Here is a 52904-nt window from a genome sequence, read left to right as displayed (position 1 = left end):
CTGGCAGGAACTACTGGGAGTGGAACAGGTCGGCGCCGACGACAACTTCTTCACCCTCGGCGGCAACTCCCTGCACGGCATTCAGCTCGCCGCCCGCATCCGCGAACACCTGAACATCAACCTCGACCTACGCCATCTGTTCACCAGCCCCGTCCTGGAACAGTTCGCCACCCGGCTCGACGGAAGCGACGCCGACCATGCGGCCGTCGCCGACGACGTCACCGTGCTGCAGCCCGGAGGTAGTCGGCCACCGTTGTTCTTCGTGCACCCGGTCGGCGGGTCGGTGGCCCAGTACGTGCGGCTGGCACCGTTGCTCGGTGACGACCAGCCCTTTTACGCGATCGAGGATCCCGGACTACGCGGTGCTCCGAGCTCCGACGACCTGGCCGGGCGCGCCTCCGAATATATCGAGATCATTCGCCGGGTACGGCCGAGCGGGCCGTACCACCTCGGCGGCTGGTCGCTCGGCGGTGTTGTCGCCCTGGAGATGGCCGGGCAACTGGTCGACGCCGGTGAGGATGTCGCGATCGTCGTCGCGCTGGACAGCGGCCTACCCGGTGATCCGTACGTTCCCGACGATCTGGAGGTGCTCTCCGGCTTCGTAGGCGACCTCGCCGGCATCGCCGGGGTACGACCGCCGGACGTCGATCCCGAGCCGTTCCGGCACCTGGCCTGGGACGCGCTGGAGGAGCGAGCGCTGGCGGTGCTCGACGATGCGGGCCTGCTCCTCTCGGGCACGCGTGACGAGCTCCGGACGCGCATGCGGGTGTTCGGCACCAACACGAGGGCGGCGCTCTCGTACCGGCAGCGGGAGTACCCCGGACGGCTGGTGCTGATCAGCGCGGCCGGTCACGCCGCTGCGGACCTCGCCAGGTGGAGAGCGCTTTCGCCGGCCTTCGAGCATCGAACCGTATCGGGCGACCACTACAGCATGTTGCAACCGCCTCATCTGAACGAACTCGCCGGCGTGCTGCGCGACTGTCTCGAGGCGGTACGGGAGCGGCGCTGACAAAGCCCTTTCGCCGATGCGCCGATTGACCGGTGTCGTGTCAGGGCCGCGGTCGATCACCAAGCGGGTTCACCTCGGCCTGCCCGCAGTGGCAGTGCGCGTTTTCCGCACGACGATCGACCGGTGGCGGGGCCGGCGTTCGTCGGCGGGCTCGACGCGCCAGGTGCGGATCGATTCGGACGTCCCTATGGGCATAGGGACCGAGGTATTCACCTCGGTCCCTATTAGAGGGGACAGGTACACAGTGACACCAGCAACTTAGTGTCCTGGATAGGCAAATTACTTACTGTTTGCCGGTCCACGCCCGCCGTGGCACACGCATGCGGCAACGTACGGGCGCGACGTCCGAAGGACTAAGAGATGAGCGAGCTTGCCAACCTGACCATCATGGAGGTTGAGGCGCTGACCGATCTGGGCGGCGGCCTCAACCTCACCGACGGACACGCCCGGCTCGTCCTGTCTGCACAGCAGGCGGCCATCGTCGAGCGTATCCCCGACATGTTCACCGAGGCGTCCAACCGCCCCTTCCCGGACATCGAACGGGAGGCGCACGCCGCGTTCCTCGGCGCGATCGGACAGCACAGCGCGCCGATCGGCACCGGCCGGATCCTGAGCTGTTACTCCTCCACGCTGGCCACCGACATCGTGGCTCGCGCGCTGCCCGCCGGCGCGGTCATCGCGGTGCTGCACCCCACCTTCGACAACATCGCCGACCTTTTCATCACCAGGGGCCTGTCACTCGTTCCCCTGTTCGAGTCGGCCCTGCTCGCACAGGAGTGGCCCGAGCCTCCGGTGCGCGCGATCGTGGTGACCCACCCGAACAACCCGACCGGCCTCATCGTGCCCGAGGATCATCTGCGCTCGCTCGCGGAGCACGCCGTCCGCCACGGGCAGACGGTCATCATCGACGCCAGCTTCCGCGGCCAGGTACGTGAGGCCCAGTACGACACGTACGCGATTCTGGAGGCGGCAGGCGCGAGCTGGATCGTCATCGAGGACACCGGCAAGCTCTGGCCCGTGCACGAGCTCAAGATCGGACTGCTGGCGTACAGCGAGCGGACCAGGCTTCCCATCGAGCGCGCGTTCTCGGAGTCGTTGCTGGCCGCCTCACCGGTCGTCCTGAAGTTCGTCACGGCCCTGGCCGGCGACTGGGTGAACGGCGGCTACGAGCGAGCCCGGGCGCTGGTGGAGCGGAACCGTGCGGTGGTCCAGGAGACGATCAGGTCGGCCGGGCTGCGGCTGGCCGATCCCGATTCCCAGATCAGTGTCGCCCGGATCGGGCTTCCCGCGGGTGGCCCCGACTCTTCGGTGCTGTACAAGGAAATGGTCACCCGCGGCGTCCACGTGCTGCCGTGCACGCCGTTCCACTGGGCCGACCCGGAGGGCGGTCTGCGTTTCATCCGCATCTCGCTGGCGCGGCCGTTCGAGGTCGTCGAGCGCGGGGCGCGGACGCTGGCCCAGGCGTATCGCGACCTGTCCGTGGACGCCACCTGACATCGCGATCACTGGACGGGAGTTGTGGATCGATGAGTACAGATGCTCTGGCGCTGCACGAGGATGATCAGGCGGCCCTCGGCTACGACCCGTTCGACTACCGGATTCACGAGGATCCCTACCCCGTCTACGCCTGGATGCGAGAGCACGCGCCGCTGTACCGCAATGAGCAACGCGACTTCTGGGCCTTGTCCCGGCATGCCGACGTGGTGGCGGCGTTGCGCAATCCCAAGCTGTTCTCCAACCGTAACGGCATCTCCCTGGAGTCGGAGCTGTGGGGCCCGCACGCGGTGCAGACCAGCTTCTTCCTCGCCATGGATCCGCCCGAGCACGGTGCGTACCGTAGCCTCGTGGGGGCCGCGTTCGCACCGCGCAAGGTGGCGGCCCTGGAGTCGCGGATCCGCCAGCTCGCCCGGGAACGGCTGGAGCTGCTGCGTGACCAGGCGAGATTCGACTTCGCCGCCGACTACGCCGCCGCGCTGCCCAACGACGTGGTCTGCGAGATGCTCGGGGTTCCGGAAGCTGACTGGGACCAGATCCGCGCCGACACGGACCAGCTCAACCAGCGCGAGGACGGGTCGGAGGACCGGGGCCCGGGTTCCGTGGCCGCGGCCCTGCGGCTGGCCAACTACTTCGTCGAGCTGGTCGCCGACCTGCGCCGCCGCCCCGGGGCCGACCTGACGTCGGCCATGATCCAAGCCGAGGTCAACGGCGTCAGGCACACCGACACGCAGATCGTCGCGTTCCTGTTCCTGGTGATCAGCGCCGGCAACGAGTCCACCGGTAAGACCATCGGCAATGCCTGGTACCACGGCTGGGTGCACCCGGAGGTCCAGCGGGCGGGGCTGAACGGACGCGCCGACGACTGGGCCACCGAGACGCTACGTTACGACTCGGCGAGCCAGATGACCGCCCGTACCCTCACCAAGGACACGGTCATCCATGACGTCGAGCTGACGGAGGGCGCACGCATCGCGATCCTGCCCGCCGCCGGCAACCGCGACAGGCGGGTGTTCGCGGACCCGGAGCGATACGACCTGGACCGCGACACCAGCAAGCTGATCAGCTTCGGCCATGGCCCGCACCACTGCCTCGGCGCCGCGCTCGCCCGGCTCGAGATGCGGATCGCCCTTGAGGAGATCGGCGCGCTGGTGTCGGAGTACGAGATCGACATGACCAACACCCGGCGTGTGCACTCCCCGCACCAGCGCGGGTTCGCCTCCCTGCCGTGCGCGGTGACCCACCGGCCGAAGACGCGCCGGTGAAAGCGAACACGTCCAGTCATCGGGACAACTGATCTTTGGGGTCGACAATGAGCACTTCCCACGCTGATACCCGCAACAATCCCGACGACGGCGGAGCAGAGGTGGCGGTGCCCGCCAACGGGGTCCGCACGTTCACGATCGTCTGGTGCGGCCAGTTCGTCGCGGTGACGAGTCTGACGGTGCTCAACTTCGCGGCGGCCTTCTACTTCTACGAGCAGTACGCGTTGCCGTTCCTCGGCATCATGTTCGCCCTTCCCTTCGTTCCCTTTCTGGTGGCCTCTCCCTTCGCCGGCTCGCTGATCGACCGTTGGGGGCCGAGGCGCGCACTCCTGGTGAGCAACATCGGCGGCATCCTGCTCGCGGCCACCTTGGCCGTGCCGCTGTTCACGCACACCTTCTCGACGTGGCACGCGTTCGCCATCATCATGATCGTTCCCATTCTGAAGGCGCTGCTGCTGCCCGCTTTCGAGACGTCGGTGTCGCTGCTGGTGCCGAAGCGGCACATCGGCCGTGCGAACGGGACGCGGATGCTCGTGAACGGGATCGGCGCGGTGCTGGGGCCGATCGCCGCCGGACTCCTGCTCGATGCCATCGCCATCGAAGGAGTCGGGCTGCTGGTGGCCGTGTGCCTGGCCCTGGCCGTGCTGACCCTGGTGGCGGTACGGATCCCGCGAGCCCGGCAGGAGCATACGGCGGCCACCGGCGCGCTGATGTTGCTGGCCGAGTTCAGGGAGGCCTGGCACCATGTCCGGACCCGGCACGGACTGGTGGCGCTGCTGGTGTTCTTCGGTGTCATCAGCTTCGGTATCGGCTTCGTCGAGGTGCTGCTTCCCGACCTCGTCCTCGCCTTCGCCTCGGAGGGCGCGCTCGGCGTCGTTTTCGGGATCGGAACACTCGGCATGGTCGCCACCGGCGTGGCGATGACGGTGTGGGGCGGGCCTCGCCGCCGGGTCAACGGCATGCTCGGATACTCGCTGCTGTTCGCGGTGGCGATCGTCCTGGGTTCGCTGCGGCCGAACGTCACGTTGATCGCCGTCGCCGCCTTCCTCTTCCTGGGCACCACGTCGATCATCGTCGGCAACATCCATACCGTCTTGAACATCAAGGTGGAACCCCAGCGGCTGGGCCGGGTGATGGCCCTGAAGAACGTCATCTACGCCGGCCTGCTCATGCTCGGCAACGTCATGGCGGGAGTCCTCAGCGGTGTTTTCCAGCCACTGATCGGCGAGGACCAGGTCAAGTCGCGCTTCGTGGCGGTCCTGGTCGGCGACGGACCGAACCGAGGGTTGGCCCTGCTCATGATGGTGATCGGCGTGCTGCTCGCGCTCTGCACGGTGTACGCGTACCGGCACCGGCGGCTGAGCCGGCTGGAGGAGACCCTGCCTGACGTGACACCCGAGGATCTGGCGGCCGAGTCGGCGCGGCGGTGAAGGAGAAGACATGGCACCGCCCGCCTCCGGGTTCCGCACGTTCACCGTCCTGTGGTGCGGACAGTTCGTCTCGCTGACCGGATCGGCGCTTTCGGGTTTCGCCCTGGGCGTCTACGTCTACCAGATGACCGGTTCGGCCACGACGCTCGGCTTCATCTACGCGCTCTCCTCCCTGCCGTTCGTCCTCGCTTCCCCCTTCACAGGCTCGTTCGCGGACCGCTTCGGCGCCAGACGCGCACTACTGGTGGCCAACATCGGCTCCTTGCTCGTCATGCTGGTCCTGACAGCCGTGCTGTCCGCCGACGCCACCGCCGTGTGGCCGGTGTGCCTGGTCGTCGCCGCCCTCTCGGTGCTCGCCGCGCTGCAGGTGCCCGCGTTCGAGGCCTCGGTGCCGCTCCTCGTACCGAAACGGCACATCGGCCGGGCGAACGGGATGAGATTGATCGCGTTGGCGTCGAGCCAGGTCCTGGCGCCGGCGGCCGGTGGGTTCCTGCTCCTGGCCATCGGCATCGACGGGATCATCTTGATGGACTGCGTCTCGTTCGGCGCGGCGATTCTCACCCTGCTCTACGTCCGGATCCCAATGGCCCGTCAAGCCGCTGAGGCGACGCGCGCCGGGATGGCGACGCTGCTGAGGGACTTCTCGGTGGCGTGGCGGTATGTCGCGGTCCGGCGCGGGTTGCTGGCCCTGCTGGCCTTCATCGCGGCGCTGGAGTTCTGCGCCGGTTTCGTCGATGTGCTGATCGCCCCTCTCGTCCTCGCGTTCGCATCGTCAGGCGCCCTCGGCACCGTCTTGACGATCGGCGGCATCGGCATGGTCGCTGCCAGCCTGGCGATGACCGCATGGGGCGGCCCCCGGCGACGCGTACGAGGCATACTCGGGTGTTCGCTGGTGCTCGCGGTGGCCATCATCGCCGGCTCCCTGCGACCGAGCGTCGCGCTGATAGCCGTCGCCGCCTTCGTCTTCTTCGCCGACCTGGCGATCGTCATCGGCAGCAACCAGAGTCTGTGGCAGTCCAAGGTGGAACCCCATCTGCTCGGCCGGGTCATCGCACTACGGAACATGATCGCATCGGTTCCGCGATTGCTCGCGTTCGCCTTGGCGGGCCTGGCCGCCGATCACGTGTTCCTGCCTCTGGTCGGCCGGGACCAGGTCCGCTCGCCGCTCCTGGCAGCGGTGATCGGCGACGGCCCAGGCCGCGGGTTCGCCCTGTTGATGATGGTGATGGGTCTCCTGCTCGCCTTGTGCGTCGTAGTGGCCTACCTGTATCCCCGGCTGCGACATCTGGAGGACGAACTCCCCGACGTCACACCTGAGGATGTGACGTCCGAAGGGGGCACCGACCCGGTCGAGACCACAGAGCCAGGCTCCTCCGCCGGCGTGGAAGCCGTCGGGAAAGGGCCCTGAGCCCGGCAGACCGAGTCGCCCCCGCCATCCGTCCCCAAAAGCGGGGAGGCGCGACCTGCGCGCGCACGAGCCACCATGGCAAAGCGACACCATCTTGTGAGGAGGGCACGCCGTGCTCGAGGACGCCCAGCTCCGCGAATACCACGAAGACGGCTTCGTTGTCGTACCGGACGTGCTGACGCCGCGCGACGTGGCCCGGATCCGGAACGAGGTCGAGCGGCTCTACGGGGAGGATCATCCGGGCCGGGTCCTGGAGAAGGACGGCCGGACCATCCGCGGCGTCCACGGCTGCCACCAGTCGAGCGAGCTCTTCTCCCGCCTGGTCCGGTTGCCCGACCTGCTGGGACCCGCCGAACAACTGCTGAACGGCAAGGTGTACGTCTACCAGAGCAAGGTCAACGCCAAGCGGGCGTTGCACGGCGACGTGTGGCCATGGCACCAGGACTACATCTTCTGGGAACGCGAGGACGGCATGCCCGCGCCGTCGGTCACGAACGTCGCGCTCTTCCTTGATGACGCGACGCCCTACAACGGGCCGTTGCTGTTCGTGCCCGGCTCCCACCGGATGGGCACCGTACCCACCGAGCGGCGGCGGGACGGCGGCCAGAAGAGCTGGAAGTCGAACCTCGCGGCCGACCTGGACTACGCATTGACCGCCGAGCAACTGGCCTCACTGATCGCCCGGCTCGGGATACGGGCCGCGACGGGTGCCGCGGGAAGCCTGCTGCTGTTCGATCCCCGGCTGGTCCACGGCTCGGGCACCAACATGTCCCCCCACGACCGGCAGCTCGTCATCATCACCTACAACAGTGTCGACAACGTTCCGCGGGAGATGCCGAACCGCCGGCCGGAATTCCTGTCCGCGTCGGACACCACGCCGCTGGCCCCGCTGACCGGAGGGCTACGGCTGTGACACACCCGGCGTGCCCGCTCGCGTAGTTCTCACCCGGGCGGGCCGCACGCTGAGCGAGCGGGGCCTCGCCACGGCCTCTGATGCGGTCACTCGGCGGACGTGGCGTGCCCGGAATCGGTCGTGTCAGGCGCCTGTCGCGCCGCCCGGACCGACGCCGCCACATCGCGGACGGTACCACCGAGCAGATCGGTCACGGCGGGCCGTACGCGCAGCTTCTCCAGGCACTCGTCGAGCAGCTGGAAAGCGAGCAGGGAGTGGCCGCCGAGCTCGGCGAAGGTGTCCAGTACGCTGACGGGCCCGGTCTCCAGGACCCGGCGGTAGATGTCGACCAGGGCCGCCTCCACCTCGTCTGCGGGCGGCACAATCTTCCGTTCGCTGTCGACCAGCGTCTGCCAGACAGCGACCAGCGCTTCCTTGTCGATCTTTCCGTTCACGGTCGCCGGGATGCGCAGTACCGGCACGATCCGCTCGGGTCTCATGTGGTCGGCCACGACGGTGGCCACGTAATCGCTGAGCGCCACGACGTCCAGGTCGTCGACGCCGACCCGGCCGGCGGGTACCACGAAGGCGAGGAGACGGATCGGGGTGCCGTGCGCGATGACCGCGCAGTCGGCGACGGCCGGGTGCGCGGCGAGCACCGACTCGATCTCCCCGGGTTCGATGCGCAGCCCTCGGATCTTGATCTGCCTGTCGATACGGCCGAGGTGCTCCAGCACGCCGTCGTCCCGATACCGGCACAGGTCGCCGGTGCGGTACGTGCGCGACCCCGGCGCCCCGTAGGGGTCGGCGACGAACCGTTCGGCGGTGCGGCCCGGTGCGCGCCAGTACGCCTGTGCGAGGCCGACGTCACCACCGATGTACGCCTCACCCGGCATGCCGACGGGCACCAGGTCGAGGTTCTCATCCAGCAGGGTGATCCGGAAGTTGGCCGCGGGCCGTCCCAGCGGCACCGGGACGCCCTGTTCGACTGGAAGGATCATGTCGGTGACATTGCCCGCCTCGGTCGGGCCGTAGCAGTTCACCAGTTTCGCCGCAGGCAGTGTGGTGTAGAACGTGTCGCGGACGCGAGGGGTGACCGGCTCACCGCCGCACATCGCCCAGCGCAACGCGCCGGCCCGATCGGCCGTCACCTTCTCCAGGAACGGGGCCATCACGGTCGGCGGCAAGAAGATCATCGATACGTTGTGCTCCTCGACCAGCCGCGCGAGGCGCTGCGGGTCGCGGTGCCCGCCCGGCTCGCAGATCACGAGACGTGCGCCGTGATAGAGGGGCCAGAAGAGCTCCCAGATGGAGACGTCGAAGCCGGGGGAGGTCTTGAACACCGCGCAGTCATCAGGGCCGAACGGGTACCGGCTCTGCATCCAGGCCAGGTGCGCCAGCGCGCCGGAGGTCGGGTAGGCGACCCCTTTGGGACGGCCCGTGGTACCGGAGGTATAGAGAATGTTGAGCAGCCCGTCAGGCTCCCCGTCCACCGCCGGATCGTTCGCCGGACAGACCTCCCAGGAATCCCGCTCGGACTCGACGTCCACCGTGCGCCAGCCACCGTCCGGAACACGGCCGCGACAGACCGGGTCGGTGAGCACCTGTCCCGGTGCGACGTCTTCCAGCATGTACGCGAGCCGGGAGTCGGGCAGCTCGGCCTCGAGGGGAACATACACGGCACCGGTCTTGACGACGGCGTAGATGGCGACGACCTGGTGGACGCCGCGCTGCATGCAGATCCCGACGCGGCTGCCGGGACCGGCGCCCTGGCCGATGAGGAAGTGCGCCAGCCGGTTCGCCCGCTCGTTCAGCTCACGGTAGGTGAGCGTGGTGCCCTGCTCGTCGACCAGGGCGACGGCGTCGGGGGTGAGGCCCACCTGTGCCTCGAACGGCGCGGTCATCGTGGCGTGCCCTACCTCGGGTACGCCGTATGCGTTGAGCCCGCGCAGGATGCGGTCGCGCTCGGCGTCATCGATGAGGGGATGTGCCGTCATGGGCGTGTCGGGGTCGTTCACCAGGCAGGTGAGGAGCTGCACGAACGACCGGGCCCAGCACTGGGCGGTCGGCGCGTCGGCCGCGCTCGTCATGCTCTCGGCGTACAGGCGCCGGCTGTCCTGCGAGACCACGATCGTGACATCGGTCCCTTGGCCGGTGGCCGCGTCCGGTACCGCGGCGACCCATCGCTCCGAGGCCCGCCGCAGCGCGGTGCGGAAGGTGTCGGCCGGATCGACCGGCGCGGCCGAGGCCGGCGTGATGATCTCCCGCGCTCCCTGGAACACCTGAGCCCGGCGCGACCCACCGGGCCGCGACAGCCGCCGCGCCAGCACCGCGGCGCAGATCGACAGCGGTACGAGGTCGTCGACCTCGACGGCCGACGCCAGGGCGTGCAGCGCCCGTGCGAAGGCGGGCGGGATCATCACGGGGCCGACACATTCCGGCGGCATCGATGTCTTCCTCTCGCCGTCCGTCTCCGGGAGGCCTCGGACGGCCGGCTCGTTCGTCGCCAAGGGAATGGGTACCGGCGCAGCGACTGCGCGTTCGGCTGAGTGGCGGCTGCTGGTCACGGATGCTCCAATGGTCTGGATCTATCCTGCTCCTCAGTTAATCGAGCGGTTCTCGAGCCGGTCAACCCGAGGGTCCGTCCCAAGTTCGCAGGACAGCGGAGCCGCCCAGTCGCCCGTTCATGGGACTCCACCCGCCGCGCCACCCGCGCCTAGCGTCGGGATACGAGCCGCGGCCGCCACCCCGGCGACTCGCGACCGGAAAGGCGGGGCGGGAATCGTGCTTCGGACTGATGGACGCCTGCCGTGAGCGACATCGAGACCATGATGCGGCCACCGGCCGCCGGGCCGGGAGCCTGCGTCCTGGACCTGATTCGCGCGCGGGCGCGCGTGGACGGCGATCACGACGCGCTGGTCGACCTCGCCGGCACGGTGCCGCTGAGCTACGCGGGGCTGGTCGGCCGGGTGGACGCGCTGGCCCACCGGCTGCGTGCCTGCGGTGCCGGTCCGGAGCAACCGGTGGCCGTTCTGCTCGACCGCTCCGTCGACACGATCGTCGCGATGCTGGCGGTGCTCGCGGCCGGCGGCGCGTACAGCCCGCTGGACGTGACCGCGCCCGATGCGCGCGTCGCGGCGACCGTGCGGCATCTCGGTGCCCGGATGGTGATCGCCGACCACGCGAACGCCGACCGGCTGGGAGCCGGAGTCGTCGTGGTGCCTCCGGACGCGGAGGCCCCGCAGGAGCCCTTCGCGGCCGCCCCTCCCACCCCGGACACGCTTGCGTACGTCCTGCACACCTCCGGCTCGACCGGCGTGCCCAAGGGGGTCGCGATGACCCATCGCGGGCTCTCCCGGCTGATCCACTGGCAGCTCGCCAGCGGGACGCCCGGGCTGCGCACGCTGCAGTTCACCGCGACCTCCTTCGACGTGACGTTCCAGGAGGTGCTCTCGACGCTGGCGACCGGCGGATGCCTGGTCGTGGCCTCCGAGGAGGTGCGCCGCGACCCCGCCGCGCTGCTCGACACGATCACGGGTCAGCGGATCCAGCGGTTGTTCCTGCCATACGTGGCACTGCAGTTGATGGCCGTCACGGCCGGACGGCTTTCGGTGACCCCCCACTCCCTCCAGCACGTGATCACCGCCGGTGAGCGCCTGATCATCACCCCGGCGATCCGCGACCTCTTCGCCACGATCCCGGACTGCCGGTTGGACAACCACTACGGGCCCACCGAGGCGCATCTCGTCACCAGCCTCACCCTCCCCGAGGACCCGGCCTCCTGGCCGGCGATACCGTCCATCGGCGCTCCGGTGGAGGAGGTCTCCTGCCGGGTGCTCGACGATCGACTCCACGCCGTCCCGGACGGGGACGTCGGCGAGCTCTACGTCGGCGGGACCGGCCTGGCCCGGGGGTACCAGCACGATGCGGCCCGCACCGCGGAACGATTCGTGGCCAGCCCGTTCGCGCCGGGCGAGCGCCTGTACCGCACCGGCGACCTGGCCCGTGTTCGCGACGACGGGAACTACGAGTTCATCGGCCGTGCCGACAGGCAGCTCAAGGTGCGCGGCTTCCGGGTGGAGCCGGCCGAGGTGGAGGACGCGTTGCTGCGCCACCCCCGGGTCGAGGCGGCCGCGGTCGGGTTGCGCGAGGTCGCGGACGGCGTGTCCGTGCTCGTCGGGTACCTCCAGACCGACGGCCCGGTCTCCCACCGGGAGCTCACGGACCACGTGCGCGGCATACTGCCCGCCTACATGCTGCCATCGCGGTACGTCGACGTCGCCACGATGCCGCGGACGACCACAGGGAAGATCGACGCGAGGGCGCTGGCCGAGCTCGAGCTGCCGGCCGCGCCGGGCCTTGCGCCGGACGAGCCCGCCCCGGCCGCGCCGTCGCTCACCGACGTCGTCACCGCCATCTGGACCCGGGTGCTCGGCCACGACGAATTCGCGGGAGACGACGACTTCTTCGAAGTCGGCGGAGACTCGCTGCTCGCCACCTGGGTGGTCGCCGAGCTCGGCCAAGCCCTGAACCGGCCGGTCGAGCTGTCGCTGTTCCTGGAACACGGCACGGTCGACGACCTGGCGGGCGCACTGGGTTCGGTCGCATCGGCGCCCCGGCCACAGCACGGCTCATCACAGATCGTCACGCTTCGCCCCGGTCCCTCCAACCGCAGCCTGTACCTGGTGCACCCGCTCGGCGGCGAGCTTCTCGGCTACCGGGAACTGGCCCAGGCCTCGAACGCGCCGCTGCGGTTACTCGGCATCGGCTGGACGGGGGAGCCGCCCCCGTTCGGCAGCACGCTCGAAAAGATCGCCCGCCGGCACGTTGAGCAGTTGCGCACGATCGAGCCGGACGGCCCCTACCGGCTGGGCGGCTGGTCGTTCGGCGGCGTGCTGGCCTACGAGATGGCACAGCAGCTCGTCGCCGATGGAGCCACCGTGGACTTCCTGGGATTGTTCGACGCGAACCCGGTCATCGATCCCCTCACCGGCCTGCCGATGGCGCAGACACCGTTCCTGGGCCTGCTCGACACCGTGGTGGCGCGACTCGACGACCGGGCCACGACCGACGCGGACCTCGTCGAGCTGACGTCGACCGAGACCTGGGTCCAGCTCATGGGGGCGCCGATCGCGGCCGGCGCGTCCAGCGCCTACCTGCGGGCCGTACTGGAGACCGCCCGGACCTGTATGAACGCGGCGATGCGCTATCGGCCTCGGCCGTACCCCGGGCCGGTCCACCTCTTCCAGGCCGCCGCCACCGGCCCGGCACGCCGGGCCGAACTGGCCGCGGCCCTTCGGGAACTCTGCACGGGGCCCCTGACCGTCATCCCGATCGACGGCGACCACTGGACCTTCATCAGAGGAGAACACGTCATCGAGACGGCAGCGGAACTGGATGGCGCGCTGGAGCGTGTCGGTGGAGCAGGGAGTGCATAACGTGGATCTTGAAACCGATGCGAAGACCTTCGCCGAGCAGGGATACATCGGACCGTTCACCCTCTGGGAGCCGGAGGAGATGAAGGCCTGGTGGAAGGAGCAGCGAAGAGCACTGCTCGACCCGGCCAACGACGCGCGCAAGGTGTTCGACAATCCGGTGAACTACGACCGGCACCTGGACGTGTCCGGGCTCGGCAAACTCATCAGCGAACCGGAGATCGTCCGGCGGATGCAGGCCCTCATCGGCCCGGACGTCCTGTGCTGGCGCACCGAGTTCTTCCCCAAGAACCCCGGTGACTCCGGCACCGGATGGCACCAGGTGGAAACGTATGCGATCGGCGAGACGAGCCAGGGGATGCTGGAGGCCACGGAGCACTCGCCGACCAACCCGATGGAGCTGACCTGCTGGGTGGCGTTCACCGAGGCGGCCAAGGAGAACGCCTGCATGAAGGTCATCCCGGGCAGCCATCGCCAGTGGCGCTATGACGAGCGCGCGCCGATGAAGTGGAACGGCACGGCGCGTGACAACTCCTTCTTCGGCTACAACTACGACGACATCAAGATCGACAAAGACTGGAGCCCGGACCAGGAGAACGTCCGCCACCTGGAGATGCGCGCCGGCCAGTTCTTCATCTTCACCGCCCGCTGCATCCACGGCTCGAACCCCAACACCAGCCGGCGCCAGCGCATGGGCTTCGCGATCCGGGTGGTACCCACCCACGTGCGGGTCTACGGCGGGATGACCGAGTTCGACGAGTTCGGCCACCACTTCGATCTCGACCGGCACGGCTGCGTGCTCGTCGCCGGTAAGGACGACTACCGGCTCAACCGGGTGGCGGGTGAGAACGCGTGGGGCGAGCGGTTCACCACTCTCGAAAGGGCGTGACCAGATGCGAACCCGATACGTGACCACCACCGCGCTCGACGAGGACCGGCTCGCGAAGGACCTCGAACAGAGCGCGTCGTTCCACTACTCCGAGGCATACAGCAACTACCTCATCGGCGGCCCATGGAAGAGTGCCATGTTGTGGGCCACCGGCGGGGACAGCGGTACCGGGGTGCTCACCAACTACGCCTACGAACAGCACTCCACCTTCACCGAGTACGGCGGCCAGCTCCCGTACATCCAAGAGCTCATCACGAACGTGGCCGATCTGAGCCGGCTGCAGTTCGTCCGGTTGGCCGTGTTCTCCGACAGTGTGATCGTCCCGCACCGCGACTTCCTCGAGCTGTCCGACGTGCCCGAGGACGCGCGGTCGGCCCACCGTCTGCACATCCCGCTCATCACGCACGAGAACTGCTTCTTCAGCGAGGACAACATCGTCTACCGGATGCGCGCGGGTGAGATCTGGTACTTCGACGCGGCCCGGATCCACTCGGTGGCGTCGCTTTCCAGCGCGCCACGGATCCACCTCATCTTCGACTTCGCCGACCGGCCCGGCGCCGGGCCCCTGGTCATGGGGGAACCGGAGGGGGAAGGCGACGGTATTCCGGCTGACCGCCGGGTGGAGCGGCCACCGCTGCCCGACGCCGAGCGCGCCAACCTGCTGCGCCTGGCGGACGTGCTCACCATGGACAACTTCCGCGAGATCTTCAGCATCGTCATCAAGACGCACTTCCGGTGGGACGGCGGCGAGAACTTCGCCTGGGACACGATGCTCGAGCTCGCCCGCGCCTGCAAGCACCCGGCCGTCCTGCCGCACACCAGCGAGCTGTTGCGCTACTACACCCTGGATCGATCCGGTAGTAAGGAGTGACGAGCATGACCACAACGCTGTCGTTCGGCGACCGTCTGGCCGGGAGCCCGGTGCACCGGAAGTTCCAGGACCACCCGTTCTTCGCGGCCGTCGACACCGCCGACCTGACCAAGGAGCAGGTCGCCATCCTCATCGAGCAGTGGTGGCACCCGCTGCACTACTTCCCGACCTTTCTCGCCCGCTGCGTGGCGGTCCTGCCCGACATCGCCTCGAAGAGCGCGATCACCCGCATCCTCAACCAGGAGGCCGGGGGCGGCGTGGTCTCCCAGGCACACGAGGTCATCTACGGCGACTCGATGGAGAAATGCGGATTCGACCGGGAACGGGTCACCGGGACCGAGCCGTACGCGGAGACCGCGGCCCTCGTCGAGGGGTACCGGAACGCGTCGGACGGCCGGGAGAGCGCACTCGGGTTCATCTTCGCCACCGAGACCACCGACCTGCTCATGGTGTCCAGCATCGGTAAGGCGATCGAGCGGACCACCGGCATCACCGACAACGAGTGGGTCACCATCCACATCGAGCAGGAACCGGACCACGTCGAGGAGGCCAACCACGCGCTGCTCTCGAACTTCAGCGCCGAGCAGGAGGACGCCGTCCTGCGGGCGGCCAACGAGATGTGGAAGCTGTGGACGGCGTTCTTCGACCGACTCGTCGTGGAGACCGGCATCACACTGCCCGCACCGGCGAGGTGAGCCGTGGAAGACGTACGGAGCACCTATCTGCGCTTCCCCTCCTGGACGCAACACTTCTGGACCTGGCAGACCGGGAAGGCCCTGCCCGGGCAGAAGCCGATGATCCGGCACACCTGGGCGTCCTACCTGGCCGTGACGCTCGCCGTGTTCTTCGCGGGCCTGACCGTCTCGACGCTCGCCGTGGCGCTCATGTTCCCGCTGTGGTACCTGGCGCTGCCGGTGGGGTGGCTGCTCACGGTCAACGGAGAGCGGTTGATGGTCCTGGTCATCGCGCACCAGGCGCTGCATCGGCGCTTTTCGGGCAGCTCACGCGGGGACGCGTTCTGGGGTGAGGTCGTGACGGTGCTCTCCGTCTTCCACACCTTCCGCGATTTCAAAGAGGAGCACTTCGACAACCACCACAGGCGGGAGGTCTTCGCGACGGAGGCCGACCCGCCGGTGCAGTTCCTGATCGATCTCGGGTTCCGGCCCGGGCTCAGCCGGACGGCGCTGTGGCGTCGCGCATGGGTCGTTTTCTTCTCGCCGCTCTTCTACTGGAACGGCTTCCTCGGCCGGACCAGAAGCAACCTCAAGGGCCGCGGCTGGCGGATCGTCGGATTCGCGACATGGATGGGATGGTGGCTCTCCCTGCCGTTCTGGATGCCGAACGGCGTGCTCGTGGTGGTGCTCGCGTTCGTGGTACCGGTCGTGCTGTTCGCGCAGCTGAGCGCGTTGCTGGACCGGCTGGGGGAGCACGAGTGGCTGGCACCGCGCAACCCCGCGTTCGGCCACCGCTTCTACACGGTGGCCAACACCTCGGCCAGATACTGCGGGGCTCCGGTCCCGCCCGCCGGCCTGCCTATCGGTACGCGGCTGCCGGCGTGGATCCGCTGGATCGCGCTCACCGTGTGCTACCACCTGCCCTCGCGGCTCCTCGTCGTGGTGGGGGACCTGCCCAACCACGACTACCACCACCGGTATCCGTCCACTTCGGAGTGGACCATGGCCGCCTACGCGCGCCAGCAGGACATCGACACCGGGCCGGAGGGACCGCCATACCGGGAGGTCTGGGGCATGGGCGCGGCGATCGATCAGATGTTCCACACCTTGTCAGGCCGGGGGGAGAACCGCGAGGATGCGCTTTCGAATCGTTGACACCTTCACCGACAAACGGTTCGCCGGCAATCCGGCCGCCGTCGTCGAGGTACCGCGCTTCCCGCCCGTCAGCGTGATGCAGCGCACCGCGTACCTGATCGGCCTTCCGACGTCGGCGTTCGTCGAGCCGATCGCACCCGCCCAGTACCGGGTGCGCTGGTTCACCCCGTACAAGGAGATCAACCTGTGCGGGCACGCCACGATCGCCAGCGCGCGCCACCTGTTCGCGGCGGCGGGAAACGCCGGCCACAGCAAGCTCACGTTCGTGTCGGACAACGGCGTCCTGCACACCGAGCGGGTCGGTGAACTGATCGCCATCGACCTGCCCAAGGCCGAGATCGCCCTCGCCGAACCGCCACCCGGGTTGCTCGAGGCCCTCGGCACGGACGCGGTGGCCTGCGCGGTGTCGAGCGACGACATCCTCATCGAGGTCGAGTCGGCCGCGGCCGTCGCGGCCGTCCGCCCGGATTTCACGGCACTGGCCAGACAGCCGTTCCGGGGCCACATCGTCACCGCGCGAGCGGCCTCGGACGCCGACTTCGTCTCGCGCACGTTCTTCCCCTCACTCGGCGTGAACGAAGACCAGGTGTGCGTCACCGCGCACTGCAAACTCGCGCCGTACTGGGCGCCGCGGCTGGGCAAGGGCCGGCTCAAGGCGCTGCAGCTCTCCGAACGCGGCGGCCGCCTCGAGGTGGAGGACGCAGGGGCCCGAGTCCGGGTACTCGGCACGGCCGTACTGCGGGACGAGGACCACATGACCGTGCTCGACGACGAGATCGACACACGAAAGGGCACGCTCAGATGAGCGTGCGCACCATCGCGTTGCTACTTCTCGATCTTGTGATCATCGTGGGACTGGCGCGGCTGCTCGGCATGCTCGCCCGCCGGCTCGGCCAGCCCGCGGTGATCGGAGAGATCCTGGGCGGCATCCTGCTCGGGCCGACGCTGTTCGGCGGCGGGATATCCAGGACACTCTTTCCCGGTGAGGTGCGGCCGCCGCTGACCATGCTGGCCGACGTCGGCGTCTGCCTGTTCATGTTTTTCATCGGCCTGCATCTGGACCACAAGCTGCTACGCGGCCAGAGCCGGACGGCCGTCGCCGTGTCGCTCGGCGCGATCCTGCTGCCGTTCGGTCTCGGCGTCCTGCTGGCGCTCCACCTCGCCGACGGCCAGGGCGCCGGCAACCGGCTCGCTTTCGCACTGTTCATGGGCGCTGCGATGGCGGTCACCGCGTTCCCCGTCCTGGCCCGCATCCTGACCGACAACGGCCTGCTCAACACGCCCATCGGCGGGCTGGCGCTGGCCTGCGCCGCGGTGGGTGACGTGCTCGCGTGGGCGCTCCTCGCCGTCGTGGCGGCACTGGCCGGTGGCGGCGGCCATCCGTGGCGCGTCCTGTTGGTGGTGCCCTTCGCCATCCTCCTGCTGCGGGTGCTACGACCGCTGCTGGCCCGGCTGGCCGCGCGCCGGGAGGTGACCGGCCCGCTGGCCGGCGTCGGCGTGCTGGCCGCGGTGACGGCCGGGCTGCTGCTGTCGGTGCAGGCGACCACCTGGATGGGCCTGCACGCCATCTTCGGCGCCTTCCTCTTCGGCGCCGCCATGCCGCGCGAGGGCGCCTCGATGCTGCGCGAGCGGGTGCTGCCACGGATCGAGTGGACCTGCACCGTCCTGCTGCTGCCGGTCTTCTTCATGGTCGCCGGCCTCAAGGTCGATCTGTCCAGGCTGGATGTGGTCGCGTTCGGCGAGCTGGCGCTGATCCTGCTGGTGGCGATCGGTGGCAAGTTCGGGGGGGCGTACCTGGGCGGGCGGCTCACCGGCGTGCGCCCTCGCCACTCGGCGGTCCTGGGCATCCTGATCAACACCCGCGGCCTCACCGAGTTGATCGTGCTGGCCGTCGGGCTCCAACTCGGCGTGCTGACGCCAAAGCTGTACTCCCTGATGATGGTGATGGCTCTGGTCACGACCGCCATGACCGGTGTCCTACTGCGAATCGTGTACCCCGAGCGCAGGATCGTCGAGGACATGGCGCCCCCGACCCGCACGTTCCCCGAGGAGGCAGTGCCATGAGGGGATCCCAGGCGAAGACCGGCTGGTTGCAGCGTGAACCGTCGCCGACGGCGGCCGCGAGGGTGTTCTGCATTCCCCATGCCGGCTGCGGCACCGGAGTGTTCCGCAACTGGCCCGAGGAACAGGGCTTCGTCGAGTTCCTGCCCGTGGAGCTGCCCGGCCGGTTGAGCCGCTTCGGTGAGACGATGCCGGCGACCTTCGAAGAGCTGGCCCATGACATGATCACCGGCCTCGGACGCCACCTGGACGTGCCGTTCGCCTTCTTCGGTCACTGCTGGTCGGCGCTCGTCGCCTACGAGGTGACCGCCCAGCTCCAACGCGCCGGTGGGCCGGCGGCGACGCGACTGTTCGTCTCCTCCCAACTTGCCCCGCAGGACGGGCCGGTGGGGCGGATGCTCGGCATGGACGAGGCGGAACTCGCCGCGGAGCTGGAGACGATGATCCGCGACCAGGGCAGCAGGCCGCACCCCGAGCTGGTGGCCATCTACCTCAAGGTGCTGCGCGCCGACGTCGAGATGAGCCGGCGATACGTCGTCCCCGACCCGCTTCGGCTCACCTGCCCGATCACGGCGATCGGCTGGACAGAGGACAGCGAGGTCCGCCCCGGCCAGATGGCCGGCTGGCCGGTCTGCGGCGACACCGCCTTCGAGGTCTTCACCGGCCGCCACAACAGGTTCGTCGACGCGCCGCCGGAGCTCTTAAAGGCTCTGTATGCCGGCGTGGTCGACCGGAACTGTCCCGACTTCACGTGACATCACGACGAGCAGGACGCACCATAGCGTTACGGTGTGGACATTGCGATCGCTCGGCTCGAACAGTGGATGCGCGACTACTATCACAACGTCAACTACGACATCGGCAGCAGCGGCGTACGTGACCTGACCATCGCGGAACTGCGCGCGCTGTGCGGATTCGAGTTCTCGGAACTCGACACGATGATCTTCCATGACAGCGAGAGTTACGGGAGCAAGGGCCTGCGTGCCGCGCTGGCCGACCGCTGGACCGGTGGCGACGTCGACCGGATGATGGTCACGCACGGCTCCAGTGAAGCGATCTATCTGGTCATGCACCTGGCGCTGCAGCCGGGCGACGAGGTGATCGTGGTGGATCCCGCCTACCAGCAGCTCCACGACATCGCCGCGGCACGCGGCTGCCGGATCACCCGATGGCCACTGGACGCGCGCGGCGGGTTCGCCGCCGACCTGGCACTCCTGCGCGAGCTCGCCAGGTCCCGCCCCCGGATGATCGTGGTGAACTTCCCGCACAATCCCACCGGTGTCTCCATCACCGTGGCCGAGCAGAAGGAACTGGTCGCCATCGCCGCGGAGGCGGGAGCCCTGCTGGTGTGGGATCACGCGTTCGGCGAGCTCACCTACACCGCCGACCCCCTGCCGCTGCCGACCTCCTGGTACGACCGGTGCATCGCGTTCGGGACGTTCTCCAAAAGCTACGGACTGGCCGGCCTGCGGGTCGGCTGGTGCGTCGCACAGCCCGACCTGCTGGCCCGGATGGCGCTGCTGCGCGACTACATCGCGCTGTACGTCTCGCCCATCCTGGAGTTCTTCGCCGAACAGGCGGTGCGGCACGCCGACCGGATCGTCGCCTCTCAGCGGGAGCACGCCGGCGCGAACCTACGGCTGCTTCGCGACTGGGCGGACGGCCTGCCGGAGCTGGTGCGGTTCACTCCGCCTGACGGCGGCGTGTCCACCTTCGTCGAGTTCCCCGGCCAGCCGGACGTGGTCGGGTCCTGCCGCCGCCTGGCCGAGCAGCATCGGGTCCTGCTCGTCCCCGGCGCCTGCTTCGGCGACGCCTACCGCGACTACGCGCGGCTGGGTTTCGGCGGCACGACCGCCGAGCTGACCGCCGGGCTCTCCCTTCTGGAACGGGTACTGCGCGAAGACGTGAGAGGTGGCCGATGACTGACCTGCAGAGTCGTATCGCGGCGCTGTCGCCGCAGCAGCGGGCGATCCTGGAACGCCGGCTCGCGGACATGGCCGCCGCGCGCGGGTCCGCGCCGGAGGAGCGGATCACGCCCCGTGACCCCGCACAGCCGATCCCACTGGCGTTCCAGCAGGAACGGGAGTGGGCCATCACGCAGTTCCGGTCGGCCAACAACATCCCCGGCGCCTTCCGCGTCGAGGGCCATCTCGACCTGGCGGTGCTCAGCCGCGTCCTTACCGAGGTCGTGGATCGGCACGAGATCCTGCGCTCCACCGTGCAGCTTCAGCAGGACGGCACCCGGGTGCTGATGGCGCACCCGCTCACGCCGGTGCCGACCCCGCTCGTCGACCTGTCGGACCACACGCCCGAGCAGCAGCGTGCGGAGGTACTGCGACGATGGAAGGCCGAGGTGATGCAACCGTTCGACCGGGAGCAGCCTCTGCGTCTGCGGACCACGATCCTGCGCATGACCGAGGACAACCACGTCGTGCTGATCACCACCGACCACACCGCGGCGGACCTGGTGTCGATGGCGATCCTCGTACAGGAGTTCGCGGCGCTGTACGCCATGCATCTCAACGGAGGTCCCGGCCTTCCCGCACTGGAGATCCAGTACGCCGACTTCGCCTCCTGGCAGCGCGAATTCGGGGAGAAACAGATGGCCGCCGAGGTGAACCACTGGCGGCAGACGCTCGAAGGCATCCCCGGAGTGCTGACCCTCCCCAGCGACCGGCCCTTCCCCGCCCGGCCGACGTTCGCCGGCGCGGCGCACATCGTGGACCTCCCCGCCGAGTTCACCGCCGAGATGCGCCGGTTCACCGAACGCGAAAAGGCCTCACCCGTCGTCGTCCTGCTCGCCACCCTCTCAGTGCTGCTGTACCGCTACCTCGGACGAGACGACCTGGTCATCGGCGAGATCGTGTCCGGACGCGGTCGGGTGGAGGTGGAGCGACTCATCGGCTGCTTCGTCACCGCGCTCCCCTTGCGCATGCGACTGGCCGACGGGCACACCCTGCGTGAGGTCGTGGAACAGGCGCAGCGCACCGTGATGACCGCGTACGACCACCAGGACCTGCCCATCGAGCGCCTCATCGACGAGCTGAACCTCGGACGCGAGGCCTCACAGACGTCCATGACCCACATGTGGCTCGACGTCCGCACGCCGGAGAGCACCCTGGAGGTACCCGGCCTGCGGATCAGCCGGGAACCCATCGAGGTCAACATGTCGGCGGCCCCGCTCACCCTGGACGCCAACCCGAACGGTGAGCGACTGCAGCTGCAGTGGGTCTACATGACCGACATGTTCGATCCGGACACGGTCGTGCTCTTCGCCGAGCAGTTCAACACGATCTTGCGCCAGCTCGTCACCGCCCCCGACACCACGGTGGGGGAGGTGGAGCTGGCCGTGACACCGGCGACGCCGGCATCGGCCGCCGCGTCGAGCGGCACCGACACCGGCTTCGTCGAACTGTTCCAGCGCCACGTCAAGCTCGCGCCACACGCACCCGCGGTGATCTGCGACGGCACCCCGACCAGCTACGCCGAACTCAACCGGGAGGCGAATCTGCTGGCCCGCCGCCTGCGCGACCTGGGGGTCGGCCGGGAGACTCCGGTGGGCATCCTGGTGGACCGCTCGGCCAGGTTGCCCATGGCGATCCTCGGCGTGCTCAAGGCCGGTGGCGTCTACGTGCCCCTGGACCCCGCCTATCCGCCCGACCGGATCGCCTTCATACTCGCCGACTCGGGCGCGCGGGTACTGGTCACCCAGGAGCGGCTCGCAGCCCTTCTGTCCGAGGCCGGCGTACGGATACCGGACCAGGCCGTGCTCCTCGACACCCCCTCCCCGGCGCCGGACACCGGCGCCGACGGTGATCTGCCGGACGTGCCCGACCCGGCGTCGCTGGCGTATGTGGTGTACACCTCCGGCTCGACCGGCCGGCCCAAAGGCGCGATGATCGAGCACCGCTCCCTGGCCGTGTACGCTCGCGACGTGGTGGACCGGCTCGGGCTCGGCGCCGGCGACCGGTTCCTCCAGTTCGCCTCACCGAGTTTCGACGTGCTGGTCGAGGAGCTGTTCCCGACCTGGCTGGCCGGCGGTGCGGTGGTCATCCCCACGCAGCACATCATCAGCGGCGAGGTCGACCTCGCCGACCTGGTCGAGCGGGACCGGCTGACCGTGATGGAACTGCCCACCGCCTACTGGCACGAGTGGACGCGAGAGCTCGACCGGCTGAGCCGGGAGCTGCCGAGCTGCCTGCGGCTCGTGATCATCGGCGGGGAGCGTGTGCTGCCCGATCGGTTGGCCATGTGGCGGCGGCTCAACGTGCCGTTGATGCACGTGTACGGCCTGACCGAGACCACGGTCAGCTCGACCTTCTTCCGCCTCGACCCGGCCGACCCGGTGTGGGACTGGCCGAACCTGCCGATCGGCACCGCGCTGCCTTTAGCCGACCTGCGCATCCTCGACGACCGGCTCCGGCCGGTGCCCGTGGGCGGCACCGGCGAACTGTACATCGGTGGCATCAGCCTGGCCCGCGGCTACCTCGCGCGTCCGGGCCTGACGGCGCAGCGTTTCGTCGCGGATCCGGACCCCGGGCAGGCCGGTCGGCGGCTGTATCGGACCGGTGATCTGGTCCGCCAGCGTCCCGACGGGAACCTGGAGTTCATCTCCCGGGTGGACACCCAGATCAAGATCCGTGGGTTCCGGGTCGAACCGATGGAGATCGAGTCGACGCTCAGCCGGCACCCGCAGATCGCCGAGTCGGTCGTCGTCATGTACGAACCGGTGCCCGGTGACCGGAGGCTGGCGGCATACGTCGTCCCGCGTCCCGGGGCCAAGGCCGCCATCGCGGAGCTGCGCCGGTTCCTCGAACACGAGTTGCCCGCCTACATGGTGCCTTCGGCGTTCGTCGAGCTCGAGGCGCTCCCGCTCAACGCCAACGGCAAGGTCGACCGGGACCGGCTGCCGACACCGGAAGGGATGCTGCCCGAGTCGGAGGAGGAGTACGTCGAACCGCAGACGCCCGTACAGCAGAAGCTGGCCGATGTGATGGCCGGCGTCGTCGGACTCGGCCGGGTCGGCATCCACCACAACTTCTTCGAGATCGGCGGCGACTCGATCCTGGCCATTCAGGTCGTCGCCCGGGCACAGGAGGCAGGGCTGCGGCTCTCGCCCTACGACCTGTTCACACACCCGACGATCGCGTCACTGGCAGAGATCGCCGCCGCCGGGCCCACCATCGACGCCGAGCAGGGCGATGTGACCGGTCCGGTACCGCTCGCCCCGACCCAGCGGCGGTTCTGCACCGCGGGCGTCGAGGAGCCGCACCACTGGAACACCTCTGTTCTGCTGGAGCTGCGCGACCCGGCAGACCCCCGCCTGGTCGGCGAGGCCGTGGAGCATCTGCTCGCCCACCACGACGGCCTACGCCAGCGGCTGCTGCTGGCCGGTGAACGGACGCGGGTACGGATCGCGCCGCGAGGAGACGTGACACCTCTGCAGGTGTACGACCTGTCCGACCTGGACGAGGACGGGCAGGACCGGCGGATGGCCGAGCTCGCCGACGAACTACAGTGTGGTCTCAACCTGGCGGTCGGCCCTGTGGTCCGTGCCGGCCTGTTCCTGCTCGGCGGACGGCGACCGGCCCGGCTGGCCCTCATCGCACACCGGCTCGTGGTGGACCCGCCCTCGATGCGCGTACTCCTCGAGGACCTTGGAACCGTGCTGGATCAGCTGACCTCCGGGCGAGAGGTGAGACTACCGGCCAAGACCACGTCGTGGCAGTCGTGGGTGCGCCGGCTCACCGCCCACGGCGCGACGGAGGCGGTACGGTCACAGCGCGAGTACTGGTCGGAGCTGGTCGCGGCACCGGCCGGTGAACTGCCCTTCGACACCCCGGCGGAACCGGCGGCCAACACCGTGGCGACCGCCCGCACGGTAGAGGTATCGCTGAGCGTCACGGAGACCGCCGAACTGATGCGCGCCGCATCCGAGAAGCTGAGCTGCCGGACCGAGGAGCTACTGCTGGCCGGGCTCGGCCGGACCCTGACCGGCTGGACCGGTGCCGCCCGGCACCTGGTGGACCTTGAGCGGCACGATCGAGAACCGCTCGCCGAGGACGTGGACCTGTCCAGAACGGTCGGCCGGTTCAGCGTCACCCATCCGGTCGCCCTGACGTGCGAACCCGGCACCTCCCCGGAGGGGACCCTGAAGACGGTCAAGGAATCGCTGCGGACCGTTCCTTCGGCCGGCATCAGCTGGTCACTGCTGCGCCAGGACCGCGAGCCGGTGCCAGAGGCGGCTGTCGGCCTTGTCTTCAGCTACCTGGATCGGGTGGATCCGCCGGCGTCGGACGCCTTCACGGTACTGGCGGAACAGGCCGGATCCGAGGAGAGCCCGCGTGCACGGCGGCCGTACCCGATCGAGGTGCGCGCGTCGGTCGTCGGCGGTGCGCTGGTCGTCCGCTGGCGATACAGCGAGAGCCTGCATCACCGGAGCACCGTGGAGCGCCTGGCCGACCTGCACCTTGGCGAGCTGCAGGCGATGGTCGACCTCGACCGGCACGTCACATCCGTGTACACCCCCTCCGACTTCCCGCTGGCGAAGGTGGACCAGGGCCAGCTCGACGACCTGTTGAACCGGCTGTAGGGGGACCGATGGAGTTCAGTCTCTTCTTCTTCGCCGACAGCGGCGCGGCCGGCGTCGACGGGTATCGGTTGCTGCTGGAGAGCGCCCGGTTCGCGGACGCCAACGGCCTGTCGGCGGTGTGGACGCCCGAACGGCACTTTCACTCGTTCGGCGGCCTGTACCCGAACCCCGCCGTCACCGGCGCAGCCGTCGCCTCGGTGACCGAACGGGTGGGCATCAGGGCCGGTAGCGTGGTCGCGCCGTTGCACCACCCGGCCCGCATCGCCGAGGAATGGTCGGTCGTCGACAACCTGTCGATGGGTCGGGTCGGCGTCTCGTTCGCCTCCGGCTGGCACGCGGTGGATTTCGTGCTCCGGCCAGAGAACTACCCCGACCGCAAGAGCTCTATGGTGGAGACGGTCGAAACGGTCCGGCGACTGTGGCGCGGCGACGAGATCGAGTTCTCCGACGGAACAGGCGAGAAGCAGACGGTACGCATCTTCCCCGCTCCCGTGCAGCCCGAGCTTCCCGTGTGGATCACTAGCGCCGGCTCGCCCGAGACCTTCCGGGCCGCCGGCAGGTTGAACGCGGGAGTGCTGACCCACCTGCTCGGACAGGATCGCGAGGCGCTAACGCGGAACATCGCCACCTACCGGCAGGAACTGGCGCAGACACATGGTGAGAGCGCCCGCGGGCACGTCGCCCTGATGCTCCACACCATGATCGGTACCGACCGTGAGCGGGTACGTGAGCTGGTGCGAGAGCCGTTCGGCACCTACCTGCGCAGCTCGGCCGACCTGATCGTCAAGGCCGCGGCCGCGCTGCTTCCGCCGGGCCTCGACCTGGACCGCCTACCGGATCGCGACAAGCAGTTTCTTATCACGCACGCCGTCGACCGCTACTTCACGACCAGTGGGCTGTTCGGGACCGTGGACGACGGCGTCGAGACCGTGGAACGGTTGCGCGAGATCGGAGTGGACGAGATTGCCTGCCTTATCGACTTCGGCGTACCGCATGACGAAGTGTTTCGGTCACTGCCTTACATCGCTGAGCTCCACGGCCGTACCGGCCGATGACATCTGGGCGGTCCCCTCCGGGACCGCCCAGTCCTCTTGGTCCTGACTACGAGGGATGTGCATTGACCACTCGGTGGGGGAGTAGGGCAAGTGGGCTCGCGTAAGACGCGCTAATGGCTTAACAAGAGGTGTCACCACCTCTACGGTGTAGCCAAGCCCTCCAGGTCGCACCGAGTTGGCGCCAGTCCAGGATTACGCTGCTGAGGAGGTCGCGCGGCGGTGTAGTGCTGAAGACCGTGCACGAGCCATAGAACACCCTCTTTCCCTTTCCGAGAGCGGGGGCGGACATCAAGCGATACTAGATAGTACCTACTGCTATGAATCTACATTGTAAAGGAGATCGTTTTTTAAAACAGACAAAAAGTACAAAGTAGACTAAAAATAGCCGACAAAGAACAGGCCGCCGTACGCGCTAAGCGTCGGCGTCGGCCGCGTTGTCGAGCCGACGTGGCTCGCTTCGGTATGGGCCAGAGCTGGCCGGGAGCCACGCTGGGCGGTGGTCAGGGTGGGGTTGGACTCGATACGCGCACGCCGCCTGGGAGGGCGGAGGGCGCAACTTGGCGGCGCGCGTGGTGTTCAGGCCCTGCGAGAGCTTGGTCTCGTCCGACCAGACGTTGGAGAACTCCAGCTTCCTGACGCCCGTGAGCTTGTAGTCCACCTCCACGATCGGCTTGGCCGTACCGACGCCCATCGGCGCGGAGATCATCAGCAGGTTCTGGTCCTGGCCGATCTTCGCCTCGAAGGAGGAGTCGATGCTGCTGGTGCGGCTGGAGGACATGCTGTAGGTGACCTGGTCGGCCTCGGTGAACTCCACCGAGGAGGCACCGGCGAAGGAGTCGGCGCCGGTCAGGTTCTCCGACGGCACCGGTGGGGCGCTTTCGATGTAGCCGATGAGCTGCGGGTCGAACTGGGCCTGCCCCACCCACTCCGACACCAGGTTGCCGACCTTGTAGCCGGTCACCAGGTGCCAGCGGCCCTGACGCAGGAAGCTGTAACAGCGTTTGAGCACGCCGAACGGCTCGCCCTTGGCCGTGTGCTGCATGTCCGCGTACTCCGCGACCGCCGGAGCCGCGCCGATCGTGTCGTGGAAGGGGGTGCGGATCGCGGCCAGCGCGGAGCGCACCTGGGCAGTGTCGGTGGTGATGGGAGCGCTGGAGAGCATCGGCCGCGGACGCGCCGCGGGGAACTTCAGGTCATTGCCCCGCAGTTCCTCATCGTGCACCTGCGTGACCGTGATCGCGGTGGAGTCGCGGTCGAAGGGCCAGTAGGCGACCAGATCTTGCTTGTCACCCTTGAGCCGGGTGAACAGGTTGTCGAGCACCTGCTCGGTGGTGCGTGTCGTACGCCAGATCCGGATCTCCTCCAGCATGCCGCTGAACGGCTCGCTCACCGCGCCACGCCCGGGACGATCTCGACGAGAAGGAAACAAACTCAAACGGGACTTCGACCTCGCAACACTCCCGCACACCCAAAACAGTGCTGCCACAAAATAATCGGATAGCGGTATTTCGGGCTCTGCCACCACTAAAAGAGAGACAGAAACTTTTGTTGGACAGACCTGGTTTACCCCCTCCTTCAGCGCTGAAGGCGGCTGCAGGTCTCGCACTCTACCGGAGGTCTGCCTCTGCCCGAATAGGTCAGGGGTTGCTGGCAGACACGGCAGAGACGTTCGGCATTCTGGGCGGGTGAGGCGTCGCTGCGGCCGGGAGTGAAGACCGGCAGGGAATGGACGTGCAGTCGACCGGCGGGAAGCTCTTGCCGGGCGAGGTCGATCAGATGGGGATGATGGGTGAACACGATCATCTGGAAGCGATCGGCCATCTCGTTCAAAATCGCCAGGGCCGCGCGGGTGCGGTGGTCGTCGAAGGTGATGAAGATGTCGTCGACGGTGAAGGGGAGTGTGCGGTCCTCTTCGGCGTAGCGCTCCAGGGAGGCCAGGCGCAGGGCGAGGTAGAGCTGGTCGGTGGTGCCTTCGCTGAGCTGGCTGACGCTCAGCAGCTCCGATCCTCGGCGGGCCAGCACCAGGGGAGCGTCGTGTTCGTGGTCGAGTTCCAGGCCGGAGAACCGCCCCAAGGTCAGGCGGGTGAACAGGTCACTTGCCCGCAGCAGGATCGGATCTTGCTGTGCCTGCAGATAATCCTCCATGCATCGCACGACGATGGTGCGGGCGACCTGCAGACGCAGGTATTCCTCGCTCTCCTCTATCAAGGCTGCGACAGAGATCTCCGCTTCGGCCGCTGCCCGGGCGGCCGCAGACGATCCGTCAAGTTGTGCCAGTTCGGTTTTCTTGCTGCCGGTGAGCTCGGCTTGGTGGGTTCGTTGTCTGTCGAGGTCGGTGATGCGGTCGGTGAGTGCGGCCAGTTGGGCTTCGAGCTGGCTGCCGTCGGCGGCGGTCGGTGAGTGCGGCCAGTTGGGCTTCGAGCTGGCTGCCGTCGGCGGTGGCGGTCTCGTTGATGAGGGCTTGGAGCTTGTCGCCTCTGGCGGGGATCGCCTGGATCACCTGTTCGAGGTTGGCGCTGAGGAGGGTGTGGCGTTGCCGTCGCAGTACGGCCTCGGCAAGAGCGCTTTGGCCATCCACCTTCGATGCTTGTACCAGGCTGGTCAGCTCGGTCGTCAGTCGCTGGCTGGTTTGACGGAAACCCGCGACGGCGCTGAGAAGTTCGTCGTGCGTGGTGCGCAGGATGGCGCGTTGTTCGAAACGCAAGCGGTTGGCCTTGGCCTCGTCGTAGAGGGCGGCGACGAGCTGATCGCGTTCAGGGGTGTTGTCGGGGAAGCAGCGGCCACATGCGGCGGCAGTCGTTTGCAGCAGGGTGTGGAAACGCTCGATGACGGCGGTGGCGTATTGCGACTCTTGTTCGCTGGTGAGGGCGTCGGTCATCAAGGCCGCGACCCGGTGGAGCCGTTCCAGGTCGGCCAGCGCGTCAGCGGTGTCGTGGTCGGCGGGCAGATCGGCGCGGGTAAGCCAGGTGTCCCACTCGGCCTGCCAGTCGGCCAGGTCCTGCTCATGTTCGGCGATCTGAGTCTCGACAGCGGCGAGTTCGGCCTGTGCCGAGGCCAGACGTTCCTGCATCGTGGTGAGCTCCCCTGCGGCCTTTTCCTGCAGGCTCAGCCGGGCCGCGGCGATCTCGCGGAGTTCGGGCAGTTCGACCAGGGCATTGTGCGTGCCCAGCAAGGTCGAGCCGTGCGGTTCACGCAGCCCTTCCCGCAGCCGCTCGATGTGCTGATGAGCCTGCCCGGTGAAGGAGGCAAGCTTGGCCTGCACCGTGCTCAGGTCGCTGAGGGCTTCTCGGAGTCTTCTGACGTCGTCGAGGGTGGTCAAGGCTGCGGCAGGCAGGGGGAGGGGGCCGGGAAAGTCCTGCCACAGGCCACTCCATTCGGCATCCAGCTTCTCGGTGTGCCGCTGAAGATTGGCTCGCTCTTCGTCCAGTTCGTTCAGTTCGCGCTCGTCGCTGCCGATTTGGAGCTCTATCCGGTAGCGTTCGGCGATTCGGTGGGCGTCTTTGCGCATCTGGTCGGCGAGCCGGTCGGCGCGTACGATCGCCTGCTCGAAGTCCGCGAACCGCTCCGGCTGACCAGCGTTGATCTCCCGCCAGAGGGCGTCGCGCTGGGATCGAACCTCGAGCAGGTTGTCCTCGCTGGGCGGTGGGTCGTTGTTCAGCAGGGTCGCCAGGCTCAGCCGGTTGGCCGCCAGCTGCTTAGTGAGGCTTTTGGTGCGTTTGGTCAGATCACCGCGCTCGTGCTTGAGATCACTCAAGGCGACGATGTGCGCCTCGACCTGGGCTCTGGAGGGGACGGTGATGGTTGATACCTCTTGCACGGTCAGCGGTTGCAGCCGCAGGTCATGCAGGATGTGCTCGACGCTGCTTCGGATACGTTGTGCGTCTTCGTCGATGCCGGCTATCTGGCCGAGCAGGTCGTGGGGGATGGCGTCGAGAATGGCCCGAAGCGGCCCGCTGTCTTCGGCTGCGGGAAGTTCGCTGAGCCGTTTGTCGGCGTCTTCGAGAGCGCGGCGTCGCTGCCCGAGCGCTTTGCGGCTCTGTTTCAGTGCGGCCTCTGCCTTAGTGCGTTCTTCGTGGAGTTCCGCGACCCGGCTGCGCAGAGAGGCGGGCACGCTGTAGCGGGTGGTCTCGGTGAGCTGTGCGCCGGGGTAGACCCGCTGGAGCAAGGCTTCGGCTTCGGCCCGTAGTTCGGTCGCCGTACCGGCGAATTTGGCGAGTCGTTGGGCGGCCTCCGCCGCGGCCTTACGATCTTGGAAGAGGTTTTCGATCGCGTCCTCGGCACCCAGAAGGTCGTCGTTGACGATCAGCTCATCCAACTTGTGAGCTGTCTCCTCCAGGCGTCGTCGGTTGTCGGCCAGGCTGTCGTCCGCCGCCCGTAGCTCGTGCAGGAGAGGTTCAAGACGGGCGACCGCATCCTGGGTGGCCAGCGGGCCTTCGGCGTTCAGCGCGTCGATCTGGTCCAAGAACTCCTGGCGGCGGTGCAGGGAGGGCAGAACGTCGCTGAGCAACTTGAGGCGGGCGTACTCTTCTCTGGCCTCCTTCAACTCGATTTCCAGGCCGGCGAGGGACTGCTCGGCTGCACTGACCGCCTGGTGTCGTTCGGTGTAGTCCCGGGGGTGCAGCGACGCTTCTCGCATGAGGGCTCGGGCGTTCTTGAACTCGGCGAGTCGGGCGTTGATCACCGGTTTGCTACCCCGGTGCTTGTACAGGTCCTCGATGTGCCGGTCGAGTGTTCGCAGGGTCTCGGTCAGGCGGTTTCCCAACCGCGTCGCGGTAAGGGCGTGGCCGAAGTCTCCTCCTCCGCTCGTCAGGCTCTGGCCGCCCTTGCGAAGCTCCACGCCGTCCAGGGCGAACACGGAGGTGAAGGTGGTGCGGTCGATGCGATGGCGAAGCGCGTCCAACAGGGCTGCTTCCAGCACCGAGCCGTCATCGGCGCGCAGGGTGGGCTGCTTGGCTCTCGTCCTGGTGACTTCCACGCCGGTCCCGTCGCTGCCGCGCAGGAGCGCGCCGAGCCGCAAAGAGGTCCTGGCATGGACGAAGTCGTACGGAGACTGCACATCGAAGCCGAACAACAACTGGTCAAGGGCACGCAGCGCGGTCGACTTACCTGCCTCGTTCAGTCCGGAGATCAGGTGAACTCCCGGAGCCGACAGATCCAGCGTCAGCTGGGTGAAGGGACCGAAAGCGGTGAGGTCCAGCCGATCGATTCTCATCGAGTCCTGCCTTCGGTGAGCATGGCCTCCAACAGGTCCATGGCGTCTTCGCCAAGCCGGCTCAGCCATTGGGGATCCTGCGGGCGGATACCGTCCTGGCCACGCGCGTCACCAGGCAAGGAGGCGTACAGGGGAGTGGCGGTGATCAACCGCCGCAACGCGTCCTCATCGGCCCGCAGCGCGTCCGCGGTTCGCCGCAGTTCGGTGAGCAGTCCTGTCGCCCCTTCATCCGGGGCATCCGGCGTACGGGTCTCAATGCGTACCTTCTCCACCCACAGCTCGCCGAATTCGTTGGCCAGAGAACGGATCTCGTTGACGAACCGGGGGCGGTCGTTCCACAGCTGCAGGTGCGCGGAGCTGCGACCGGTGAGACTGACGCGGGCTGCCCGAAGCCGTCCGCCCGGTAGGGACGCCAGCTGCGTGCGAACCAGGTCGAGGGCCGAATCGGCGTCGGTGGCGCTGGAGACGTCGACCCGCAGGTGGTGCCAACGGGCCACGTCCAGATCGTGGTGAACGGCCGATTTCACGCGCAAGTTCTCGATGGTGACCAGCGTGCAGCCCTTGGGGCCGGTCTCGCGGGCGCTACGTCCCTGGAGGTTTCCAGGGAAAACAATCCACGGGTCTTGTGAGACGACTTCGCGGGTGTGCACGTGTCCCAGGGCCCAGTAGTCGTAGTTCTTGGCCTGCAGGTCGCTCATCGAGCAGGGGGCGTACGGAGCGTGGCCGTCTCGTCCGGTCAGCGCGGTGTGCAGCAGACCCACGTTGAACAGGTCGCGGCACGGATCGGGATAGGACAGGCTCAGGTTCGCGGTGATGTCGCGTTCGGCGAATCCCTGGCCGTGTACGGCCAGCCCTCTGCCCTCGTCGCGGATCGTCTCCGGCGCCCGGGAATCGAGCACGTGCACGTTCTTCGGTAGGCGCAGTTGCCTGGTCATCTGGCTTTCCGCGTCATGGTTGCCGGAGACCATGTAGACGGGGATGCCGGCGTCGTCCAGACGCGACATCTGCCGGGTGAAGAACAGACCGGTCTGGAAGTCGGGCCAGTCCCCGTCGTAGATGTCACCCGCCAGCAGCACCGCGGTCACCTCTTCGGCGATGGCCAGGGCAACGAGGTTTTCCAGCGCGCGCCGGGACGCGGTGCGCAGCTCCTGGGACGGAGCGCCTTCGTAGGAGGACAGGCCACGCAACGGGCTGTCAATGTGAAGATCGGCGGCGTGCAGCAGCTTCACCCGGGTTCCCTCGCATCGTGAAAACCGTTTCAGGTCTCTGATGATGACGCGCAGGAAAAGCACTGGTGGGGCTTATGGGGAAATCCGTGGCGCGTTCCAATCTACCCAAGGGTGTTTTGAGACAAAAGACCTGTATGTCCATTTTGGGCAACGAGGGCCTCAGGAGGTGCTGCGTAGTAGTAAATTGGACGCTTTAAATAGGCGTTTAGGTCTGCTCCTGATGGGATTCAAGATGATAACGAGATCCCTGCCCAGTTGTGTGAGCGAACGCAGTGGGGGTTAGGGTGCAGTCCGTGGCGAAGTGATCACGCCTGGCTGATGTCTCGCGGAACATCGCGGCCAGAACCGTCACAGGTGATCGGAACACGATGACGAGGTGGGCGAGTGGGATTCCTTGATCGCTTTCGCCGAAGCACAGACCACCAGCCCCCACCGCCGCCCACCCCTCCGCACCCCGTTAACGTCTCCCAGCGGATGGCCAACCGACACACCCTCTTCGCCCCGCCGACTCCCGCCACCCCCGCGCCTCCTGCTCCAGTTGCCTCCTGGCTATCGCCAGGAATGGGTATCACCCTTGCCGGCCACAACATCGTCGGCGGTCTGCTCTATATCGGCTCCGGGCTGGCCTCCGTCTCCGGCGCCATGGTGGAACCCGCGCTGATCGACCCCCGGTTACCGGTCGACGCACGCCGGCCCGACTGGAGCGGGCAAGGCCTGGCCTACTGGCCCTCGTACGCCACGATCCCGCCGCAGTCCAGAGCCGCCTACCTCGCCTGGCTCGCCGACGGGCGGCGCTACCCGCAGGTGCCCATCGGATACGTGTTCCTCTACCTCTACGGCCTGGAACGCCGAGCCCTGCACGACCTGACACTGGATCGCTCCACCGCCGTGCACGAACTGCCCATCATCCACGCAGAAGTCCGGCGCCTACTCGGCATCTACGGCGGACACGGCGCTTTTCAACGCTATGCCGGACAGTTCAAGCACGCGCTGGAGATCCTCACCCTGGCCGGAGCCCAATTCAGCGCCGCCGCACCACCGGCCCCGGCTCGTGAGACGCCACCCCCGCTGCGGCTACGCGCAGGCCTGGGATCCTTCGCCATCCAAGGGCGACCGATCCCCGCGCAGTGGGCGTTGACCTGGATCCGCTCCCACCCCGACTATTACCCGCGCACCGCGGCGACTCGCTGCGCAACCGAGTTCGACGCCCTGTTCCAACTGCGCTACACCGCACGCCACGGTCAAGGCCTGGTCGTGCGACCCGGCCGCACAGAGATCGCACTCGACTACCGGCCCGCCAGCGCAGGCTTTCACGGAGTCGCCGAACTGACACTCGCCGGCATCCCGGAGGTGCTCACCCTGGCCGCGCCGACCCGCAAACTGGTGGCGCTGGCCGATGAGTGCACCTCAGACCTGGAGGCCTACAGCCGCTTCATCGGCCGCGTCCCCGACGGCCACGCCAGCGTGCAGGCCCAAGCACTCCTCCCGATCGAACTGCTCGACCTGACCGCCGGCGGCGCCGGGCAGGCCGTGACCTGGGCGCGAAACCGGCTGGGAGGAGCCGAGACCGCCCTTGTCGCGGCTGAGGAATTCACCGCCCTGATCTCCGGCCCGGACACCAAGCCGACCAAGAAGGACGTCATTGCTCTGGCCCGGCTGCTGGGCTCTGCCGGCATCGGCATCGAACCCGACCCGCGACTGGGCGGGCCACCACCATCGACCGGCCCCATGGTGCTGTTCGCCGCCCCCGCCGGCCCCACCGCGGCGGCCTCGGACGCCTACCAAGCCGCCACCGTACTGCTGCACCTGGCCGCGGCGGTCAGCGCCGCCGACGGAGAGACCTCCGAAGCAGAACAGCACCACCTCAGTGACCACCTCGAGCGCGCCCTGCACCTGACCTCTGATGAGCGCCGGCGCCTGCACGCCCACCTGCGCTGGCTCATCGCCACACCGGTCAAACTCAGCGGCCTGACCCGGCGCATCGCGGCCATCGACGAGGCCCAGCGCTCCTACGTCGCGGAATTCCTCACCGCGGTGGCCGCTGCCGACGGCCACATCTCCCCGGCCGAGATCAAGACCCTCACCAAGATCTACCGTCTGCTGGGCCTGGACCCCGCCCTCGCGCAAAGGGTCCTTCCCCCTCCCGACGCCCCGGCTCCGGCGTCCGCACCGGTCGTCGTCCGTCCCGGACACCCCGAGCGGGGATACACCATCCCCCCGCCGACCCCATCGGCTCCACCGGCCCCGTCGTCCTCGGTACGCCTCGACCAAGAGGTGATCGCGGCGAAGCTCGCCGAGTCGGCGAGGGTCGGCGCCCTGCTGGGATCCATCTTCACCAGCGAGGACCCAACACCTCCGCCCCCACCCCCGCCTCCGGCGGCCGACCCGGTCGCCGGGCTCGACAACTCCCATTCCGGGCTGGTGCGCGCGCTCACCGCCGCCGAGCAGATCTCGCGCGCGCAGTTCGAGCAACTGGCAGCACGCTGGAACCTGCTACCCGACGGGGCACTGGACCGTATCAACGAAGCCGCCTACGAAATGGCGGGCGAGCCGCTACTCGACGGAGACGACCCGATCCGGGTCGACCGACATCTACTGGGAGAGATGCTGACGTGAGCTTCACCGCTATCCGTCCCCGCGAGCGCGACGCCCTGCTGCAGTCGCTGCGCGCGGGCGTGGTCCCGCGCGCCGGCCAGCGCCATGTGCAGGTAGGGCGAGAGCCCGAGGTGACAGCCATGGTCAGCGACATCGACCGGATCGCCAGCGGGGGGTCGGCGGTACGGTTCGTCATCGGCGACTTCGGGGCGGGCAAGACGTTCTTCCTGCACCTGGTGCGCTCCATCGCGATGGAGAAGAAGCTCGTCACCGTACACGCCGACCTCAACCCCGACCGGCGCCTGCACTCCAGCAGTGGGCAGGCACGCAGCCTGTACGCCGAGCTGATGCGCAACCTCGCCACCCGGGCCAAGCCGGATGGGGGAGCGCTGACCAGCGTGGTGGAGCGGTTCGTCTCCACCGCCCTGGCCGAAGCCCAGCACAGCGGAATCGATCCCGGCCACGTCATCCGGCAGCGGCTGGCTCATCTGTCGGAGATGACCGGCGGCTATGACTTCGCCGAGGTCGTCGGCGCCTACTGGCGCGGCCACGACAGCGGCGACGAGCAGCTCAAGTCCGCGGCCGTACGCTGGCTGCGAGCGGAATACTCCACCAAGACCGAGGCGCGCTCCGCGCTCGGGGTGCGCACCATCATCGACGACTCCACCTTCCATGACCACCTGAAGCTGATGAGCCGATTCGTCCGGCTGGCCGGCTACGACGGCCTCTTGGTGTGCCTGGATGAGATGGTCAACCTCTACAAACTGGCCTCCACCCAGGCGCGTAACGCCAACTACGAGCAGATCCTGCGCATCCTCAACGACACCCTCCAAGGCAGCGCCGCCCACCTGGGCTTCGTCTTCGGCGGCACCCCGGAATTCCTCGCCGACACCCGCCGCGGTCTCTACAGCTACGCCGCCCTGCAGTCACGGCTGACCGAGAACACCTTCGCCACCGGCGGCCTGGTCGACTACTCCGGGCCGGTACTGCGCCTGGCCGCACTGACCCAGGAAGACCTGTACGTGCTGCTGGCCAAGCTGCGCCACGTCCACGCCGGCGGAGACCCCACCCGCTATCTGCTCGGCGACGAGGCGCTGCCCGCCTTCATGCACCACTGCTCGGGCCGCATCGGCGAGGCATACTTCCGCACGCCCCGCACCACCATCAAGGCGTTCTGCGACCTGCTGGCCGTCCTGGAGCAGAACCCCGGCGTCGACTGGCGGCAGATCCTGCCTTCGGTCGAACTGGCCTTAGAGGCCAACCCCGACCTGGCGCCGCTCGAGGAAGACCACAGCGCCGCGACACCCGCGTGGGTTACCCAAGGGGGAAGGGCAGGCGATGACGACCTCGCCTCCTTCCGGCTCTGAGGCCTTTGAGCGGCTTCATCCGGCCATTCAGCGATGGATCTGGCAGCAGGACTGGCCGGAACTGCGCCCTGCCCAGGAAGCCGCTGTCGCCCCCATCCTGGCGGGCGACGGTGACGTCCTGATCGCCGCCGCGACCGCTTCCGGTAAGACCGAGGCGGCCTTCCTGCCGATCTGCTCGGCTCTGACCGACCAGCCACCGGCAACCGCTGGATTCGCCGCGATCTACATCAGCCCCCTCAAAGCTCTCATCAACGACCAGTACGGCAGGCTGGACGAGCTCTGCGCCTACCTGGACCTCCCGGTCGCCCGCTGGCACGGCGACGTCGGCTCCCACCTCAAAAGCAAACTGATCGACCGGCCCCGCGGCATCCTGCTGATCACCCCCGAATCGCTGGAGGCATTGTTCGTCCTGCGCGGCTGGAAGATGGGCGACCTCACCGCCTCGCTGCGCTACATCGTCATCGACGAGCTGCACTCCTTCATCGGCGCCGAACGTGGTGCTCAACTGCAGTCGCTCATGCACCGGCTGGACCTGGCCGCGCGCCGTCGCGTTCCTCGTATCGGCCTGTCGGCGACCCTCGGGGACATGCGCCAAGCCGCTGACTTCCTGCGCCCGGGAGCGGGGGAGCGGGTCACCTCGATCGTCTCGACCTCCGACGCACAGGAGCTGCGTCTGCAGGTACGCGGCTACGTCGAGACCGCACCCACGCTCGACCCGCGCGCCCAGGCCGCGCACGAGGCGCTGGGCGCCGATGTCAGCACCGACGACATCACCTCCGGTGACCGCCTCGCGATCGCCGACCACCTGTTCGCCACCCTGCGCGGGTCACACAACCTTATCTTCGCCAACTCCCGCAGCATGGTGGAGGACTACACCGACCTGCTCAGCCGCCGATGCGACACCGCGGGAGTGCCGAACGAGTTCCTGCCCCACCACGGCAACCTGTCCACAGACATCCGCGAGCACACCGAGTCGCGTCTCAAGGATCGCAGCCGGCCGACCACCGCCGTCTGCACCTCCACCCTGGAGATGGGCATCGATATTGGCTCTGTCTCCTCCATCGCCCAGGTCGGCGCGCCCCCGAGCGTGGCCGCCCTGCGCCAGCGACTCGGTCGCTCCGGGCGACGTGGCGGCCCGGCCGTCTTGCGGCTCTATATCAGCGAACCCGAACCGACCCCTGCCATCCACCCCGCCGACGAACTCCGCACCCAGCTCGTTCAGGCCGTCGCGACCATCGAACTGCTTCTGCAACGCTGGTACGAACCTCCTCACGGCGCGGCTTTGCACCTGTCGACGCTGGTACAGCAGCTTCTGTCTCTCATCGCCCAGCACGGCGGCATCATCCCGGCCGACGCCTACCGCACCCTGTGTACCCAAGGACCGTTCCGCACGATCGACGCGCCGATGTTCGCCGCTCTGCTGCGCGACCTCGGCGCCGGACGGCTCATCCGCCAGGAAAGCGACGGCCTGCTGCTGCACGCGGAGGTGGGGGAGCGGCTGGTCAACCACTACACCTTCTACGCCGCCTTCGCCGCCCCCACCGAATACCGCATCGTCACCGCAGGACGAACCCTCGGCAGCCTTCCCCTGGAGAACTCCCCGCCTGAGGGAGCGCTGCTCATCTTCGCCGGCCGCCGCTGGCGGATCCTGACCATCGACACCCACGCCAAGGTCATCGATGTCGCACGTGCTTCCGGTGGTCGCCCGCCGCGTTTCGCCGGCCCCGGCCCGGACGTCCACGACCGGATTCGCACCCAGATGCGCCACATCTACGAAGACTCCGCCGTCCCGCCCTACCTGGACGCGACCGGCCAGCATCTCCTTGCCGAAGGCCGCGCCGCCTACCGCCGTTTCGGCCTGCACAACAGCCCGCTCCTCGGCTACGGCGCTGACAGCCTGCTGTTCCCGTTCCGGGGAGATGCCATCATGACCACGACCGCCCTGGCCCTGCACGCCCGAGGCGTTGACGTCGCCCCTTACGGCGTCGCCCTACTGCTCTGTGCCACCCCACCCCGGGCGGCCGCGGATCTACTGGCCGATCTGGCCGCCTCCGGTCTCCCCGACGCCGTTGACCTGGCGAGCCTGATTCCCGACAAGAGAGTCGACAAGTACGACGACGTCATCGGCGAAAGCCTGCTGACCCGCTCTTATGCCGCCCGCAAACTCGACGTCCCCGGCACCGAGCAGGCGATCGCCGTCCTCGCCGGCCAGGCCGCTCCTGTGCAAGCGGCACATGCCGAACCTCCTGTCGTCGCGGTTACGGCGCCGCGTCGTCACAGGCTGGGATCTCTTCCCTACGCCGTCGTGGACGTCGAGACCACCTCGACCGACGCCCGCAAGGCCCGCATCGTCGAGATCGCGATCATCCGCCTGCACCCCGACGGCAGTGACGACCGCCTCTATTCCACGATCGTCGACTCCGGAACGGATCCGGGTCCTACGCACATCCATGGCCTCACCGCCGCGGACCTGGCGGGAGCCCCGCGTTTCGCGGAGATCGCCGGTGACATCGCAGCCATGCTCGACGGCGCCGTGATCGTCGCCCACAACGCCCGCTACGACACCGAAGTGCTCAGCGCCGAGTTCGCCCGCCTCGGAGCCGCCCCCGACGACCTGCTGTCCCTGTGCACCCTTGCCCTGGCACGACGCTTCGGCCCACCATTGGCCTCCCACCGGCTCACTGACTGCGCCACCGCCGAGGGAATCGACCCCGACCGGGCACACAGCGCCGAAAGCGACGCACGAACCTGCGCCCACCTGCTGCGCCTGTACCTCAAGCGCGCGGCAGCTCAGGAACTACGCTGGTTCCAGCAGATCGGCGCGGTCGGCCACCTGTCCGTTGCGCCCTGGGTCTCATCACCGCCCGCCGGCCGCAGTCACCGTCGCAGACGATGAGTATCGCGCTTTGAACCTCTCCAGCGGGTCGCCGACCGGGGGAGTAGTACGCCACTGAATTCAGGGAGGGAAGGGGGACTTCACAGGTCGCGTAGGCGGTGTGCTCAACTGCGGGACTGGCGTCCTTGCGCAACGTGTCAGCTAGCTGAGAAGCATAATAATAAATCTACAATGTAAAGGGGCTGGCTTATAGCTCAAGATCATTTACAATGGACTAAAGACCCAACACCCACAAACAAGAGACGCCCTTTCCCGGGGTGGAAGAGAGGTCGCCGTGGGCGGAGGCGGCCCATCCCTGCAGGGGGGCGCATGCCAGGCCCGGCGTGCATGGTCGGGATGAGCGGCTGGGATCCAGGCGCGGCCCATCCCGACCGGAGCGCGGTCACTGCCGCCACTGCTTGAAGCTAACCACCCAGGAACCCGGCGACGAGCAGCTGGAGCTGTTCGGCGTGGCCGCCCCCGAGCCGGGCGAGCGACTCGACGGCCGCGGCGCCCAGCTCGCCAGAGAAGGGGCCGGGGGCGCCGCGTGCGGGGGTGGGTCTGGTCGTGGAGCTGGGTGCGGGTGGTTTCTGTTTGCTCGGCGATAACGGCCAGGACGGCGGCGGAACACGTCGCGGCCAAAGATGTCATACAGGCTTTCCAGTGACCAGACGGGCAGCGGCCCGTGCGCTTTCATCGGCGAGTCCTTGGATGTGGAGCAGACCAGACTGGTCAGCGCGCTCAAGGTCTGCCATGTCGTCTGGAGCCAGGGAAGGTACCTCTGGTTGTCGGTGATGATGTTGCTGGGTTCGCCCCCATGCTCTGATTCGGGGCAGGGGAGGGCCGGGTCCCTACGCAGTGTGGTGGTGATTTTCCTGGCGGGTTTCGGCCAGAGCGTAGGCGCTTTTGACGAAGTCTTCCGCCTTCCTGGTGATGGAGTCTGCCTCGTTCTCAACCTGAGCCTGCCCTTGGTGAGTTTCCACCAGGACCGCAGTGATGTGGACGCGCAGTGCCTCAGGATCGTCTGAATCGTCGGCCTGCGTTGTTTCTTCAGCCAGGCTGGCGCGGATCTCGCCGAGTTCGCGCGCTTGGCGCAATCCGGCCTCGGCTGACTGCACCAGTTCGCTGAGCCCTTGCCGGGTCAGCCCCACGGTTTGCTCGGCGACCAGACAGGTCAGGCGTGCCGCACGGACGGGCACCTCATGCGGGTGCACCGCCCCGGCGAAGCCGCATATCCCGCACAGCAGCCATCCTGCAACGGCCTGCGGCTCATGCCGGTGAACCTCTCGGATGAGGGTGAGAAAGGTGTCCAGCGTTTCGTGGGGTTCCCGCCAGGCAGCGGGGCGGGTGAACGGAACAGCTGCGCTACGCGGCTGCCAGCCGTCGGCTTGTGCTTGCCGCCGCAGTAGTTCCTGATGGAGGGGCAGATCGACCACATAATCGGCCAGGAAACGCCGGTGATCGTCATCCGTGGTGTCGGCCAATCCCTGGTCGTAGAGAACATGCAGCAACGCCAACGTGCCGAACGTCGGGATATCCGCCCCAGCGGTCAAGGCGCGCAGGACGACATCGTCACTCCAGAGAGGAGCGCCTGTCTCCAGGGCGAGCTGGACCGCCGCCAGCCACGCACCTTCGCGCTGCGCAGTGAAGGTCGGGCTCTGTGTCACCAGGTTGGGGTCGAGGCCGCCGGTCATGAGTTCCGTCACGAGGGTCAGATCCGCCACCGGGACGATGTCCGTGAGCTCGGCCGCCTTCACCAGGTGTTGCATCCGGTCATTCAGATGGTCCCTGTCTTGTTGCGTAAGCTGAGACACGCGCAGGCCGAAGCCGGGTTCGACGCCGATGTTCATCGACGATTTCCGCACCTGCTCGATAGCAGTCGTGGTCATCATGAGATCGTCGTGACACGGGGACGGCAGGTGGACCGAGGCGAAGCGCGCACGAAGTTCGGCGAAGCCGGCGCTGGTGAGGGTGGCCATGTATAGCGTGCTGGTGTCGAGCACCACGACCTGGTCCAGCGCAGCCTGGACGGCTGCTACCTCGGCGTCGAAGCGTTCAGGATCGGCCTCACCTGCGGGAATGCAGCCTGCCGCACGCTGCAGCAGCGCCAGTGCATAGGGCCGGTTGAGCTGGCTGGCGAGAAGCCCGAGCGGGATGACGCTGGCCAGGACCTGGCCACGCAGGTGTTGGGCGAGACGGGCGCGCGGCTCCAGCATCCGGCTCAGCGTCTCTGGATCGGTGATCTTCTGCGGATCGACCGGGCGCAGCGGCCCGTCCGGGTTCAGGCGCAGCTGTGTCTCGAGAGCGGCCTGGAGCCGGGTGCTCAGGACGGGCGGCAGGGCGAGCGCCGAGAGCGGTGTATTGGGGGGTGCCTCATCCTCATGAGGAGGCTCACCGGTGGCGAGCAGGATCGCGCTGAGTACCTGGCCCGTGAAACGTGTGTGCTGCGCGAAGCGTTCCACTAGGTCGAGCAGTTCCTGGACGGTATCGGATGACCACCCCATCCGCGGCAGCACGGCCGCTTTGAGCTGCGCCTGCACCAGGGTGAGCACCGGCGGAAGCAGCGCTGTGTAGGCCCGGAGCGCAACATCGGGCTGGCGTGCGAACCAGCGCGCGCCGATCAGGCTCCAGGCGTACCCCACCTGCTCAATCGTCAGCGGTCTGGTGCGCGTGCCCGCCTCCAGTACGGTCTCTTCTGGCGCGCCCGGAGTGTCGCTTTCGGTGAGAGCGGCGACAGCATGCTGCTCGACGGTCGTCCAGTCCTGGCGGTTGAAGGCGTCATCCAGGAGTTCACGACGCAGCGGCCCCCGTACGGCCTGCGGCAGGCTGGGCCGGCTCAGCACCAGCAGGGCGCGGTGTCTCCACTCGTTGTGCTGGCCCGTGCGTTGCAGGATCCGCAGCGCTCGCTGCAGGAATTCGATGTCGCCGAAGCGGGCGGCGGCGCGGTCGCACGCGTGCACGGCCTCGGTGTGGCGTTCCAGCTCGACCAGGGATTGCGCCAGGGCGGCCGCGCCGGACAGGGAACGATCGGCGAGTTGCCGCAGGCGCATCAGGCCGGCTTGGTGGTGACCTTGAGCGATGTCGGCTCGTGCGTGCAGGGTCGAGGACTCCTCGTCGGTGACGACCTTGCGGGCAAGGAGGTCTTCGAGGCCAGGTAGTGGCCAGACGCCGAGTTCCGCCAGCGCCCTGAAGGCGATCATGCGTTCTTCAAGGGCATCGCCATCGGCCAACTCCACGACGTGGTTCCACAAGGCGATGAGGTCGCTCGGTTCGGCGGCTTGGACGTCGGCGCGGCAGGCGTTGAGCACGGCCACGCCGACGGGACTGCTCACCTTGGCGACCAGGTCGTCAGCCTGAGGGTGGCCGAGTTGGAGGGCGACCCGGGCGGCGGCCTGTGCCAGCTGCTCAGCGGCGGCCTCCCGGGCGTTGGCTTGCCCGTGCGGTTCCGGCAGCGCGACGGTGATTGCGGCGTCGAGATCGCCGGTGAGCAGGTGAACATGGAACAGGACGTAGGCCGGGTGTTCACTTGGCCCGCCCCAGCGTCGCTGCTCGGCCCGGGCGCTGTCGGCAAGCTTGCGCGCCCGGGCGAGGTCGCCCTCGTGCAGCGGGCTCGTGCCTTGGCTAGCCCGCTGAGCCAGAGCCCTGGCCAGCGCGATCCGGCCGGAGTTGCTGCGGGGGAAGACGGACACGAGCGTCTCGAGCCAGGCGACGGCCAGGTCAAGATCGTGATGGGCCTTGGCTTGATCGGCGAGAAAGCGCAGAGCTGTCCCTTCCGAACGGACACGGCCATCTTCGATGGCCTCGGCGAGGCTGGCGGGAAGGGCGAGAGGTCCTCTGCCGCCGATCTTTTCGCGCTCGAGCAGAGCAAGGCCGAGGTCGGCCAGGAGCCGGCCGTCCGGCGACGTGGCCGCCTCAATCAAGATCGATGTCGCCTGTGCTGGGTCGGAGTGGATCAAAGACAGCCCGGCGAAGGCTCGCCACCGCGAGGCCGGGGTGGCTCCCGCAGCCACCGCACGGTTGAAGCATGCCGCCGCCTGAGGCTCCAGCAGATGCTCATTGGCGTAGTCGGCCACCGACGCCCATAGCTGCCACCCCCATTCGTCGGCTGGCCACCATGCGGGGGCTTTCGTCAGAAGGGCGGAGACCGTCTCGGTCGGCAGGTCACCCTGCAGCAGATCCGCCAGCCGTTCGATGGCACGTGCTGCAACGGCGTCGCCATCTTGCAGAGCGCGGCGCCGGGTGCGTTCGAGTCGATCGCGCGCCTCACCCGGCAAGCGGTCCAGCCATCGGACGAAACGCTGCTCGGCCGGGTCGCCGCCCTCGCGCGCCGGGCGCGCCAGCCTGGTAAGCGCCGCAATACTGATCTCGTTGATCTGCTGCTCGGCCGGGACGGTCACCTTCCAGTCCTTGCCCGTGGACTCGGCTGTGTTGTGCGAGAGCGACTGCCAGTAGAGCGTTCCGGAGACGGGGTCGTGCAGGACGATCACGACGGGGATGTCGTAGTCGAACCAGTATTGGGCGTGCTCGTCGTTGAAACGAAAGGTCCAGCCATCGCGAGTCGGCTCATCGAACCAGCTCGTGCCAGACTTGATCTGCGCACCGAGCAGGCGCCCAGCGGTGTGGCCGTTCTCGACGAGCTCCAGGATGGCATCGACCCCGAAATCGACGACCGGTTGTTCCCGGCACAGCCAGCCGAGACGTTCGTGGGCGGCCTTGGCCAAGGCGGCTACGCCGGCACGCTCGACGTGTACAGAAGCATCGACCCGCACAGCCACTCCCTTGTGAGCCGGCTTGGATGGAGGGCTCCCGCGAGCCAGGTCGAACAGCTTAGCGAACCGGCGGAGGCGGTATTGCGCATGGCCAAGAGGGCTACCCGCTCCGGTTGAAGGGGCGAGATCCACCCGACAATCTGGGCCCTGGCAGAAGAGCCGATCAGCCAGGGCTACGTGAGCAAGGCCGAAGCGGGCCACCTCGCCGTCGAGGGAGAGCGTCTGGCCAGCTACGTCCGCGCTCTGGGCTACCCGCCTGCGCTGCCTGGTCTGGACGCTGAGGTGACCGAGGTCGGTATCGGGATGGTGCACCACCGCAAGAAGGCCACGCTGGGAGCCCACGCGCTGCGCCGCATCCACGCCCAACTTGCCCTGGGCCGCCTGCAGGCACACCGTCTCCTGCGGGCCCTGCCCACCGATCCGACCCTGCACTGCTTCGAGCACATGGCCATGAACGACTTCGACACCCCCACCGAGGCGGCCCAAACCCTGCACAAGCTGTGGGAGGTCCCCGCCGAGCCAATCACCCACCTGGTCGCGATGATCGAAGGCGCCGACGGGCTGATCCTCGTCCGCGACCTCGAAAGCCGTGACCTGGACGCGGTCAGCCAGTGGAACGGAGCGGAGCGCCCGCTGTCCCTGCTGGGCGCGCACGCTGCGGCCGACCGCTTCCGGTTCAGCTTCGCCCACCAGCTCGGGCACGTGATCATGCATCCCGAACCCGGCGCCACCCCCCAACAGGAGCGGCAGGCCGACGAATTCGCCAGCGAGTTCCTGATGCCCGCTGCGGACATCGGCGACAAGTTGAGCGCAGGCATGGACCTGCCGCGTCTGCAGCTGCTGAAGCGACGATGTGGCGTGTCGATGGCCGCCGTGTCCCGCAAGGTCCTCACCCTGGCCGCCATTAGCGAACCGCACCCACGAGCCCGGCGAAATTCCGCGCGAACTCCCCCAGACCGTGCCCGCCACGGCGCAACGCCTCGTCGCTCAGCACGGACTCGACCACGCCGCCGAGATCGCAGGACTGCTCGCTGAGAAGTTCGCCCGCCTGCTGCTGTTCCACCTCGGCTCCCTGGACCCCAACCCCGCCTGACACCGGTTATGTCTCACGAGGTGAGTACATGGACGACCGCACCAGCGCACCGTCTCGTACCGTCGCGAGTTCCCTGCTCACCTCGCCGCCCGACCACGGCGGCCTGGTGGTGTGCGGCACCGGCTGCTCGGCGCGGCTGAACATACTGCAGCGGACCATCACCGGAGTCCTGGCCGAAGACTGCGCCGCCTACGAAAAGAGGTCGCCACCACCGACGCGCCGTTCCACTTGCCGTAGGATGCCCTGTTCGGGGGCGACCTGGACAGCGCGCTGTAGGAGCAGCTCGGCAACGGCGCCTCCTTCGCCATCACCCCGACCCGCTATATCAAGGCCGACGATCCCGCGGTCTTGAAAGCCGTAGTGAAGGCGGCCAGGGCGCTGCGGGGCGATGACGTCGTGGTGACGCTCCCCGTCTCGATCGGCTGGCTGGGGCCAAAGGCGCGCAGATCTGGGCGGCCGCCGACCGCGGCAACATCACCCATGAGCAGGCACCGTTGATCGTACGCTCCCTGCTGTCGGCCGACGTCGACGACATCATAATCCACGCCCTGGCTGCCGCTTTGCACGCCCTCGCCTTTCGACGAAGCGCCGAGGCGCCGAGGTAGCGTACCTTCCCGGACTCAACCATGTCGTATAGCGCGGACGGTATGAGAACTGACGCAAGAGGTATTTTTTGCACCTTGCCGGGCATCTCCGAATAGAGAACGAAGCCGCGTTTACGGAGGAGCCGCATCTTCCGCTAGAGGTGACACAGCAACAGCAGTAGCTCGTGGCTTGAATTGGACGATCCGGCGGGCCGCTGGAGTTTTCCCATACCGACGTGGTGGAGCGGTCGGGCAATGTGCGACTCTCGGTGTTCGACGGCTCGATCCCTGTCGAATTCGGTCAATTGACCTTTGCGTCTAAGACGGGCGAAAGCCAGGTCGCCAACGTCAACCCATCCCAGGCTTGACAGAATGGCGTAATTCGACGATGGCAATTTCAGGAGAATGCACCCATCTGATCATGTGGGTGAGGGCTTCTGAGGTGACGGAGAGAATGTCGGGGCCGTGCTGTGTGGGCTTGGCCGGACGACGTGCCGGGTGTGGCGTTCGACGGCGGTGGCCAGGCGTTGGTCGATGCGCTGGGTGGGGGAGAGGTTGAGTGACTTGGGGTGGGCGTAGATCTGGGTGGTGTCAGGGGAGGCGTGGCCGAGCAGGGCTTGTACCGCTGACAGCTCTTCGCCTGCCTCCAGCAGGGCGGTGGCCACGCTGTGGCGGATGCCGTGGATGGAGAGTTTGTCGTGGTCGGCGACTCCGATGGCTTTGGCGATGCGTTGGATGAGTTCGCGGATGTAGGTGCGCTGCAGGGGGCGTCCGTTGCGTGATCGGAAGAGGGGGCCGGGTGAGTTTCCGCGTTCGGCCAGGTAGCCGTCGAGGATTTCGCCGATGAAGGGGCGTACGTCGACCGGGTGGGTGCGGTTGCCCTTGACCGGCAGGTTCACGACCCTGAGGCGACCCTGGTGGGTGAGGTGGTCGACCTCGACGTTGAGCAGGGAGCTGATGCGGCAGGCGGTGCCGATCAGCACGGCCAGGATCGCTTGGACGCGGGCGCTCTCATGGAGTACGGCGTGCACGAGCATGTCGTCCAGCTGCTCGCCGCTGATGAACCGGGTGGTGGAGGCGCTGCGCCGAGGAGGTTCCATCCCGTCGAACGGGTTGGCGGTCGCCAGGTCGGCGCGGCGCAGGTAGGTGTACCAGGATTTCGCGGCGGAGATGCGGGCGCGGCGGGTGTTGGCCGACAGTCCGGCGGTGCGCATGGCCGCGGAGTACAGGTCTGTCTCTATGGAGGGCACGTCACCGATGTGCAGGCCGCGGGCTTGGATCCACCACAGCCACCAAGAGATGTCGCGGATGTAATTGCGTTGGGTGGCCGGTGAGGAGCGCCGTTCCGATGACAGCCAGCCCGCAGTGGCTGCCAGGGCCTGCTCGGGGACTTGCACGGTACGCAACAGCGCGGCCAGCTCATAGGCGTTACGGGCGGGCGGCGGGCTGCCCTTGGCCGGCAGCGTCAGGGGGGAGGTGTGCTGTCCCAGCAGTGCATACAGCTGGACTTCGGCGGCTTCCTCCGCATCGGCGTCGAGGTCACGGGGCCGGTCCAGCACGATGACACCGGAGATCGCCAGCGGCGCGAGCGCGCTCGACACGGTCGGCCGAGCCGGTTGCGCGGCGGGTTCGTCGCCGACAGGGCGGGAGGGGACATCATGGAGGCTCATGAAGTGCTTTCTGACGATACGACGGAGCCAGTGGCAGGACTGGATGAAAGAGCGGAAAACGCCGGCCACACCAGACGTGGCCGGCGCCCGCAACAGGTTGAAACGTTAGCGGCTGCCGATGGCCGTCACAGGGAACCCTCTCATGGATCCGTCGCGATCGGCAGCAGGTGACACAGAGACTGTCAACGCTATGAGCTGATCGGTCGGACGTGGTCAAGACCCTCTCCTGGCGAAACTCATCGTGGCCGGTTACACATCTATTCCTGTCCTTCATCTGTTCGATGTGCCCAAGCCTGCTCACGGGGTTTGGAAGGCACTTGGAGTCGACTTGGAAGGCGCGCGTGAGGTGGCCGCGCGTACGACGTGTCACATCATGGCGTTGATCCGGGTGTTGAGCTCGTTCGCGGCCGAGGTCGGCGGCGAACCCGTTCCCCTCGGTGGACCGCAGCAGCGCGGCGTGCTGCCCCTGCTGGTGGCGGCGCGGGCAGGTCATGTCGGTCGACCGGATGGCCGAGGATCTCTGGCGCGGAGAACCGCCGTCGCGTGCCCTGGCATCGTTGCAGGCGTACGTGTCGCACCTGCGCCACCTGCTGGAACGCGTCCCTCTCAGCCGAACATCCGTAGTGGTTTCCCGGAATCAGACGTCCACTAAACGGGGGCGACTCCAATCGACCATGATTCTGAAGATCACCTGAGGTCTCGCTGTTCGGTCTCAAGTGCGTCGGTTAGACCAAAGGCACCCGCCTCGGACAGAGCGTCGATGATGTCCAAACAGCGGCGCCGCTCGTCGGGTGTGCCTTGCCGGTAGAGGCGTGGCACGATCGAGACCAGTTGATGCCCAGTCGCGGCATAGCTGGTCCTGATATTGCCCATCTCGTTGCTGGCAAGCTCGGCGACAAGCGTACATACGTCGATCGCTGCCGCTGGGAGGATTCCGTGGTGCCCGTCAAGGGCGGTCATCAGGTCCCTGATGCTTTCTGGAAAGGCTGGGCTGTGGAGAACGGTTGTAATGAGCATATTCGCGTCGTCTGAGCCGAGCTCGGTGATGCTGCGCAGTGCGGTCAACGCTTCGGTGCGCACAATCTCGTCGGGATCGTCGAGGAGTTCAATCACCGACTGGAACGCGTAAGCGGGCCGGGAGGCGAAGGTTCTGGCCGCTTCCCGGCGGGCCTCGGTGGGCAAGGTGTGAACGGTCGTGGGGAGATTGGGACTGAGGATTCCTCGGATCCATGCGATCGCCCAGGCCCTACCTGCGTATCGGGCCACAGGTGCGGGCGCTTGGAGCGCGCGAGATAGCTCGGGAGCGAAACGTTCGGGCGCGCGGATGAGAGCGTCGATGAGCAGCTGGTTGGCGGTCCCCGCATTGTGAACCTGCACGTTGGGGTGCGAGAACAGCAGTTCGGCGAGATCCAGTGCAGTGTCCTGGTCGTGGTTCATCATGGCTCGGACGGCCTCAGCCGTACAGGCGCGCACGGCGAGGATGGGATCGGCGGCCAGCGAAGTGACAATCGGTGTGACCGCGGACAGGTGGCGGTCACCGTGGAACAGCAGAGCCGCGACTGCTAGTGCGGCCTGTCCGCGCGTTGAGTTCATTCCGGCCGTGAGGGTGGCTTCTTCGTCCTCTCGGCCGAGCGTGGTGTCGGTCTGCGGGTGGGGATCGGCCGCGAGATGACTGAGAAGGTTCGTCAATGCGGGGTGGATGCGCGAGGGCGCCGCCTGGATCGCCCGGCAGATGGATCCGGCGGCCGGCGGCCCGGCGAGTTGGAAGGCTCGCTGGATGAGAACCGTCAGATGTTCCTCGTTGAGATAAGGAGTGATCTTGTCGAGAATCGCCATGATGTAGTCGGGCGGCAGGCCGGAGTCGAGCGTGAGGGCGAGCGCGGCGAAGCGTTCGGGATCCTGTTCGGCACGACGTGCCAGGGTCTGGGCCAGTTCGTACGCGCCGCCCATCCCGAGCCGGCGCTCGTTGCGCGCCTGCATGTACTTGGTCAGTGCACGTCGCCACTGCTCATCGGTCATTCGCGCGGCTGCGGCGTCGTCGATCGGCGAGCGGACAATGCTTGTGATTACCGGCTCCGGGCCGATGGGAAGCTGACCGGGGAACTTGCGCTGCCATTCCGCGAGTCTGCGGCCGACGACCTCATCACGTCGGGAGATCGCGATGGCCGACAGCAACTCGTACTGGGACCAGCCCCACGCGGTTGGATGTCCCTTTTGTCGTCGGAGTTCCCATGTCGGGTAATGCGCGAGCAGCATGTTGGTGAGGCGCTGCATTGTGTCCGCCGCGCATCCGGGAGTGGCGGCCTCAATGAGCTCTCTGGTGGCCCAGCGGCGGCTGCCCACCCAGCCCAGGCACAGGTTGCCCTCGTCGGATAGCAGCCACCGCAGCGCCCGATCGGGCTGGTCAATCACGGCGTACATACGACACGCGAGGAAACGTAGCTCTTGGACGGGCGCGTCGGCGAGCTGGGAGAGCGTGTTTTCCGCTGCCAGAGGATCGAGGATGGCCAGAGCTCGCAGCGCCTGGTCGAGTCCTTCGAACAACGCGGCGGCGACCGTCTCCCTGCCCATATGGTTGTAGGCCCAATGGCCACCGGGGAAGAAGTGTCCGGTCGAGGGCTGTGCACTTGACCGGACCACCTCTGCCACGAAGGGAAGGACCTCGTTGGCGAAGACGCGCGGCGAACCGGCGGCGATCTGCGAGATCACTGTGGACGCGGTCTGCGAGTAGGCGCTCAGTTGGCCCGACGCGAATGGGTCACCGGAACCATCGGCGTGTGCCAACTCCAGATTCCGCCGCAGGAACGCGCCCATGATCCGGGTTGTTGCGGCGGGAGCCGATCCGGCGATCTCGTACAGCAGGCTCCAAAAGTCGCTGTTGACGGCGATCGGCCCTTGAACATCGTCCAGATGACCGCCCTCGATAAGGTCCACGGTGAGGTCGGCCAGTTCCTCGGTCAGTGACCACTCAACCAACCTGCTCAACCGTCCTCGCCATTTCGGGTCGTCGCTGACATATGGCCGGACGAGTTGTTCGATGCGGCGGGCGCGATGCCGCGCGGCGGGGATGAGCTGTTGAAAGGCGAGATCGACGGTCCCCGGGTCAGCTAGCCATCGCTCCCACCGGTTTTCATGGTCGGCGGCGTCAAACCACCCCGGGGAGCCCAGAAGCGCCCGCACCTTGGCCGCCGCACGAGCATCGCTCCACGCGACCGCTTCGATCGCCCGCCAGTCCTCGGCCGTCGGCTGGATCTGCCGCAGAACGGCGACGACTACATCCTTCAGGTGGGGGCGAATCTCCGGCGATCCGACAAGCTGGGCCACCGTTGCTCGGAAGCGGACCAGATCTCTTGCATGCAAGTATTCGAGGATCTGCCGCGTCTGCGCCCTCCGGAACAGGAACTGCCCGGACTCCACCAAGAACCCGTGGAGATCGCGGCTACTCGCGACGAATGCTTGGGCGAACAAGAAGTCGAAGTAAGACTCGTGAAAGAAGCCGATCCGGTGTCCGTCGCGGACCAGAGCGCCGTCGGAGACCAACGCATCGATGTGCTCTGGCAAAAAGGCGAGCAGGACTTCGATGGGAGCCGTCAGCGTCTCCAGGTTGCTCATGTGGTCGATGAGAGCGCGCGTGATGCCGAACCAGTCCAAACCGGGGACACGGCGGGCGACCTCTCTCCGACGCTCCTGCGTGTACTGCTCATACAGTTCCTGCAAGGTGCCATAGGCCGTGGCACGGCTGTCGCGGTCCAGGCGGCTGAAGACCGATAGGTGCAGCGGGATCGTTAATAGTTCGATGGTCGCGGGTGTGAGGCTGTCAGGGTCAATTCCGTCGTCCAGCAGGATCGTTCTGACCGCCTGCTTCTCCAGCTTTTTCAGTGGGAAGCGCCTGGCCCTAGGCTCGCGTGTCAGCGCGGCCAGGCGGGGGTCCCTGTCGATGTCGACGGTCCGCACGACTAAGAGCACCTTGATGTTCGGCGCGGTCAGCAGTTGCTCCAGCACGTCGGCGACAGATTCGTAGGCCTCTGACATTCGCCCGGCGTAGTGGCTGACCGCATCCAATTGGTCGATCACGAGGATCCCGGGACCTCCGTCGGCGACGCCCGCGAGCAGGATGGCCGGTGAATCAGCCAGGTCCATATGTCTGCCCAGCGCGGCGGCGGTCTGTGTGCTCGCCTCCACCGAGTCCATCCGCACGACGGCGGTATGCCAACCCCGCGTGGCGAGCTGCGACAGGACGTCAGCTGCGACCGTGGTCTTGCCCATCCCGGCGTCGCCTTCACAGATCACTATCTGTGGGCCGCCCTCAAGCTCCAGCAGTTCCCGGAGCTGCGCAGTGTATGGGCGTGGGACCGTGCCGAAGCCGGGGACGGCTCGCTCGACGCGTTGCGAGAACCGCTTAACTGTCGCAGCCAAGGCCGTAAGCGTGTTGGAGTCGCCCGGAAGTAGGCGTCGGCGGATGCCTTTTTCAACCAGATGGTCCCAGATCTGCAGTCCGTTCAGCGACTGATGAATCTGATCGAGAAAGAAGCCACGCAAGACACCGAGCGCATTGCCCGGGTCGCCCTCCACAAGTGTTTCGTAGGTCACGGAGACCAAGCGGCGCAGCGACTCCGGAGAGTGATGTTCAACGTGGATAAGGCGCAGATAGTGCCACCCAATTTCCTTGTCCACTGACCACCAGCCCGCCAGGGCGGCGAAGTCCGATCGCTGCTCCGGAGTGAGGATGCCCTCGAGTTCTGTCAGGCTCTCAGCAGCGCGGGCCCGGGAGCACAACTCACGCAGTTCGCCGGCATCGGTCGACAGGACCAACCGGACGTTTTTGCTTCCGGCCAGGTGATCGCCAATCGCCATAAGGATGTCTTTTAGGCGTTTTAGCGTCCACCGACCGCCAGCGGGGGCGTCCTTGACCTGCTCGCACCAAACACCATCGGGTCCCTCGATCTCGAACTCGACGCCCATGCCCGCCGGTCCGGGCGGCTCCAGCCGCATGCGAGACGCCCGACCGCGGAGAAGGTCGGCCGCGCGGAGCGCGGTCCACCAATCTTCGTACCGATTACCCAACTTGTCGGCGGCCCCACCTGGCAGCGGCATACGAAACCTCCAGACTCACTCTCGGCATCCAGTATCCAGCGCATACGGGGGTACTCAGCGCGCTTTGAAGCGCGTTTGCGACCTAGAAACACGGCCGCGCAATTCAGGTTCCGCTGAGCGTGATCAATGAACATTTTTCATCCTCCTCGCGCATCTGAAGGACGAGGATGGCTTCGACCAGCTGAC

At 67.6% G+C, this 52904-nt stretch carries 30 protein-coding genes (1 of these 30 running past the window's edge); 21 read left to right on the top strand and 9 right to left on the bottom strand.

Translation table 11 applies throughout. The features are described from left to right. From ACLQ2R_RS36830 to ACLQ2R_RS36805, 6 genes are all read left to right on the top strand, one after another. On the top strand, positions 1-1009 hold a 1009-nt coding region (locus ACLQ2R_RS36830; protein ID WP_425966048.1), incomplete at its 5' end, for an alpha/beta fold hydrolase. Positions 1010-1369: 360 nt separating this feature from the next. Next, on the top strand, positions 1370-2503 hold the full coding sequence (locus ACLQ2R_RS36825; protein WP_425966047.1) for an aminotransferase class I/II-fold pyridoxal phosphate-dependent enzyme: 1134 nt from the start codon (positions 1370-1372) through the stop codon (positions 2501-2503). Between the two features lie 32 nt (positions 2504-2535). Next, positions 2536-3768, top strand: a complete 1233-nt coding sequence (locus tag ACLQ2R_RS36820; protein ID WP_425966046.1) for a cytochrome P450 — start codon at positions 2536-2538, stop codon at positions 3766-3768. 47 nt (positions 3769-3815) lie between these two features. After that, positions 3816-5198: an MFS transporter gene (locus tag ACLQ2R_RS36815; RefSeq protein WP_425966045.1), complete on the top strand. Its 1383-nt coding sequence runs from the start codon at positions 3816-3818 to the stop codon at positions 5196-5198. Between the two features lie 10 nt (positions 5199-5208). After that, a complete protein-coding gene (locus ACLQ2R_RS36810) occupies positions 5209-6606 on the top strand; it encodes an MFS transporter (protein ID WP_425966044.1) in 1398 nt (465 codons plus the stop codon). Positions 6607-6718: 112 nt separating this feature from the next. Beyond that, the gene (locus ACLQ2R_RS36805; protein WP_425966043.1) at positions 6719-7519 is read left to right on the top strand and encodes a phytanoyl-CoA dioxygenase family protein; all 801 of its coding nucleotides are present in this window, start codon (positions 6719-6721) and stop codon (positions 7517-7519) included. Positions 7520-7605: 86 nt separating this feature from the next. On the opposite strand, the gene ACLQ2R_RS36800 is transcribed toward ACLQ2R_RS36805, so the two are convergent. Further along, the gene (locus ACLQ2R_RS36800) at positions 7606-9918 is read right to left on the bottom strand and encodes a non-ribosomal peptide synthetase (RefSeq protein WP_425966051.1); all 2313 of its coding nucleotides are present in this window, start codon (positions 9916-9918) and stop codon (positions 7606-7608) included. A gap of 390 nt (positions 9919-10308) precedes the next feature. Here ACLQ2R_RS36800 and ACLQ2R_RS36795 point away from each other — a divergent pair, with 390 nt between their 5' ends. From ACLQ2R_RS36795 to ACLQ2R_RS36745, 11 genes are read left to right on the top strand one after another with little or no spacing between them, the layout of a single operon-like run. After that, positions 10309-12936 carry an amino acid adenylation domain-containing protein gene (locus ACLQ2R_RS36795; RefSeq protein ID WP_425966042.1) on the top strand — a complete coding sequence of 876 codons (2628 nt, stop codon included), beginning with the start codon at positions 10309-10311 and terminating at the stop codon, positions 12934-12936. Between the two features lies 1 nt (position 12937). Beyond that, positions 12938-13822, top strand: coding sequence for a chlorinating enzyme (locus ACLQ2R_RS36790; protein WP_425966041.1), 885 nt, complete (start codon positions 12938-12940; stop codon positions 13820-13822). 4 nt (positions 13823-13826) lie between these two features. Beyond that, the gene (locus ACLQ2R_RS36785; protein WP_425966040.1) at positions 13827-14693 is read left to right on the top strand and encodes an aspartyl/asparaginyl beta-hydroxylase domain-containing protein; all 867 of its coding nucleotides are present in this window, start codon (positions 13827-13829) and stop codon (positions 14691-14693) included. Between the two features lie 5 nt (positions 14694-14698). Next, the gene (locus ACLQ2R_RS36780) at positions 14699-15388 is read left to right on the top strand and encodes a TenA family transcriptional regulator (protein WP_425966039.1); all 690 of its coding nucleotides are present in this window, start codon (positions 14699-14701) and stop codon (positions 15386-15388) included. A 3-nt stretch (positions 15389-15391) separates the two neighbouring features. After that, entirely contained in the window at positions 15392-16522 is a 1131-nt protein-coding gene (locus ACLQ2R_RS36775; RefSeq protein WP_425966038.1) for a hypothetical protein, read from the top strand. Next, positions 16503-17327 carry a PhzF family phenazine biosynthesis protein gene (locus ACLQ2R_RS36770; protein WP_425966037.1) on the top strand — a complete coding sequence of 275 codons (825 nt, stop codon included), beginning with the start codon at positions 16503-16505 and terminating at the stop codon, positions 17325-17327. The genes ACLQ2R_RS36775 and ACLQ2R_RS36770 overlap by 20 nt, the downstream gene beginning before the upstream one ends. Next, positions 17324-18586, top strand: coding sequence for a cation:proton antiporter (locus ACLQ2R_RS36765; protein WP_425966036.1), 1263 nt, complete (start codon positions 17324-17326; stop codon positions 18584-18586). Before ACLQ2R_RS36770 ends, ACLQ2R_RS36765 begins: the two co-directional genes overlap by 4 nt. After that, positions 18583-19338 (top strand): thioesterase II family protein, encoded by a 756-nt coding sequence (locus tag ACLQ2R_RS36760; RefSeq protein ID WP_425966035.1) that lies wholly within the window; start codon positions 18583-18585, stop codon positions 19336-19338. The genes ACLQ2R_RS36765 and ACLQ2R_RS36760 overlap by 4 nt, the downstream gene beginning before the upstream one ends. Positions 19339-19374: 36 nt before the next feature. Then, on the top strand, positions 19375-20505 hold the full coding sequence (gene vioD / locus ACLQ2R_RS36755) for a capreomycidine synthase (RefSeq protein ID WP_425966034.1): 1131 nt from the start codon (positions 19375-19377) through the stop codon (positions 20503-20505). Next, on the top strand, positions 20502-25175 hold the full coding sequence (locus tag ACLQ2R_RS36750) for an amino acid adenylation domain-containing protein (RefSeq protein ID WP_425966033.1): 4674 nt from the start codon (positions 20502-20504) through the stop codon (positions 25173-25175). Before vioD ends, ACLQ2R_RS36750 begins: the two co-directional genes overlap by 4 nt. A gap of 8 nt (positions 25176-25183) precedes the next feature. Next, the gene (locus ACLQ2R_RS36745) at positions 25184-26230 is read left to right on the top strand and encodes an LLM class flavin-dependent oxidoreductase (RefSeq protein ID WP_425966032.1); all 1047 of its coding nucleotides are present in this window, start codon (positions 25184-25186) and stop codon (positions 26228-26230) included. Between the two features lie 412 nt (positions 26231-26642). Here ACLQ2R_RS36745 and ACLQ2R_RS36740 read toward each other — a convergent pair whose 3' ends face one another. The 4 genes from ACLQ2R_RS36740 to ACLQ2R_RS36725 form a co-directional block, all read right to left on the bottom strand. Next, on the bottom strand, positions 26643-27620 hold the full coding sequence (locus ACLQ2R_RS36740) for a hypothetical protein (RefSeq protein ID WP_425966031.1): 978 nt from the start codon (positions 27618-27620) through the stop codon (positions 26643-26645). Positions 27621-27805: 185 nt separating this feature from the next. After that, the gene (locus ACLQ2R_RS36735) at positions 27806-28438 is read right to left on the bottom strand and encodes an ATP-binding protein (RefSeq protein WP_425966030.1); all 633 of its coding nucleotides are present in this window, start codon (positions 28436-28438) and stop codon (positions 27806-27808) included. A gap of 55 nt (positions 28439-28493) precedes the next feature. Further along, entirely contained in the window at positions 28494-31442 is a 2949-nt protein-coding gene (locus ACLQ2R_RS36730) for an AAA family ATPase (protein WP_425966029.1), read from the bottom strand. Beyond that, positions 31439-32671, bottom strand: a complete 1233-nt coding sequence (locus tag ACLQ2R_RS36725; RefSeq protein ID WP_425966028.1) for a metallophosphoesterase family protein — start codon at positions 32669-32671, stop codon at positions 31439-31441. The genes ACLQ2R_RS36730 and ACLQ2R_RS36725 overlap by 4 nt, the downstream gene beginning before the upstream one ends. A gap of 561 nt (positions 32672-33232) precedes the next feature. On the opposite strand from ACLQ2R_RS36725, the gene ACLQ2R_RS36720 reads away from it, so the two are divergent. From ACLQ2R_RS36720 to ACLQ2R_RS36710, 3 genes are read left to right on the top strand one after another with little or no spacing between them, the layout of a single operon-like run. Next, a complete protein-coding gene (locus tag ACLQ2R_RS36720; RefSeq protein WP_425966027.1) occupies positions 33233-35287 on the top strand; it encodes a TerB N-terminal domain-containing protein in 2055 nt (684 codons plus the stop codon). Then, positions 35284-36633: an ATP-binding protein gene (locus ACLQ2R_RS36715; RefSeq protein WP_425966026.1), complete on the top strand. Its 1350-nt coding sequence runs from the start codon at positions 35284-35286 to the stop codon at positions 36631-36633. Before ACLQ2R_RS36720 ends, ACLQ2R_RS36715 begins: the two co-directional genes overlap by 4 nt. Next, entirely contained in the window at positions 36605-39529 is a 2925-nt protein-coding gene (locus tag ACLQ2R_RS36710; RefSeq protein ID WP_425966025.1) for a DEAD/DEAH box helicase, read from the top strand. Before ACLQ2R_RS36715 ends, ACLQ2R_RS36710 begins: the two co-directional genes overlap by 29 nt. An 830-nt stretch (positions 39530-40359) precedes the next feature. Here ACLQ2R_RS36710 and ACLQ2R_RS36705 read toward each other — a convergent pair. Continuing rightward, positions 40360-44277 carry a DUF4365 domain-containing protein gene (locus ACLQ2R_RS36705; RefSeq protein ID WP_425966024.1) on the bottom strand — a complete coding sequence of 1306 codons (3918 nt, stop codon included), beginning with the start codon at positions 44275-44277 and terminating at the stop codon, positions 40360-40362. Between the two features lie 177 nt (positions 44278-44454). On the opposite strand from ACLQ2R_RS36705, the gene ACLQ2R_RS36700 reads away from it, so the two are divergent. Continuing rightward, positions 44455-45312, top strand: a complete 858-nt coding sequence (locus ACLQ2R_RS36700) for an ImmA/IrrE family metallo-endopeptidase (protein WP_425966023.1) — start codon at positions 44455-44457, stop codon at positions 45310-45312. A gap of 1061 nt (positions 45313-46373) precedes the next feature. Here the strand turns inward: ACLQ2R_RS36700 and ACLQ2R_RS36695 are convergent. From ACLQ2R_RS36695 to ACLQ2R_RS36685, 3 genes are all read right to left on the bottom strand, one after another. Then, complete coding sequence (locus tag ACLQ2R_RS36695; RefSeq protein ID WP_425966022.1) at positions 46374-47624, bottom strand: tyrosine-type recombinase/integrase; 1251 nt, start codon at positions 47622-47624, stop codon at positions 46374-46376. 687 nt (positions 47625-48311) lie between these two features. Next, positions 48312-52616: a hypothetical protein gene (locus tag ACLQ2R_RS36690; RefSeq protein ID WP_425966021.1), complete on the bottom strand. Its 4305-nt coding sequence runs from the start codon at positions 52614-52616 to the stop codon at positions 48312-48314. A gap of 225 nt (positions 52617-52841) precedes the next feature. Then, positions 52842-52904 carry the final stretch of a hypothetical protein gene (locus tag ACLQ2R_RS36685; RefSeq protein WP_425966020.1) on the bottom strand. The gene runs 225 nt beyond the window's last position, so 63 of the gene's 288 nt are visible here — the last part of the coding sequence; its start codon lies off the right edge, out of view; the stop codon is at positions 52842-52844.

This window comes from Streptosporangium sp. DT93 (genome assembly GCF_049844535.1).
Classification (GTDB): Bacteria; Actinomycetota; Actinomycetes; order Streptosporangiales; family Streptosporangiaceae; genus Streptosporangium.
The sequence above is the reverse complement of the archived record's forward strand: the minus strand, read 5'-3'. Positions and strand labels throughout refer to the sequence as shown.

What these genes read in the sequence shown, in the direction of transcription:
- ACLQ2R_RS36825 (WP_425966047.1), top strand. Translation starts at nt 1,370, where the DNA reads ATGAGCGAGCTTGCCAACCTGACCATCATGGAGGTTGAGGCGCTGACC.
- ACLQ2R_RS36820 (WP_425966046.1), top strand. Translation starts at nt 2,536, where the DNA reads ATGAGTACAGATGCTCTGGCGCTGCACGAGGATGATCAGGCGGCCCTC.
- ACLQ2R_RS36815 (WP_425966045.1), top strand. Translation starts at nt 3,816, where the DNA reads ATGAGCACTTCCCACGCTGATACCCGCAACAATCCCGACGACGGCGGA.
- ACLQ2R_RS36810 (WP_425966044.1), top strand. Translation starts at nt 5,209, where the DNA reads ATGGCACCGCCCGCCTCCGGGTTCCGCACGTTCACCGTCCTGTGGTGC.
- ACLQ2R_RS36800 (WP_425966051.1), bottom strand. Translation starts at nt 9,918, where the DNA reads ATGATCCCGCCCGCCTTCGCACGGGCGCTGCACGCCCTGGCGTCGGCC.
- ACLQ2R_RS36785 (WP_425966040.1), top strand. Translation starts at nt 13,827, where the DNA reads ATGCGAACCCGATACGTGACCACCACCGCGCTCGACGAGGACCGGCTC.
- ACLQ2R_RS36780 (WP_425966039.1), top strand. Translation starts at nt 14,699, where the DNA reads ATGACCACAACGCTGTCGTTCGGCGACCGTCTGGCCGGGAGCCCGGTG.
- ACLQ2R_RS36770 (WP_425966037.1), top strand. Translation starts at nt 16,503, where the DNA reads ATGCGCTTTCGAATCGTTGACACCTTCACCGACAAACGGTTCGCCGGC.
- ACLQ2R_RS36765 (WP_425966036.1), top strand. Translation starts at nt 17,324, where the DNA reads ATGAGCGTGCGCACCATCGCGTTGCTACTTCTCGATCTTGTGATCATC.
- ACLQ2R_RS36760 (WP_425966035.1), top strand. Translation starts at nt 18,583, where the DNA reads ATGAGGGGATCCCAGGCGAAGACCGGCTGGTTGCAGCGTGAACCGTCG.
- ACLQ2R_RS36750 (WP_425966033.1), top strand. Translation starts at nt 20,502, where the DNA reads ATGACTGACCTGCAGAGTCGTATCGCGGCGCTGTCGCCGCAGCAGCGG.
- ACLQ2R_RS36745 (WP_425966032.1), top strand. Translation starts at nt 25,184, where the DNA reads ATGGAGTTCAGTCTCTTCTTCTTCGCCGACAGCGGCGCGGCCGGCGTC.
- ACLQ2R_RS36730 (WP_425966029.1), bottom strand. Translation starts at nt 31,442, where the DNA reads ATGAGAATCGATCGGCTGGACCTCACCGCTTTCGGTCCCTTCACCCAG.
- ACLQ2R_RS36720 (WP_425966027.1), top strand. Translation starts at nt 33,233, where the DNA reads ATGGGTATCACCCTTGCCGGCCACAACATCGTCGGCGGTCTGCTCTAT.
- ACLQ2R_RS36710 (WP_425966025.1), top strand. Translation starts at nt 36,605, where the DNA reads ATGACGACCTCGCCTCCTTCCGGCTCTGAGGCCTTTGAGCGGCTTCAT.
- ACLQ2R_RS36695 (WP_425966022.1), bottom strand. Translation starts at nt 47,624, where the DNA reads ATGAGCCTCCATGATGTCCCCTCCCGCCCTGTCGGCGACGAACCCGCC.
- ACLQ2R_RS36690 (WP_425966021.1), bottom strand. Translation starts at nt 52,616, where the DNA reads ATGCGGCTGGAGCCGCCCGGACCGGCGGGCATGGGCGTCGAGTTCGAG.